This is a genomic window from Bacteroidales bacterium, from assembly GCA_023229505.1.
GTDB lineage: Bacteria > Bacteroidota > Bacteroidia > Bacteroidales > JAGOPY01 > JAGOPY01.
In genome coordinates this window covers 1-57671 of record JALNZD010000018.1, presented here as the reverse complement: position 1 = coordinate 57671, position 57671 = coordinate 1, and the positions used below count along the sequence as shown (strand labels likewise).

Genomic DNA, 57671 nt, shown 5'->3' with positions numbered 1-57671 from the left:
AAACCAACCGACAACGTTATGTTTTGGTTCCATAAATTTTAGTTTGTGATTTAACATTTAAGAAGGAGGAATGTTTAAGTTGAGGAGTTAGCAGTCCCGAAAAACAACAAATCTTCGATTTGGTAGTTTTTCGAGGATCCTCGAAAAGTCAATAAAATTTCAACGCAATTTTGGACATTTCGGGATCAGCAGTCAGCAGTCAGAACTTATTATGTGATTTTATGTGTTATTTAGTGTTGAACTTCTGTACCTAAATCTTTAATATACTTGATATAGAAGTTTCCAGGACTACTATACAAATAGTATTTTTCTGAATACATTGATTTTTTACCGCAATTTTCTGGATATCTGCTTCCAATGAACCCATTTGTAGAATAATTTGATATTTTTGAAACCCAAAAATTGTCTTCGACAGTGTTTAAAGTATCTATTTCGTTTTCACTGAACCTATATGCAATAATGTTTTTTATTTGCACGGGTGAATTGTCCTCTTCAAATTGCTTAGTTTTCATTTTACCACCGCTGGGGTACAAATAAAGGTCACAATCTCTATATATTTCGGAATATAACTTAAATCCATTAATAACCTTACTCGCATGGGGTGGTATGCAAATTATCCTCATTTCTTTATACGAATCAGAGAAACCTCCAAAAGAACTTGCGTTTGAATAAATACCATAATAACTTGAGAAATAACTGCTACCGATAGTTAAACCTGATGCAGCGGATTTTGTATTACATATTTAATTAAATTTGGATTAATGAATGAATTAACTAGGTCATGCCTGCCTATACACAAAATATTTTCGCCTTCTATTATTGTCACAAAATTAAATTTCTTCATGTGACAATAAAGTTACCCTTTTGTAAAATAATATTTCGATCCCTTTTCAACATTTTGGCTAAACACCCTCCCTGGGGGACATCCCGTCCCCGCATGAAAATATTTTAGCCAAAAAATCCACATCCAAAAATTTAGTCTTAACTTTATAATCTGAGTTTTATGAAAAAATTAGTATCCATATTGTTTATTGTTCTTCTGGGCTCTTCATCATTATTAAGTCAAACCACGACTGGTTATGTCACTGTAACCTGGGATATACCATCATGTGAAGCATGTTGCCTTGGTATGCAATACGGTCCCTGCATAACAGTTGTAAGAGATTTTGACAATTATGTGATTGTAGACGATTCGTGTGTTGTTGTAAGTAATACTGATCACTACGAATTTTCATTTACTATGCCTCAATGCTCATCTAATTGGGATTTCACAGTATATGCCGCTGTTTGGGCTGGTTGTGACGGAGGACCATTATGCTGTCATGGTAAAAATCCTGGGGAAACCAGAACTTGTTCTGATTTAGAAAATGGAACTGGTGGGGATGTCCATGTCGTTTGGGAATAGTTAATAACTTTACGCTATATCAGGCAAATTGCCTGATATAGCGTATTTAAACTCAATGAACTATGTTTAGTTATCCAAAATATACCCTTATTATTTTCTTACAATTAATAATAGTTCAAAGTTTATATTCCCAGCATCAGGCAGATAACTGGATTTTTGGACAATGGGCCGGTTTAAAATTTAACTCAGGCCAACCTGTGCCTTGGTTACCTGTAGGTACTGGAGCTGGCTTTAGTAATGGGACAATTATGAGTGATTCGCTTGGAAATTTATTGTTCTATTCCGATGGCGACAGAGTTTGGAACAAGAATGGAGAAATTATGGACAATGGCGAAAACATCCTTCCAGGTGGGAGTTGGGATCAATCTGCCATTAGTTTTCCCAGGCCTGGTTCTGCCGATCAGTATTATTTGTTTACCGTTTCCGATTGGATATCTCCTAAAGGATTTTATTATTCAATTATTGATATGTCATTGAACGGAGGACTTGGAGCAGTGACTAATGTTAAAAATATTGAATTGGAAGCGGCATTCTGGGCACATGACCATCAAAATGTCACGAAAAGCCGATCGGGTGATGCATATTGGGTTGTCACACGCCTTTATCATGATGACAGATATGCAAGTTTCCTGGTTGATGAACAAGGAGTTCATACTGATCCTGTCATTAGTTCAACCGGTATTTACCGGGAATTCTTATATGACGATGGCGGTAATATCAAAATATCACCAGATAAAAAGTATTTAGTTAATGGTCACAGAGCAGGAACCATTGGTATCGAAGAAAAATACTTAAAATCATTTGAAGTATGTACCTTTAATGATGAAACAGGGGAAATTGAATATCTGTACATGATCAACAGGAAAAATATCTGGGGGTCTTATGAACCAGCTTATTGTTGTGAATTTTCACCTGACTCTAAATATTTGTATCTCACCTTTGAAGAATCCGATTCGGGTTATTTATATCAATATGATATGCAATACATTCAAGATTCAACCGCTTTCGTAAATTCTGCAATTGAGATTTCAAACCAGAGTGGAGTAAATATTCAACTTTCAAACGATGGGAAAATTTATACTTCTCTCCCAACGCATAATTTCCCCAATTATCAATATTATATTGGTGTAATTAACAAACCGTGGGAAAGAGGTCTGAATTGCGATTTCGATCCAAATGGAATATATTTATTGGGACGAGTTTGTGAGTGGGGTTTGCCAAATATCCTTCTCGATTACCTCTACCGTTTCGAATGGGAAGCTGACAATTACTGCCAGGGTACACCGGTTCAATTCCTTCCTAATTTTGTCCCGACTCCCGACAGCATAGAATGGAATTTCGATGAATTTGGCCCGGGAAATATCTCCTATGAGCTTTCGCCAACCTATACATTCCAATTTCCGGGAACTCACGAGGTAAAAGTCGATATCTGGTATCCTACAGGTAGATATGAACATACTTCGAGAGAGATAGAAATTTATCCTGTTCCTCATCCGGATTTAGGGCCTGACCTGACGATATGTGAGGGCAATACCGTTACACTTAATGCGAATTGCGAGGCAGATCTCTATTCCTGGTCCACCGGCCAGTTCGGAAGCCCAACAATTACGGTTTCAGATTCAGGCACCTATTGGGTCAGGGCTTCTTTCAACGAAACTGGCTGCAGTGATAGCGATACGGTTCATGTCGGTTTTTATCCTCCAATCCAGATCAATGAATCAGCACTTGTAGTGACTCCAACTACCTGCAATGGAGCAACTGGTTCGATCACCGGGCTTGCCATTGAAGGGACGGAACCAATGCAATACCAATGGGAAGACCTTTCTGGCAACAATTTCGGAACAGACATTGATGTATTCAACCTTTCCGCGGGGCAATATGTCCTTACAGTCACAGATGCCAACGGCTGTGAAACGGCTTCTTCAGTTTATACCATCGAAGATGCCGGAAACTTACAGGTTACGCAGGTTCAAACCATTTCACCTCATTGTTTCAGGCCTGATGGACAACTGATTATTTCTGCATTTTCACCTTCCGGTTCAAGTTTGGAATATTCGGTTGATGATGGGGCAAGCTATGCATCTGACAGCATTTTTACTGATTTACCGGCAGGAACCTATATCGTTCGCATCCGTGATATTAACGGCTGTGATGGATTTTATATCGGTAATCCGGTAATCCTGTCAGATATTCCTGGCCCGCAGGTTCAGCCGCCAGTTGTAACAGACGAGACGGATTTTTTAGGAAACGGTTCGATTGAGATAGTTGTAACTGGTTCCACCACGCAAATATTTTATTCAATCAACAACGGAAGCAACTGGCAAACCAACAACGGGACATTTAATAATCTTCAAGCCGGAAGCTACATTTGTGTTGTCAAAGACGAAAACGACTGCGATACAACCTTCGTGATCGAAATTCAGAACATCATCCTTACCTACCTTCATGCTGTAACCGGCGAGGGAGGGCATTGTTTGGACAATACAGCGCTGGTGGCGGTGAATGTGGATAATTTCACCTCGGTAGCCGATTTTCACCTGAAGCTTGGCTACAACGCCGATAACCTGCAATGCGAAGGCTTTACTAATGTACATCCCCAACTCGTCGACAGCCTCACTGGCTGGGTTGACCAGGCAGCCGGGGAGATCAACCTGGCGTGGAATTCTCTTTCTCCGGTTACCTTTGCCCTGCCGGAAACCATCCTGGACTTAGTGTTTACAACCAAGAATCCCGGCCAGGGTGATTTGTCATGGTATATTGAGCCGTCTGTCAGCTATTTTACCAATGCAAGCGGCAATCCTATCCCGGCCGAGTTCAGCACCGGGGAAGTGATAGTTTACGAGCCGCCCGAAATCATTTTATCAGCCTCTAAAACAGTCTGCGAAGGACAGATGTTCAGCCTCATGAGCATTGCGTCCGGCAATCAACCCCCAATAAGTTACCGCTGGACTTATCCATCGGGTGACACCTCCGACATCGATCCGTTCATTTTCAATGTAACCTCTTCGGATGCCGGCTTTTACACCCTTCTGGCTACTGACATTGTCGGCTGCACTGACCAGAAAAGTATACAACTGATTGTAAGCGAAAACCCGGTTGCAACCTTTCATGGCACCGATACACTGGAAATGAATCCCGGCGAAGTCCTGGATGCCGGTTCCGGTCTTTCTTCCTACCTCTGGAACACTGGTGATACCACGGAAAGCATCGTCATCAATTCAGAAGGAAAGTTCAAGGTTGAGATGGAGTCTTCGGTAGGGTGTACTGGATCAGATTCCGTTTATATCAAACTTACTTCTGAAGAAATACCAGAAACCAATTTGTTCATCCCTAATGCCTTTACGCCAGATGGAAATGGAATCAATGATACTTTCAGTGTATCTCATTTTTCATTGAGCCTAGAACATTTCACAATGAGCATTTTTGATCGTTGGGGAGGACTTATCTTTGAATCAAATGACATCCTGGTTGGCTGGGATGGAAAAAAGAACGGAAATCCCTGCCCGGGAGGTGTCTATGTGTATAAGATTATTTTCACGGTGGATGGTATTCCTGGAAACCAAGAAAGAGTAGGGACGGTGGCGCTGGTGAAATAATTCAAGACAGGCTATTTGTTTTGAGTTGGCTATTATTACTGCTCTTAATATTCTTAATAAAATTATTGGGGCTAACGTTTGGCTAACCAAACCAGGTAAAGTTATATCATCCATGGGCATGATTGATGGTAATTTGTACATCCAATAATTGTGGATAACTAAATCTGAAACTTTCCATCGGTGAATGTTATTTAACCTGGCTATTTTCATGCCATTAAAATTACCGGTTAAAATCCAATAATACTAAGTATCTCAAAATGATCGTTGGTTTCGCCTGTCACGGGCTTCTTTCCGGTTCTGGCTCATCATGATAATCGGAGCCTGGATTGCAGCCAGGCAGGAGAGTATCAGATTAAGAAGGATAAATGGATAATTGGACCCTGGCGAAGTGCATCAAGGGGATATTCTTTGCCACTAACAGCACATTTATGTGTTTTTGCCATAAAATCTTAAATATTATAAGGCAGGTTTTCAGTTATTGGCTTTATAGACGGCTCACAGCCACCGGCCAGCCCTTTCCGGTAATTAACCACTGGTTTGTGATCCTGACAACTGCCAACTGTCAACTGCCAACTTCCTAGTGATCTCGGCGCGATTCGAACGCGCGACCCACAGCTTAGAAGGCTGTTGCTCTATCCACTGAGCTACGAGACCGTGGCTGGCGGCAAAGATAGGAATATTTTTTATCGAGTCGGCAGTTGACAGGAGTATCTGCGTTACGCCTTTTTACCACATTAGACACATTAGGACACATTAGAAAAACACTTAGGTCTATTGTGGCTTTCTATGTGTTCTAATGTGCCTACTGTGGTTAATTGATGACTAAGAATCAAAATTTTCAACAAAATCTTCTGCATTCTGTCTTCTGACTTCTGTTTTCTTCTTTCAAATACTTTCACGAACTTTGCATGAACCTATAAATAACCGATGCAAAAATTTTCATCATCCGTAGAATCATCCTTCTACGAAAAAGCCGGCCGCTACGAAATCACTACCTTTCTTCCATATATTCTGGTCGATAATTTTCCCAGGCTTGGAATGCTGACTTCCCTTCGATTCCTGGAATGGGTTTCTCAAAATCCTGAAGGCGTGATCAGTCTTCCTACCGGTAAGACCCCGGAGTATTTTATCAAATGGACCATGCATTTCCTTCGACATTGGCATGATCCTTCTGAAAGAAAACTCCGTGAAGAACATGGGCTTTTCCTGGCCAAAAAACCTGACCTGAAAGGCCTGCAGTTTGTCCAGATCGATGAATTCTACCCGATATCGCCTGAACAACACAATAGTTTTTACTATTATATTCAAAACTTTTATATAGACGGATTTGGTCTGGATGCAAAAAGGGCATTGCTGGTAAATTGTGATGAGATCCGTCTGGCAGGTGGGAAAAGTTACCGGGAAGTGTTTCCGGGCAATAAAGTTGACCTCTCTTTGCGTTACCGGGAATGTAAAAATGAACTCGACCGTCTGCAACAGGATTCTATTTTCCTGATTGATGAGTGGTGCACAGGCTACGAAAAAAAAATACAGGATAAAGGTGGTATTGGATTTTTTTTAGGAGGAATCGGTCCTGACGGGCATATTGCGTTCAATATCAAGGGTTCCGATCATTACAGCACAACAAGGCTCACTTCCACAAATTTTGAGACCCAGGCCGTAGCAGCGACAGACCTGGGAGGGATCGAAATCTCCAGGAACAGGATGGTGATCACAATCGGCCTGGATACCATAACCCATAATCCTGATGCTGTTGCTATTATCATTGCTGCAGGCGAAGCAAAGGCGGAAGTTGTCAGGCAGGCCCTGGAAAACCCTCCCGGAAATACTTATCCGGCCACAGCCTTTCAAAAGCTTCCCAACAGCCGCTTTTTCCTGACCATTGGCGCTGCTTCCAGGCTGAAAGACAGCCAGTTGAGATATTATAATAAAGGAGCGTGGACGGATGAGAAAACTGAACGTTCCATCATTGACCTGACTAAAAAACTTGATAAATACGGTCATCACCTGACAACTGATGATATCGGATCGGATATTTTTGCATCTATGATCCCCGGCGCTCCGGAAAGCATTGTGCCAATGGTTGAAGATGCCATAAAACACAAATTACAAAAAGGGCTCGAACCCGAGCTCGACCAGGTGTTTCTCCACACCGGGCCGCATCATGACGATATCATGCTGGGCATCCTTCCTCATATAGCCCACCAGGTCAGGTCACATACCAACAAACTCCATTTTGCCATAATGACTTCGGGTTTTACTGCGGTCACCAATAAATTTGTCAGATCGTCCCTTGATCATACCCGTCAGTTGATTAATGACGACCTTATCCGGATGATTCAATATCCTGACTTTTTTGAAAAAGGATATAGGTTCAAATGGGATAAAGATGTGTATCATTACCTTGACAATGTTGCGTCCGGTAATGCTTTTGAAAAACAACGAGGGCTCAGTCATCGTATCGTCAGAGCCTTTGTGGAGATTTACGGGGTTAAAGATATTCAGGACCTGCTGGTCAGGCTTGATTCGATGATCCATTATATTGATCATAGTTACGATGGGGAGAAAAATCCCCCGGACATTCAAAAGCTCAAAGGGATGATCCGCGAATTTGAGGAGGAACTGGTTTGGGCTCATTATGGGGTCCAGGTAAAAAATATCCATCATTTACGACTGGGCTTTTATACCGGTGATATCTTCACCCAGGCACCGGAAAAAGCGCGCGATGTGGAACCGGTATTGAAAATGATGCGTGATATCAAACCGACTGTCATCAGCCTCGCGCTGGACCCGGAAGGCAGTGGCCCTGACACTCATTACAAAGTGCTTCAGACCATTGCCGAAGCAATCAGGAAGTGGTCTTCAGAAACTGATCTTGAAAAACTCAGAATATGGGGCTACCGTAATGTATGGTATCGCTTTCACCCGGCTGAAGCAGATGTTTTTGTACCTTGCTCGCTTAATTCACTTTCCATGCTGGAGGGTTCATTCCATAACTGCTACCTCAGCCAGGTCGATGCTTCCTTTCCAAGCTATGAAATGGATGGGCCGTTCAGCAAGCTGTCCAGAAAGATATGGGTCGAACAGCTAAAATCTATACAGTTACTTTTAGGAAAGGATTATTTCTATGAAAACCCTCATCCCAGGATCCGGGCCGCCCATGGACTTGTTTTCTTCCGTGAAATGGATGTTGAGGAATTCCTGGGCGAGGCCAGGGAACTGGAGAAGTCAATGGAAGGGGAGGATCAGTAGGCTTGAATCCTGAACCGCCAATTCAATTAGTCACCATCTTAGCTACAACCTGCTGGTATTCAGGAATCATGATAAGATTAACAAGGATGCTGTCATTTTCAATGAGGTTGATATCGGAAAGCCCTCTGTCGATGGCAGCCTCCAATGATTTCAGGGCTTTGTCATACCTGCCTTGCTTGGTATAAAATTTAGCAAGAAAATAGTATGGGCTTATTGCATCAGGCTGAGCCATAGCCCAGATCTCCAGGAAATATCTTGAAGTAGGTTGATATTCTGTACCCTGGACGCTTTCATATTGCATATGGGCTGTCCTCCAGATAAAATCAATCATCCTGCGTCCAAGTAAAGTATCTGTAGGGTTATCACCTTTTGTAATCTTGCTATTGGCAATCTTAAGCTGTTCCTTCCACCATGAATTTGGCTTAACAGGTGTCATACTATCTTCATAATTTATACGATAGCAAACAAAAGCATCTGAATATTGCAGGTAATAATCCCGTTCTTCTTCCAAAATCTTAGCCAGGTTTTTCTTTTCTTTTAGAATGGCATCGGTTTTATTCAAATTTTCGAATATTTTTTCTATTTCACTGATATTCCTGACCCCATGAAGGTAAGAGATAAGTTTTTCACACTGCTTGGAAGCATCATATTCTCTTCCTTCCCCGATAAAATCCAGGATCAATTGATGGTTTGCTTCATAAAAATCTTCTCTCAAACCATAATCAGTCCATTTCAATTCATTCTCCATAGCCCTGAATTCCAACCAGGTAACGGCATCAGTAATGACCTGGGCGGATGGCCAGTCATGCTCTCCCGGAAATTCATAGATATAATGGCTAATATTATATTTATTAAGCCGGTTATCAAGGTTTTGCATCTCCTGGTAATTGAAGTCCCGGTTCCCGATAAGGCCGATATAGCTGAAATCCAGGTCAAAATGAGGTGGATAATTGTTTGAGAAACCTGCCCCACAGCCGATGACACCCTCAAATGTGCCATATAGCACCGCGAGTGAAGTTGCTACACGGGCACCACCTGAAAACCCGGTCGTATACCTGCGTTTAGGGTCGATTTTGAAACGTGCTTCTGTATCCTTGAACATGGTCTCGGCGGCCTTCAGGATTGGTTCCCAGGGGCCGTTTTCGGATACATTGCTTCCGGCAATGATATATCCGTATTTTTCAGATGCCTCACGGAACAGTTCCACTGGAAGCGACCCACGGGCAGCTGCATCAAAAGCATAGATCACAGGCCATTCTTCCACATCGGATTCATAAAAGTAGCTGGGGAGGTACAGGGCATAATGATGATTGCTGTCATTCATGCAATGAACCTCCGGTATAAGTTTTCCAGCCTTCAGGACCTGAGCCCGGGATCCTAAAGTGGAAAACAATATCAGAAAGAGGTATGGAATTGTTCTTTTAGCTGTGCCAGTGAGCATAGATTATTGATAACCCGGTTCCTTCGTTAGAACTTTACGCGTTTCAAAAATAACAAACAAAATGACAGCAACCAAGGAATAAAATGAAATGGCAATTATTAAGATCTTCCCTGTGCCAGGCGAACGCAGGTTTCAACTAATTTTCTGAGAACAGGGGGTACCCCCGGGGAATCTGGCTGTGCCATGGCTTCTACGATGGCAATCGCCATGAAAGGTTTTGAATTACGGTGGATGGCGCGCCCGATAATTCGGCGCGGCTGCATATTTTGCCCATAATTAATGGGAATACCGGAGTATTCCTGGTAAACGGCAGCGTAACCGTTAAAAAACAAATGATGCTCGATATCCTTATCCCTGAGCCCGGTAAAGCTGTTAGCATAATCCTCATTCGACTGGTTTGCAAAGTGTTTTGCCGTATCGATATATGCTTTGCCTGCCGCGTCGCCATCTGCCAGGAGGTGCCACTCTATCCCGAGTTGCCTGGCCGCTTTAATAAGCGGTGAGATACCACACTGGGCAAATTCAATGCACACCACGCCTTCCATCGCCAGTTCGAAGCCGCACAAGCGTGCTACATGGGGGAGGAGCCACACTTCCGATTCGCCTTCTACCAGGAGCCAGCAACGGGCGAAAGTAGCCGTACCCCGCCGCATCCGGATGTGATAGCTCAGCCGGCGCAAGTCTTCGTTACCCAGGCTGCCGGGCGAAATCTTCCATTGCCTTACATGACCGGCCTGCCTCGTAATGCGCCTGATATCCTGCAGGGAGTAGCCTGAAAGGAAATCTCCTGATTGCGTGGTGATGATCTTTTGCCATTTGAGGCGTTCGATCATCAACCTGACTGATTCAAGGGTCATGGGATGGAGATTGGCTTCCGGATCTTCAAAGATGAAAATAGGTTCTGAGGCAGGATCAGCAAGCAAAGTGCCTGATTGCAGCATGGCATTTGTGAACAGTAGCAATCCGATCATTTCAGCTGCTGACCCGTGGTGATAATGAATACCCCTTCCGATTAATCCCTCTGAAGAGCTACGCTTTCCCAGAATATCGCCAATGATACTTTGTGCGTAATAACCTTCCGGCAGGAAAAGGCTGGAGGCTTCTTCGAGGTAATTCATTGCAGTGCGGTAACCGGCCCGAAGTTCAGCATGGACATCCGGGGCAGTGCCTTGTAAAAGGTTTTCAAAGTGCTTGCTGATCCGGTTGATAAACTCCTCTTTTTTTTCAGGTTCGCTACCTGTCGTTGATGTATCATGCGCTTTTTGTTCAGGGATACTTGTCAGGATTCCGCTCCTGATGCGAAATACCGGGTTCATCCTCCGGATCCAGTCGAGAATAGTCTGATCATTCTTCATTCCTGAAGTGTCCGTGCCCGGAATACGGATACCCCATTCCGGAAAAGAAGCTTTTTCACCGGGCTGGGCTGTGACTTCAACAGTCAGCTCCTGGATGACGTTTTTGTCATCCCGGATAAGAACGCCCATTTCATTGCCCTGGAGAAGAGACCACTCATCCGGCCGGCGTTCCCTGAAAGTGAGGGCAATGCGCAGGGTGCCCGTAGGAGCATACGTGCCGCCTCTCATTTCCACATGAAACTCATGTGGATAGAACCGGAGCTTGCCTCCTTCCTTATTGACAGCCAGCACCTTATCAATGGCTTCAAGGAGGGCAGATTTTCCTGAATCATTCTCCCCGATCAATACGGTGGTTTCATTGAAATCGATCCGGGCCGACCTGATTCCAAGAAAATTATCTATTTCCAGGTGACTGAGATACATACTTCAAAATTAAAATTATTCGGGATAAACCTCCAATAATAAATATTGCTTAAAGCCAATATCTATAATTGGTTTACTCCCTTTAACCATGCCAAGATCGATAGAATTGACGTAGTCAATCACCCTGTACTGCCCGCCCGCATCCAGTCCCCTCAGTTCAATGCTCCCATTCCAATCCGGACTATAGAAAGCATAGAAAATCGTATCGCCTTTTTGGATCACGTGACCTTCCGGCTTATCATATCCAATATCATAAAGCCCGCCAAGATAATTTCCCGTCGGTAGCATTTTCTGATTATACAAGCCAAACCATTTCTTCCATATCTCTTCTTTTTCTGCTGTAAGCAGATAGCTGGCGCTCGCTTTCGGATTATCCTCAGGCCAGGTAAATTTTGTGCCCATCACGGCCCCAATCCCCATCTGCGTTGCAAAATCATTCGCGTTATCCATCAATTCAACGTGGTCACCGTAATAAGCGGTCTGGCCGATTATCGCCTTGTAAGTCTTGCCTTTTAGCCTGACCTGCCAGCTGCTTTTCGGATCGGAAGAAACTGCCTGGTTCAGGTATGGCATCAGGTGGAACGACATGCAACATCCGCATGGACAAATCTCAATGACAGCATTTGGCTTAATTTCACGGGCATGATGAAGTACCATGCTGAAGAATTCCGGAAGTTTTTCAATACACTGCTCCGGGTTTTCCAGTCCATGATCCGGTTGATAGTCGGCAGGGACGGCATTGACATGCTGCCCATCGATCTTGATGCCATCGAAATCCCAGGTTTTCAGGAACATGTCTAATACCTCACGGGTATGTTTCCTGGTCCCTTCATACGCCGGTGACATCAGCCAGGCATCCCACCAGGTAATGTAACGCGGTGACCAGTCTTCATTATAAAGCAATACATCAGGATCTTCCCGGAGGATGCGGCTTCCCGGATCGGCAGCAAGCGGCGACCACCAGATCATGGCTTTCAGGCCCTGGGCATGGATCTGATCCACCAGTCGCCTCATGTCAATGTCTCCATTCGGAAACTTTTTTGGGTCAAGGTTCCAGTCCCCTTCTGCAATCTGAAAACCATCATCAATACCTACCCATCTGATCCCCAATTCTTTAACTTTCGACAAAGTACCGATTATCTCATCAAGGGTAAAATTTCTTTCATACCCCCAGGCACACCACATCGACCCGTACGCGTCTTCTTCAGTTTCTGCAAACCGGATTCCTTTTGCCTTCATGAACCTGGTGAAAAGCTGGAGGGATGAAAAATAGTCTTTCTGATGAACCATGACGAAGGTCTCATCTGTTGTCAGAATATCATTTTCTGCCAGGGTTAATCCACCAGGATATTCATATTCCACGCCGATCTCAATGGATTCCGAGTATTTATCCATATCTGCGGGTAAGGAGAGTTCCCTGGGAACTAATTCAGTATGGCCAATTGCGATACCGGCGTCTTTTCGCCAGATATCCGTTACAGGTATGCCACCGCCATAATCCGAGCTGGTCATGCCGAGGTAATTCCGCTGGTAAAAACCTTTATCAATGGGTAAGACCCAGTCTTTTCTCTCATTAGTGGTCCCTCCCTGGAATGACCAGAAACGCGGCTGGTCGTTGGGTGATAATATCTCATAATGGTTATTAATCCATTGCCTTACCTGTATTTCCCTGTTTCCGGTATTCCGGTACCGGACGTTATAAACAGCCATACCTGGAAATCCATTATAAATCCTTATAATAACCTGTTTTTCCAGTGAATAGTCATCTTTTTCAAACGTTCCGGTTACAATGAACTTTTTCCCCTTTCCGATACTGTCTGAATTTTCCTCTTCTTTAAAGGAGGTCAATGCAAAATCTAACATCGTTAAATGCTTTGTCACAAGATATTCCGAAGGCTGAGGCTGATCCATGAAAGGTTCGGCTCCGGGAAAGGTGCTGTTGACAGCGCTTTTCATCTTATTGTCGATGGTTATTTCAAGATTCCCGGAAACAATCTTTATTTCTTTCGGTTTGCAACCCGGGAATAAAAGCGCGATTGCCGAAATGATAGTAAAAAATAAAATAGCTGTCTTTTTCATCTTTTCATTTTTCCTTTAATTATTTCTTAGCCGCTTGTTTCATGACTATAACGGCATTTGTTTTATATAATTTCTGCAGGATTTCGTCATCCAGGTCAAACCCGTTAAGGGCCCAATGATAGTTGAATTGCTCCGTCCTGTAAAAATGTTCATCCGGGGTTTGCAGGACCCTGAAGGTAGTTTCATACATCGCATCTTCAAAACCCATATCGGTTCCATAAAGCAGGCGATCCTGGTATTTGTCATAAAAAGCAGCCATATATCGGGGGATGGTCGCAGTTTCAGCATAACGGGCAGAGATATCTGCAAAAAGATTTGGGTATTGATCAAGCAATCTCCCAAGGATTTCAAGGTTATAGCAGCAGTTGGCAAAATGACATGCGATGAATGTCGTTTTGGGATTATCCCTGACAGCATTCTCCAGTGTCGTGATCATTTCACCATGATCGAGGATACCCTCTTTGGTAAGGTCTATTTTCCAGGTCCAGGCGTTCATTAATCCATCATTGGTTGAATCAGCCGGGAGGTACATCCAGTAAGGTTCGGCAATATGAATATTGATGGGTATTCCCAATTCACCGCATCTTTGCAGGAGGGGTTTCATCCTTGGATCGTCGATATGCATGCCATAAGCCGGGGTAGGCTTGGAATATACGAGTCCCAATCCCTTGTCACCCAATTCACCGATGCCTTTCGCCCCTAGTTTATGACACCGCTCCAGTTCTTTCAATGCATTGACCGGCCAGTCGGAGCTGTTATAACCGGTATAATCAAACCCGCACCATACTTCAAACCTGTCGCCATAAGCCGCATATTTGGCTAAAACTGAATCGAAAGCCGGGCCGGTTTGACAGGAAAGGATGATGGTCTTTTCAATACCGAATTTATCCATGTTATTGATCCAGGTCTGAATGTCCTGGTCGGTCTTTGCATAATCGTGGGAGTGCATATCGATAACCGGGAAGCGGGCCTGGTCAACTTTGGTAATGGGAATATTATAGATCGAAACAGGCCGGAAGTTCTTCAGGCGCAATGTGTCTGGGTTCTGGGCCGATCCTGCCAGGGTAATGAAGCATACAAGGAGAGTGGGAAAATATGTAAATTTCATAATTTCAAACATTGATTAATAAACAACTTTAATTTTTTGACCGATAAGGTTTGTCACCGCCTCGATGGCCACGGGGAATACTTTACGGAGGTCTATCTCATCAGTTTGCCTGAGTTCATTTTTCAAAGTTTTCATGAAGATATTTTTTGATTCCGTAGCAAGGTTCACTTTGGAGATGCCGGCATGGATGGCCTCCCGGAGCATTTCGTCCGGTATCCCGGAGCTGCCATGCAGAACCAGGGCAGCAGGTGTTGCCTGCCGGATCTGTTTGAGTAGTGCGATCTGAAGCTCAGGCGCTGATTTGTAGAAACCGTGAGCCGTGCCAATAGCCACCGCCAGTGCGTTTACGCCGGTCAGCTCAACGAATCGGCTGGCTTCCGAGGGTTGCGTATATTTGCTATCTCCCTGCGACTGGCCAAGCTTGGCAACATAGCCTAATTCTGCTTCTACGCTGGCATCAAATTGAGATGACATCTCAACGACCTGCCGGGTGATCCTGACATTTTCATTAAATGGCTTTTCACTGGCATCGATCATTACCGAATCAAAGCCCGCTTCAAGACATTTGCGTGCGATTTCCGGCGAACTGCCATGGTCAAGGTGCAACCAGCCGGTCACCCCGTAATCGGCCAGGGCTGTGCGGGCCAGCGAATTTGCTATTTTTAAACCCAGGTAACGGATGGTGCTCTCTGATACCTGCAGGATAATGGGTTGATTGACTTTTGCAGCTGCCCGCAAAATGCCGCTGAGGGTCTCAAAATTATAAAAGTTTACGGCCAGGATGGCTTTCCTTTCCTGGCTCAAAGATTGCAGTTTGTCCTGTAATTTCATCAGTCTATATCTCCATATTAAAGCGATCACGGGCAATCTGCCGGATAGCCTGCTTATCTGTAAAAGCAGTTGTCCCGCCCGGTTTTGTTGTGTTAATAGCCCCCATAAGCGTAGCATACCGGAGACAATCTTCCAAAGGGTCCCCATGGATAAAACAGTGAATGAAACCGGCATCGAAGCTATCCCCTGCACCGATGCAATCTGCCACATCCGGGTTCAGGAAAGCGGGCCGGTTCACCAAATGGCCTTTATGCCAAAGATAGGCACCGTTACTGCCATCTTTCACCACTAAGATATTTAAACGGGAAGCCATTTTTTCAATACCTTCTGTCAGGGCGGCCGAACGACTCAGATTCAGGAATTCCTGCATATTGGGCAGGAATACGTCAACCAGTGGCAGCAGCTCTTCCAATGGTAGCCCCCATTTTTCCTCCGGGTCCCATTGGGTGTCGAGGGAAGTTGTGAGGCCTGATCTTTTTGCTCTTTGCATCAGCCCAATTATTCCTTTCCGTAAACCTGGCTGGAGAAATATCGAGCTGACATGCAAATGGCCTGCGGAAGCGAGCATTTCATCAGAAATATCATCTGCCGACAAATCATTCATCGCACCGGGATAAGTGAGCATGGCCCGGTCTTCCTCCTGGTTTATCACCACCGTAGCTCCTGTGTTCAATTCAGAACACTTCAGCAGGAAACGCGTATTTACTCTTTTTTCTTCCAAAGACTTCAAAACAAGTTCACCGAAAATATCCCGTCCGATCATACCTGCAAAAGCGACCTTTGAACCCATCGAACTCAGGTTGCTGGCGAAAATAGCTGAGCTGCTGCCGAGGGTCAATACCATCTGGCCGGCAAGGACTTCTTTGCCTGTTTCAGGGAACATTTCGATATTATTGAAAATCAGGTCGATGTTTAGCTCTCCTGCGACAAGGACGTTAAATTCGCATGCTGATTCTTGTAGAAGGTTCATATTTTTTGGGATTAAGCACCTTAAAGGTACTTATTCAGGTCGAAAAGGTTAAACTTAAAGAAATACTTTTCCATTGCATGTTCGATATGGGAAAGGACAATTTCTTCACCGTCAATGCCGGATTTTTTCAGGTTCAGATATAATTTTTCCCTGGCAGATACTACTTCCGGGTTTTCCCAGATATACCGGCAACCCGTCTTGATAAGCCATTCCTGCCTTCCGGGATCAAGCGAGTTAAAATCTTCCTGGTTTTCACCTGCCTGGAGCCATTTTTTCCATCTCCCGGATGCGATAACTGCTTCCCGCAAAGTTTTTTTTATTTGTCCTGCATCTTTTATTTTATCCTGCCTGATCAGATTTTCTTCTAAAGCTTCCAGCTCCATCAGCCCGTCATATTCCCGTTCGGTGAATTCAGGACCTACGTTTGCCGCGCCCATTCCCGATTCCGGATAATCTTCCGGGTTTTCGACATTGTCTGTATAATGCCCTTTTATGTAACTGTTATAATCGGCTGCGATCTTAGCCAGGGTCCATGCCACCTCATGATCGAATAAGGTAGTATGAAGGTCTGTCCCGACTTTTCCGACGATAAAGCAGGGCCAGGTATCGTTAAACGCTTTCTCATATAAACCTTCTTTCAAGAGCCGGAGGAAACGTGTAAAAGTTTTCATGTTAGCCAGGCCGCCATGGACTTCCTCTGTTCCTACTTCATAGGAGATACGGGGCAAATGTCTCCTGCGGCGATAATTCTCTGCATGGGCGATCAGCTCGACAGTTCTTTGGGCGACCACCTCAATGCTGATTATTTCATTATCATGCAGGTTAATATCAATCGTCGGATCGACATGTATAAGATGGTAACCCGCATCGATTGCGGCTTCGAAAGATTCTTTAATGGCTGCCATTGCTGCATCGTACGGCCATCTTCCCTGACGCTGGCTATCTTTCAGCCAGGGCCCGCCGTGATCGATGGCTATGATCACCGGACCTGTGAGGTTGATGACCAGGGCTTCCTGCCGGATGAAGTTGACAAATTCCTGTTGTGTGAACCCGGTATATCCGCCATCCAGATCGACCTGGTTGAGGGTTGCGGAAAATTTGACGGGAGCGTTGCACCGCTTGGCTGAACGCAGTGCAGCTTTGATCACAGCGCGGGAATTCGGACAAGCAGCTAAAATCGTTCTTTTAATACCCGTTTCTTTTTCCAGGTCTTTTATCCTGAGCAGAATCTGCTCCATTAGCGGCACTTCACCATGTATTTCGCCAGCACTCATGTTTTCAATCTTTGGAGTTCTGAGTTCTGAGTTTTCAATTTTCAATTTTCAATTTTCAATTTTCAATTTTTAATTCTATATGCCATAGATCTTCACCCCTTCAACAACCCGTGAAATAGCGCCGCTTGTTGATGGGGCATCAGGGCTCAGACCGAGGTTCCAGGATTTAAAAAAACCAATTAGCTGCGCCGGTAATATACTTGCCATGCAGAAATACTCATCAGTAAGTTTAACTTCATCTTCGGAAAAATATAAGAAATGATCCAAAGGAAGCTCATTAAAACGTGTTTCACTGACCCCGGCTTCCATAAGGGCCTGCTGCCCTTTGGCCATGGACTGTATCAGGTCGATTTCATATTTTCTGACGTAACTATTGTTTGAAAGCAGGTAAATGATAAGTGCTTTATTGTTAGTGACGGCTTTTGGTCCGTGCCGGAAGCCAAGAAAGGATTCGTGTTTGCAAATGACTTTTCCATCAGTAAGTTCCTGAAGTTTGAGATGTGACTCTGTTGCCACACCATATAAAGGCCCGGAGCCAAGGAAAATGGCCCGGTCGAAATCGGCTTCAGCTATTTTACGAATTATTTCCAGTTTTGAAGTAATAAAAAGCCGGCTGATTTCTGATAAGGTATTGACAATTTGTTCGTTCTCCCGGATTAAATCAATTTCAGCTATTAATATGCCCGTCAGGAGCATTGATGAATAGCTTCCTGTCATGGCTAAACTTTTATCATTAGCCTCTTCGGGCATAAGGATGAGGTGATTTTTCAGCCGGGTTGCATGACGGGCAAGTTTCCCGCTGGGATCGCAGGTGATGAAAAGATGATGGCATTTACTGACATGCTGATCAGCGAGCATGACGGCAGCCACGCTTTCCGGACTGTTACCCGAACGCGCAAAGGAAACCATGAGGGTTGGCACGTCCCTGATCAGGAAATCTTCGGGGTTGGATACCAGGTCAGTGGTGGGAATTACTTCGGTAATCTTTCCAAATGCTTTCTGAAATTTACCTTTGAGGCTCAACCCGATAAATGCACTGGTACCTGCCCCGGTAAGAATAATACGCTGCACCTGAGGCAGTGTTTCTCCGAGAAATGAACTGATGTCCCCTGATTCATTGGCTATCTTCTGCCAGGTCTTTTTCCACAATACCGGTTGTCCCTCGATCTCCCTGGCGGTATTGATTGCCCCTCTTCCGATCAATACGCTTTCATCTATTCCAAGATGTTCCATTGAATTTCAGATCAATTTAATAAAACAAATATAATGAAAATAAAAGAAAATAAAATTAAAAAAAAACGAAAAAGAAAGAAATAATCTTATAAATAGTTGCGAAAAGATATTTTTATAAAAAATAATACGTTTTGTAACATAATATTTTTTAATTTAACAGTGGATTAACTTAAAATACTCTTACATGTCCAAGGACGATAATAACAATACGATCCAGCGCCGGAAGCGGATACTGGAAATGCTTTCGGAGAAAGGCGAGATTTATATCCCGGAACTAAGCAAATTATTTGATGTAAGCGAGGTTACGGTCAGGAATGACCTAAAATCATTAGAAGAGAAAAATCTTCTTTTACGTGCACGAGGCGGGGCGATCAGGTTCGAACATTTTGTGGGCATGGACCCGGGGCTTTCCGAAAAAACCAAGCTTCATTTTTTTGAAAAAGTCCGGATCGGTAAAAAAGCAGCTTCACTTATCCACGAATCGGATACTATTATTGTGGATTCCGGCACTACCACAGCTGAAGTTGTTAAAAACCTTCCCCCTCTGAAAGAGATCACCGTGATCACCAATGCATTGAATATCGCCAATAACCTGATCGGCAAACCGAATGTCAAACTTATCATCCCGGGCGGATACCTTCGTCAGAATTCACATTCCCTCATTGGGCCCCTTGCCGAAAAAAACCTCAAAAATTTTTATGTCGATAAGGTTTTTATAGGGGTCGACGGTTTTGACGTACGCCTGGGCATCTACACACCGAATGTGGAAGAGGCCTACCTGAACCAGATCATGATCGAAATCTCGCGGGAAGTGATCCTGGTTGCCGATTCATCCAAGTTCCTGCGGAAAAGCCTTGCCCTGATCTGTCCTGTCAGCCGGATCGATGTGGTAGTGACTGATGAAGGTATTTCAGCACAAGATAAAAGTATATTGGAGGATTCAGGGGTTAAAGTGCTTATCGCCTGACGGAGAAAAAGCTAATATGCAATGATCTTTTCGCTGATGTTGAGATTTTCACCGGTTATACGTATGAAATAAATCCCCGGCTTTAATAACCCATCCCTGATGTCGAAGTAATTATATCTTTCAGTTTTACCGCTATATAGATCAAGGATTTTTTCCCCCGTAATGCTCAATACCTCTGCATTTATCGGCGCAGGATAGCGCATCCAGACTTCAACTTTTGCTGAACCCCTGAAAGGATTAGGATAGACTTTTACCTGTGCGGCATTGAAAGATGATTCGCTGATTCCATAGATCTGTCCGGGATAACCGCCATAAATAACCGTGTACGCCGACCGGTTCAGTGAGGAGTAGGAATACATCCTGTATAAATATATTGTGTCCGGGTGAACGGTATTATCGTGATAGTAAGTTTCGCTGTATGGCAGATCAACCAGTGTTTTGAAATGCACGCTGTCGCCAACCGATCTTTCAATGATAAAACCCTGGCAGTTACCCGGCCTGCTCCATTCGATAACAATACGCGTATCGGGATTAGATTGGGAATTCTTCACATTAAAGTACAGCGGGACGCCAGGCTGGGGTAATTTGATAAACTCTGCCTGGGGCTCAGTCTGTGGCAGGTCAGAATCGTTAACATGCGCAGAAACATAGGCGCTTCCTGCATTGACCATTGCGACTTCTGCCATCCTCAGGCCACCTTCAAGAAAATTTCCTGAAGTAACGGATGATATCTTTTTCAAGAAATTCCATGTATCAGCCACTGCACTGAAAAGAGAATCATTAATGATCTTATAATCAAAACCTTCAGCATTGCCCAGGTAATTTGGCAAGCCCGTTTCAACGCTGCGGTCAGTATTCAGGTATAATTTATAACTGCTGATAATTTCCGGGCCTTCCAAACTGAAAAATATACTATCCCCATAATTGACCAGACGAAGGGCATTAAGTTGCTGATCATAACCGGTGGCAATCGGAGGGATGATATACCAGTCACTTGCATCGCCATCGGTAACGATGTCAATGAAATATGGCGTAGCTTCAGAAGTGGTGATGGAAAAAGGTTGTGTGGCGGGGGAGACCGAAATTCCATTGGTACGGTAAACACGATATTGATACGGTGTGTTTTCGGCAAGGTTGGCATCAGTAAAGGTGATGCCATTATTTTTAAGAATCGCCACTTGCTCATAGTCGGCATTATTCGCGCTTCTTTCAAGAACATGATAGACATTTTCATCAGAAGATCCCGGCCAGTAGGCAATAACCTTGTCGCCATAACCCGTGCATCTGATACCCTGAGCGGGGGGCAACAACCGGTTGAGCTGAATGAAGTAGGAATTTTCTGCCGGAAGATAGCTGGCGAGCACCGTATTTTGGGGATCGTTTACAAAAGCAGCGCTGTATTGATACCCCAGGGCAATGCCGTTAAGATCGGCTATGGCCAGCCCGGTTTCAATGGCTGACGCATTTTGCGCTGATACAATATCTGTGATCAGTTCCCAGCTCCATTCACCGGAACCGCCGGTATGTTTGTAAAGCAGCCCGTTTTCAACCAGGTAGTCGGCGCCGTTTGGTTTCCATTGCCAGGCAAAATAACCGGTACTTTCAAGATTATCGGCATCGATGAAAAACTGGTAGTCCTGTTGAAGGTCACTTCCCTGGATCAGGAAGTAGAGTGAATCTCCAGAGTTATAAGCTTTGAAGATCCCTGCAGGCTGATCTGGAATTTCGCAGGCAATTCCAATTTTTTCCCAGTCATTTGCCAGGCCGTCGACCTTGATATATGCGGCTTCAATGATTACGGCTTTCCTTGGGTAAAAAAAACCCGAACCGTTATAACCGGGCAGAGCCGCGTTATCTGCCACTATGAACTCCGAAAGAAGAGAATTCAGTCCCGTTGCATCTTCCCACGTGCCGATATTAGCTGTCCGTATAGAATATTTTGGTTGAAAACGTATGGATATTTCAGGATCAGGCATGTTGAGAAAGACCTGGTAATCGCCCTGCTCCAATCCCTGTGGAATGCCGGCCTTAATGCTTAGTGTCACCTCTTCAACCAGGGGCCAAAAGCGAATATCTTCATTGATATCATATACATATTCCTTGCCGTTTGCCTGGTTCCTGATCACCAGCTCAATCTTCCTGGGATTGACAGGATTTGACCATCCTTCGTTGATAAGTTTCAGGTTAACCTGGAATTCACCCCCCACTCGGGCGCTATCCTGGATATCAGCTTCAACCAGGCGATAGCGATAGCCAAGTTTGTTTTCAACCCCCGGGAAACAACCCTGAGTCCTCCATCCATTCAGCAGTTGAACATTGTAATCCATATTGAGGTAAGTCCAATGGAACCGTCGCATTTCATGCAACGAATTGGGGCAATCAGAATAAGGCGGGTAAGGATTGCAGGTTTCTCCGCCGATCATGGTATATCGTGTATCTGCTTCCAGGTAAGGCTTTTCGACGAGGGTATCATCATAAGTGCCGTAGTCGTCCGGGCTGGATACGAAACAATCGTTATGGTGGGCGATGCGTGCAATGGGGAGGTCGGAGTATGCTTGCTGTTCGCTAACCGGTTGGTCATTCTCAAGCAGCTTCTGCTTGTAACCCGGGGTCCTGACTTCAATCATCCGGTATGCAGGAACTGCATCCAGCAGGGCATTGACGATCTGTCTCCGGAGTGCCCAGTGTTCAGGGAAAATAACTCCCGGGGAAAAAGCATAATGGTCGGTGTAGTACCATTCTCCCCATGCCCCTATAAATCCGGCCTGGACAACGAGGATCACATCGCTGTTCTCCTGCAAAATGGGTTTGACCTGCTCAATGTGACGAAGCACAATGTCAATGGGGGCATCACCATAAGGTTTAGTCATGCTTTCGCAATAGGAAAAACGCATGACCAACTTCATTCCGGCCTGCCGCAAGATTTCAAAATCTTTTTTCATCCCGATCAGGTAATCGCCTGATATATCGGAAGCAGTGAAATTTTCCAGATCAAAATATCGGAACATCAATGTGATGCCTTCTTCCCTGTAACTAAAAAGATCAGCCAGATCAAGATTGTTGTATGATCCGATAGAGTATGCTTTTGAAAAATGCATAAACCCCCTTTCAGGATTACAAATGAGGGAATCATGACCCTGGTAATCCACATGGTTAAAAGCCTGGCTATAGCTCATCTGAACAAGGATTAAAGCCAGGAATAGTGTCAAGGATTTTTCTAAGTTCATCATTTTTCAGCAGTGTCTTGAATAATTAAGGAAAACCAGTTAAAGAGGCAAAGGCTACCGCGAAGGGCAGCCTTTTCACTCATACAAAAATTGCTCTATTATTAGAAAATTTACAGCATTTCCAGCACAAAAGCATTTTCACCATTACCGGGGAAGAAACCGGCTGGTTCCCATTCATAGTAATGATTGATGATTATCGTAACCTTGTTGCCCATCACCACATTACCATTAGTAGTTACGGCATCCAGCTTGTTTTTCCTGATCGCCCATTCAACCTGCACTTTATCTCCGACCTGTACATGATATCCATAGAGGATATAATCAGTCACTGACTTTTCGATCCAGGACCAGTCATTCTGAGATGCAGCATCCTTATCGAACATAAAGGCCGTAGACCATGAAGTGCTGGTGATACCTGCTTCAATATAGAACTCGGTTCCAATCCCGGGGTTGGTCCATGGGAGGAAACCTGTCAGGGTATCGTTATCCAGGTCGAAATGGATTCCGGTAGGCAGAGAATCAGTAATATTATCTTTCACTTCCATCCAGAAGAAGATAAATTCGCCATCATAATCCACTTTAACTTTTTCAATCAAACCGCCACTGTTATCCACTGACTGGAAAGCATAATCAATATCATTCCAGTCATCAAAACTGTTGTCATCCAGTTTAACAGGGCTGGCTTTTGTTACAGTAAGTGTATAGCTGAATTCATCCGTTCCGCCGTCACCGGTTGCTGTCAGGGTTACGGTAAAAGGGCCATAATCAGGATAGGTGTGGGAAGGACTTTCTTCTGTTGAAGTCTGGCCGTCACCGAAAGCCCATTCATAGGTGGCAGCATCGGTAGATTCGTTAGTAAACTGGATGGTTCTTCCGTCACCGGATGCCACGAAGGAAAAACTTGCATCGGGCAAAGGCTTCTTTTCCTCCTTTTTACAGGCAGTGAAGATAACGGCTGTGAGAGCCAGCACAGTAAAAATTCCAGCAATCAATCGCATTTTTTTCATAGTTTTAATGTTAAAGATTAATATAAATTTTAAGGATTCTGCGTGCAGAGTGTGTTTATTCTGATCTCATTTTCAGGGATATAGTAAATTATTCTTGGGTCGTTCCATGAAATGATATTCACTGGGGCAGGCTGATCATAGTTCACATCGCTTTCTTTCAGCCCGGTAAGATGGTAACCCCAATATGTCCGGTTCAAATCCATTTTATTGCGGTAAACATCGAAAGTCCGGTGCCCTTCGAAGGCCAGTTCAAGCCTTCTTTCGTCAAGGACGGTTTGCAAAGCTGTTTTCCCGGCTGGCACCGTGCCGTTAAAAAGATTATTTGCCATGTTGCGGTTCTGCCGGATGGCATCCAGGTCATTCAAGGCGCCTGCATCGTCTCCTTTCCTGGCGTATGCTTCGGCCCGGTTCAGGTACATTTCGGATATGCGGAACATGACAGGGGAGCTGAGTGTCGGCGAGCCATCCTGGAAAGAAAATTTGGTTATATAATACATCCGTATGCCGGTACCTGTCTTGGTCATGATGTTACCCTGGTCATCCAGTAAAGGTACTACATATTGACTTCTGTTATCTCCGGGGTTTTCAGCTAAAAGATCACGATAGAGATCAGAAGCATATTCTTCTCCCCATCCTGAATTGCCATCGGAATAATACATGGAACCGATGGAGCCAAACTTTTTCAGGTCATCCACTTCCGTAAAAATGATGCACCAGATGGTTTCATCTGAAGAAGGGGCGGCCCTGAAATAGTTGGGATAATCGTCAGTAATACTATAACGGCCGGAATTTATCACCAGGTCGGAATATTTGATGACGGAATCGGGTTCTTCCATGTAAAGGAATGCTCTTGACATCAGGGCGTAAGCAGCATAGACCGATGCATAACCTTTTCCCCGGATGGTATTTGGTTGCATGAGCCCGGAGGCTATACGCAAATCATCGAGAATGAATTCGTAAACCTCTTTGACGGTAGCCCTTGGTTTTTGAGCAGGTTCATTATCCGAATTGCGAATAACGATTCCAGGGCCATTAGGGTCGTGCGTATATGGTTTTGCAAATAAATTCAGCATGCTGAAGTGGGCAAAGGCCCTGATGAAGTAATTCTCTCCGACGAGCTGAAGATTTTTCGCAGAGGGGTCTGACAGTTCACCCCGCTCATATAAACTGATCACCAGGTTGGTGGCCGAAATCATTTTGTAGCTCACATACCAGAAATAAGAAGTGTTTTCCTGCGCCGGGGCGTGATTTAGGTTGAAACTCAAAAAGAGCGGGTCGGTAGTAACCTGGCCGCAGACAACATCATCACCTGAAAAGTCGGAAAGATAGAAATATTGACGCAGGTAGGAATAGTTCCCGTTCTGGACGCCGTTAAAGAACAGCACATCCTTGAACATGGAATAATTCCCGTTGGCAATATAGGTCAGCCCGTCAGGCATCTGGATGAGCTTTTCCGGCGTTATCATATCGGAAGGGTCATATTCTTTCGTGCAATCAGTTAGAAGGAAAGGAATAATGCCCAGGACCAGGAATATTTTGAAATTTCTTTTCATGTCATTCGATATTATAAATTAGAAATTCAGCTTGACGGTTATATTATACTGGCGGTTCAGGGGATATTTCAGGTCATTTACCCCGGCCATCGACCAGTCGGTAATACGCAGGGTAGCTTCGGGATCAATACCGGAATATTTGGTGAAAGTGTATAGATTATCTCCGCTCAGGGTGATGGATAACCCGCCGATTTTATCCTTGAACCATTTGCCCGGTAATTGATAGGTGATCCTGGCATAGCGGAATTTTACATAACTGCCGTCCTCAAGGAAGCGGGAGGAAGGATAATAAGAAAGGGAATTGGCGCCCATCCTGGGATGGCTGGCTTCGTCGCCCGGTTCTTCCCAACGCGTCCAGTCATCCATGGGAACCATCCAGTTCATAAGCGGTTCGGCTCCATCCGTATCGAATTGGGTCCGGTCCCTGTTATAAACTTTGTTGCCGCCAGTATAGGAGAAATTCAATGACAATGACCAGTTCTTATACCTTAAATCAGTAGTTAAACCGCCATAATATTTGGGCATAGCCGACCCGACATATTGCGCTTCAGCTTTGCTGTACTGGTTTGTCGCGACCCTGTCAATAATATTCCCGTTTTCATCCCTGATCACCTGTTCCCAGAGCGGTTCACCATTGCTGGGATTCACACCGAGCCAGACGGGGAGGTAAAATGCATACAATGGCTTGCCGTTCTCCAGCCTTTGCTCGATGCCGCCGACGATCCTCGGCTTTGCATTTTCAATATCGGAGACTTTATTTTGGTTGTAACTTACGTTGAAGTCGAAATTCCAACCGAAATCAGTTTTTTCGATAATCTTAGCAGAGAGGCCGAGTTCGGCGCCGGTGTTAGTCACAACTCCGGCGTTTTCCCACCTGTATTCGTACCCGATCGAGTACGCCTGTTGAGCCACGAAAAGTAAGTTTTTAGTTTTGTTCTGGTAAAGATCCATAATAATTTCAAACCTTTTCAGCATCTCAATCTCTACGCCGAAGTCAAGCTGGCGTGTCATCTCCCAGGTCAGCTCAGAATTCGGAAGCTGGAAGGGAATGGCGCCGATCTGGGCGTTGTAGGTGCTGGTAAGTGAATACAAAGCGTTGTATTTTCCGGGGTCGATAGCTTCATTGCCCGTATATCCCCAGCTCAGGCGCAATTTCAGGTTGCTGATCGCTTCGGAATTCTTCATGAATTCCTCCTTGCTCATTAACCATGAACCGCTCAGGGTGGGGAAGTAGGCTGTCTTATGATCCGGGGCAAACTTGGAGTTGTTATCGACACGGAATGATCCGGTCAGGAAGTACTTTTCCTTGTAGTTGTAGTTAGCCTGGCTGATGAAAGATGTCACAGCCGATTCTTCATAAGAGCCGAATACTTTATAATTCTTTGATGCCGTATTAAAAACATTAAACCCAGGCAGTAATCCTTCAGCGGAGGCTCCCCAACTGTCACCATAACCATAACTGACTTCAAACCCCAGCAGTCCGCTAAGGTTGTGGTCGCCAAATGAATGAGAAAGCTTGAAAAGATTTGTATTGAGTATTCCGTATCCAAAGTCGTTTTGACGGTAGAGGCTTCCGATTCCGTGCAACGGGCCGGCAACCTCCGGGTATACCGAATTGGTGGCCAGGCTGTTCCAGTAGCTTAGACCGGCAGAAGAGGAAAAACTCAGCCATTTCAGAATATTGATGTTCAATCCAAGCTGTAATCCCGCTGATGCGCCCCTGTAAGCATAATCAGAATTCTGTATGCTGTGGATAGGGTTGATTTTATCCCTTGAATACCAGCCGGCCGTGTTCTGGTCAATATATTTGGGGCTCCCGGCAGCGTCATACGCGTTGTCCCATGGCAGGGTCAGAAAAGCATAGTACATGTCCATGTAATCGTAACTGTGACCGGAAGTCACATTCAGGTCGATATTTCCTATGAAGTTGACCCTGTCGGAGAATTGATAGCTGTTATTTGACCGGAAATTCAGCCTTTGAAAATCCGTGTTCATAAATGTGCCTTTTTCATTGAAATAACTGGCACCCACGAAATAATTGTATTTGTCTTTACCACCGGAAGCTGAAAGGAAATAGTTACTGACCATGGCGGGAGTAAAAATTTCATTGATCCAATCGAAATCACGGTCTTTCAAAGACTTATCGTAGTTGTTATTGAACCGGACTTTATCAAAATAGCCGTTGGAATCAACGAATAAGCCTTTATGCGCTTCATAAGCTTCAGATCCGGTCATCATCTTTACTTTTCCGAAATCAGGCGTTCTCATACCTACAGTGGCGGAGAACTCATATTTTGTTTTACCGCCAGATCCTTTCTTGGTATTGATGATGATGACCCCGCCATTGGCCCTTGCGCCATATAGCCCGGTGGCCCCGGCATCTTTCAGGATCGTTACACTTTCAACCATCGATGGGTCGATACCCGGATCCCCGTAACCTGAAATGATCCCGTCTACGACATACAAAGGCTCCGAATTACCATTCAGGGTACTGGTCCCCCGGATCCTGATCTCGGCGCCGGAACCGGGAAAGCCGCTGCTGTTAATGATCTGTACGCCGGAAACCTTACCCTGCAGCATGGTGGTCAGGTTGGGGCTGATAACATCCCTGAGTTTTTCAGCAGGCATTACGGTCACAGCACTTGAAATTTCAGTCTTTTTCTTTTCACTGTAACCCATAACCACCACCTCTTCCAAGGCCCTGATGTCCTGTTTCATGACAATATTTATCACGGCACGGTTCCCAACTTTGGTTTCCTGGCTTAAATAGCCCATATAACTGAAAACCATTATATTATCAGGAGAATTTATCGTGATGCGGTAATTTCCACCAGCATCAGTAACACTACCCAAAGTTGTACCTTTAACCGTGATATTGACCCCGGGCAATCCCTGGTTGTCATCTTCTCCGGTCACTTTGCCGGTGACGGATATTTGAGCCCATGCCTGTCCAAGCCATAATGTAAAAATGATCATCAGGCCGGCTGTTTTAAGAAATTTTTTATGCATCTTCGTGTAAATTTATTGCATCATGAAAAATAAATAAACCTTTCGAAAGAATCTGATAAGCAAAAATAAGAAAAGAAATAGATAAAAACAAATATTAAACGATAAAAAAACTAAAAGAAAGGTTTCGTAAGTTAAAATTGATATTTTTGTTAAAATTAATATCAGGATGAAATCGAGAACCTGGCTATTTTTTGCTTTAACGACGACCATTTTCTGGGGAATATGGGGTGCATTCATTGAAATCCCTGAGAAAGCGGGATTTCCGGCAACACTTGGCTATTCGGTGTGGGCACTGACCATGATCCCCTGTGCACTGGTCGCATTGGCCATTATAAAATGGAAACCCGAGACTGACCGTAAATCGATTTTCCTTGGATCAGTAATCGGCTTATTGGGTGCAGGCGGACAGTTGATCCTGTTTGAGGCATTGCGCTCCGGGCCGGCCTATATCGTCTTTCCTTTTATCTCTCTTTTCCCGGTAGTTACGATTTTTCTGTCTATACTCTTCCTCAAAGAGCGGGCAGGATTGCGTCAATGGGCTGGTATCATCCTTGCACTCATAGCCATCTTTTTCTTATCCTATCAAAAACCTGACGGAGATAATATCAGCGGTTATGCATGGTTGTTAATGTCTGTGCTTGTGTTCCTGATGTGGGGTATCCAGGCCTGGGTAATGAAATTTGCCAATGAAACCATGAAGGCAGAGAGTATCTTTATGTATATGGCCATAACTGCTTTGATACTTGTGCCGGTCGCCATCCGGATGACCGATTTCAGCCAGGAGATTAACTGGGGTTTCAAAGGGCCTTACCTGGCTGCGATGGTACATGTCCTTAATTCTATCGGTGCGCTTACCATTGTTTATGCTCTGCGCCGCGGAAAAGCAATGATCGTGGTACCTATGACCGGCCTTTCACCCGTCATCACGGTCGGTATTTCATTACTGATTTACGGCGTAATTCCCGGTTTATCCCTGACATTCGGCATAGCCCTTGCTATCGTGGCGATTTTCCTTCTTTCATCCTGAAGATGAATGTCTGTACAATTGATTTTTTCCTATCTTTGGACCCGTTATAATTAATGGTTAAATTAATAAAATTAAATTATGAAACGCTTGATTATTAATGCTATTACAGTTTTGTTGCTTATGCTTTTCTCTTTTGGATCTTTTGCTCAATCCAGGGATGAAATGAAATCTTTAATCATGAAAATGAACAAGGAGATGATAGATCTTGTCAAAACAGGCAGTTATGAAACTATGGAAAAATATTATGATGGTGATGCTATTTCTTTGCCAAATTACCGGGCAAAGGAAACAGGGTACAAGCTAATCCTTTCAAATAATTTAGGGCGACAAAAAGGAGGCTATAAAATACTCGATGGGCAGAAAACTACTACGGAATTAATTATGGGAGAGGATATTATGGTTGATATTGGAACCTATTCTTTGACGATGACTTTCCCCGGACTTACTGAGCCAAAAGTAGATAATGGCAAGTATCTTAACGTCTGGAAGAAAAATAAAGATGGGATCTGGAAGATTGTGGCGGAAACCTGGAATGCCGATAAGAGCCCGGTAGCCCAACAAGCCAAAGGACAAGTACAGCAAGGTGGCACACCCTCAAATGTTAAAATTATGCCGTCGAAGGAGAGTGGAACCCCGGCAAATTCAGGGACGGATAAGAAACCTGTGATGGATACCAAAGACGGGAAGAAGTAAGGAGGTGATTTGGAAATTTGAAAATTTGAAAATGGGATTTTTAATGTTGAAGTTATCTGATTGCCAATATTTTCGTATTGTTAACTGATCAGGTTTCATTGTAAATTCATCTGGAAATATTAGATCATCTTCTTTTACATTTGAACGTGTGAATAGTTTAATTCACACGTTTTTCTTTTTAAATATTGTTTTAAGTTTTTCTTGCTTTTCCCTCAATATTGTTGTATTTTTAAATCCCCCAATTCATGAAATGAGAAATGAGTAATATTCAACTCTTTATGAAATGGCGTTTGAAATACCACAATTCCGTAGAGAGAGAGAGAGAGAGAGAGAGAGAGTAATTCCCTGATTCTCTTTCTTCCTGAAAAAATTTTCCCTCCATAGCTTTTAATTATACCACCTCTATTAGTAATTAATCCGATTATTAACCTTAATTTTATAAAGCCATGAAAGCAAAATTATTTATAACACTTCTTTTAATTTTTATTTCGAGTTCTTATTTTTTAACTGCCCAGGATGTTTTCCTTGAAAATATATATGTGCCAAATGAAAATTCTCAAGCTTCACCACATAGTATCATTTATAATGACATAAACAATTTATTTTATGTATATACCGGTCAAAAAATTATCCTCGTCAATAAAACTTCAGGCATAATCGTAGGAGCAATCACTGTCGGACAAACAGGATATTTTATCGGTTTTCATAGTACAATAGAAAAAACTCATAAACTTGCCTTTGATCATAGCCGTAACTATATTTATTGTGCAAATGAGGATGATAAATTACTGGTTATTGATTGTAATAACAATCAAATTATTCACGAATTTTCATCCTTAGATCCCCTGTTAGGTTCTTTCCTATATTACAATCCTGATTTAGATAGATTATATTGGGTACAAAATAGTGTGCACATAATTGGGGATACCCGTCTTGTAGGAATTAATCTATCATCTATGAGTACTTTTGGCCATTATGATATACCTTTTGAATATAAAATATTTGATGTCACTTTTTGTCACCAAAATGACTATCTGGCTTTATCTATTACACGTAGTGTAACACAAACACCAAGTGGACAGATATGTTTAATAGACCCATTAGATCTAAGCGAATTTGACTCATATAATATATCGGATAAAATTGCAACCAAATTGCAATATATAGGCGAAGCAAACAGACTTTATTGTATCAGCCAAAATAATTCTAATTCATGCCTCGATGCATTTTTAATTAATCCTTATACAAATCAACTTAATTATATATCAAATTACTCGATCAATGATTTTCCTGTATTCGGCTCTGAATCATCTTGCTATATTGGTAATAATATTCATTATGCTTATTTTGTTGGAAAGACGACTGCAGGTGACTTTAAATTGGTGATAGTTGATTATACGCGTCAGAATACCAACTCACCAATTGTTGCAGAATTGATTTTACCACATGTTGATCAGGTCCTATGTAGTCCTTCGAATGATCGTGTTTATTGTTCAGGTTATAATTTATACAAAATTTACGGCTCTGATATTGAGAATTCTGTCTCCGTAAATGGAGTATCCAATCATTTAATACATGCAGGGGATGATCAAATAGTTCTTTCCAACCTCGAAGCGAATTCCATTGATAGCTACTCTTTATCACTGGAGTTGATTCACCAGGTTCATTTAGGGGACGATATCCTAAAAGGAGTTCTAAACCCTACATGGCAAAAAAATTACTGGATTCAAGATTTTTCGCCAGAATCAGAGACTTTCCTTTCAATCCAAAACCTATTTGATAACTCATTCACTTCAATTGCAATAGGTCGAGCTATTTACGATCTTGCTTATCATGCAGGTTCTGAAAAACTTGTCGTTTCAAATCATGATTATATGGAGTCGCAAATAACTGTTGTTGATGGCCATACTGACCAATTTCAAGTAATTTCTACAGATCAAGTAAATTTATTTCAACCAGGTGAGAATAATTATACATATTTAGGTGGGTGGAATGTATTAGAGTTTATGAATATGTCGGACTATACTATTGGACAGATCCAAAACAATGGCTTGACTTCACCCTATGAAATAAGAGATTTCGCACTCTTAAAAGATGGGAATTGTATTGCACTGGCCTATGAAGATGGCATCTGGGGTTGTAAATTGTTAGAAATTGATCATAACTCCAACCAAATAATCGGATCTCATTCTTATCAGATATTACCTTCAAATTATAGTAATGCATTATTTTACAATAAAGTGAAGAATCAAATTTATTTATTGTCAGACAATAGTGTAACTATTATTAATCCATCAAATTTCTCAGTTGTTGAAACAATCTATCTATCTGAAACAATTAGAGAATGTCAATATTCGCCTAGAAATGATAGACTCATTATTGTGTTTTTGGAACCAATAATACAATTTTATAATGCGTCAACATATGAATTTCTTCATGAAATACAGTTCCCAGTGGAAGATCACATCATTGCTACTTATTATAACCAGGCGAATGATATGGTTTATTTACACATGTTTCATTATGATATGAATTACTATAAAAATCAAATTCGCTTGTATTCTTACAGATGTGATGACTTTGAGTTAAGTAGTGATATCTATCTTCAGGAAAATTTTGTTAAGGATCTTTTTCCTATATCACCAACTGAGAAAATGGTATTCGATGAAAGTAGTAATTACTTGTATATTCCTAATCAGGGACTTGGAAACATAAGCATTGTTCAATGTTCACCTGATCAACTTGCCCTCCAACCCGGACTCGGAGTCTGGAACTGGCTCTCCTTCCCGCGCCTCGACCGGGTAGGTAACGACCCTGTCCCTGCCCAGCCTGTCCTGGTAAATATCGATCCTTTCCCAACATACCTGCAAATGACCAACCTGCCACCCCAGAGACTAGTTGGTTTGGAAGAGCATATTATGTACACAACTTCATGGCCGCATTGGACAGGAGATTTAAACGCAATATACAGTACCAGAGGATACAAGCTCGAGACGAATAATTCGTATATTTCCTATCTTTCTATGGAAGGCACACAGCTTGATCCGGCATACCCCCTGACCATTTATGCGGGCTATCAGAATTGGGTGGGATATTACCCTACCTGGCCGCAGGATCCATTTGCTGCTCTGGCCGATGTGCTGGATGAACTCACCCTGATCAAGCACCACGACTGGGTCTGTGTCAAGGTATGGGGATATATACCTCCTAGAGGAAATCTTGAACCGTACTGGATGTGCTCCATCACAAAACCGTTGAAATACGCCGATATGTTGATCCTCGAATGTTCTGAAGATGTTACTTTCCAATGGGGAGGTACTTCTTCCGGCGCTATTCGTGATCTGCCAAAATCAGAAAACTTTACCTATGCAGAAAAACCGGATTACACCCCTATTTTCATTGAACTTGATACCGGTGACCATCCCCTGGAAATCGGAGCATTTATTGCCGACTCCTGTATCGGCGCCACCGTGGTTGAAGAACTCGATTCGATGGCAATGATAAGGGGCTACATGCCAAATGATTCCAGCGGTATGATCACTTTCGAAAAATACTATGGAAATGAAAAGAGCTCCTCAGATCGAATCGATGAATATTATGTTTTAAATAATAGGACTAATTTGCAGGAAAAAAGGGCTATCAATTCTCGTGAAAATAAAAAATATTACCAGGTCTCTTTTAAAAAGGAAGCCAATTCAAGTTCCTGGGCCAATCCATTAATCCTTGACTTTAATCCGAATCCCTGCCCGGATTTCTGCAACATCGATTACTTCATTCCCTGCGAATCTGATGTCACTTTTGAGTTATTCGATGTTTACGGCCGGAAACTCAATACGTTTCAAACGGAGAATGAACAGGCCGGCAATTATTCGATCCAGTGGGGAAAATTGTTTATTGATAGGTCTACGCCTGGGATTTATTTGATCCGCATGTCAGCCTGCGGTAATGCCATAACGAAAAAAGCCATTATCACCAAATGATAAATACTGTCTATACTATATTAACAGGATGCCGTCCTTTTATAAAAAGGATGGCATCCTTTTTCCTGTTGCTAATGTATATCTCCGTGGCTAAAGGCCAGGTCATTACTGTAAAACAGGATGGAACGGGTGATTTTGATGTCATCCAGGATGCTGTGAATGCCTCTTCTGATGGTGACACGATCCTGGTATATCCCGGGGCATATTTCGAAAATGTAGACCTTACTGACAAATGTATCGTACTAACAAGCACCTGGAGACTTTCACAGCAGGATTCCATTATCGACCAGACGATAATCGACGGAAACCAATCCGGAAGTTGTATCCGTTCCTTAGAAAACAATTGCTGGAGCAGTATCCTCGGGTTTACCTTACAGCATGGTACAGGGACAAATTATCTGGAAAATTTGTACCCTTGGCTTTACGGAAGTGGTGGAGGTGTATATATTGAGAATTCAGAGCTCAAAATTATCAATTGTCACCTTAAGTATAATTTTGCCTGGTGTGGCGGAGGTGTTTACAGTGTCTCTTCATCATTAATGCTATTTGGAAATACAATAGCACATAATTGGTCTTATGTTGCCGGAGGTATTGGTACTACCTTATCAATTGTCACATTCGATAGTGTAAATCTGAATAATGTCTATTTGAATTACAGCTCAATGGTTTCAGATATTGTGGTCGGATATGATGACACCATTGCTAAAATTTGGCTGGATACATGTACCGTAATGAATCCCGATCGTTATTATATAGGGAAATTCAGCGACTGGGGAGTTCACATGGAACGACCACCTATATCAGTTTTGCATGGAAAAATCGAGCAGGTGAATTCCGATCTTTATGTCAGTCCTTCGGGAGATGACGGGAATTCAGGGCTTACTCCGGATACTCCGCTTAAAACCATCTCCTTTGCTTTATTAAAGATCGCTTCAGATAGCATTAATCTGAAAACAGTTCATGTTGCTGATGGAGTATATTCCAATTCTTTAACCGGAGAACATACACCGCTGCAATTCAAGAATAATGTGAACCTTGTAGGCCAAAGCAGAGAAAACACTATCCTGGATTGTGAAAACAAATATGAATGCGCCCGATTTGCTTTCGGCCAGGATTATACCTATGTAAAGAATATATCTTTCCAAAATGGGAATGGAACATTTACTTATTTTACCGGAGGCATCACGATTGGTTATTCAAAAAAAATTGTCCTGGATAGTATTTCCCTGATCAATGCCACCAGTAATTATTTTATCCATGGAATTTATTCCGATTCTGACGACACCCTGATCATTAATAATTCTTTAATAAAAGAATGTAAAGGGATACAAACTATTGTTCCATTTAACCATTTCTACGAGCTTCCACGATATATTGAATTCAATTCAACTCAGTTTGATCAAAACGGCCCGGACATGACTTCCGACACAAGCCAGGGACATATCACAGTATATTTTGTCAGCTCAGAAACCATACCAGATTTGATATACGCAAAGATTGTCAATTGCCTTTTTAATGATAATTTCGACTTCCCTCCCTGGTCGCCATATCCCGGCGCTACTGCTATTGCGACTATTGGCGATATTTATTTGGACATTGTTAACTCCACCTTTGCAAACAACATCACCACCAATCCATGGGGTGGAGCTGTAGGCGCCACTGGTGGTTCTGATATCAACTTTTACAACTGCATACTTTATGGCAATGAACCTTACCAGATATATTTAAATTACGATTTAGCGGATCAGGCCGATACAGTCAGGGTCAATTATTCTCTTGTAGAGGATGGAAAAGACAGCATCATCAGTTATGGGCCTTTCAATTACGTGGAATGGGGCGAAGGTAACCTTGACGATGACCCGGTGTTTCTTGGCTCTGAGGAATTCCCTTATGCCATCGATGCCGGCTCCCCCTGCATCGACGCCGGTACACAGAATCTTCCACGTGGAATAAAGCTACCTGAATATGATATAGCAGGCAATCCCCGCATCTGGGGCGAAAGCGTGGACATGGGAGCGTATGAGTATGGACCGTGGGTTGGGACGCCGGAGGCGCCAAGTTCAAAGTTCAAAGTTCAAAGTTCAAAGTTGATGGAGGTTTCTCCTAACCCATTCTCGTATGGAACCTATGTGAGTTATGAATTGAAGGAGAATGGCAGGTTAAATATCAGCGTTTACAGCATGTCCGGGATGAAAGTCAGGACTCTGGTCAACAACACAGGCATGGTTGGCGATAAGGGAAGTTTTTATTGGGATGGAAGGGACGAGTACGGAAATTCCCTGTCCGCAGGCACGTATATTCTTAGAATGACCATTGATGGCTGGCTGGTGGAGACTGTGAAGGTAGTGAAAGAAAAGTAAGGTGGTCATTGGTTACTGGTTATTGGGAATATGTACTTCGAATATCGATACATCACATCGTTAAATCGTTACTTCGTTATATCGTTACTTCGTTAAATCGTTACATCTTTATATCTTTGCATCCACGAATAACTGTATGCAAGTTATATGAAACGCATTTCCGAAGCAATTCAACAGTCAATAGAAGTCAAGCAAAAGATACTCTCCAATGCCCAGATACTTAGCACGATTGGAGATATAGCAGAAACCTGCTCCCTGTCACTTTGTGACGGTCATAAAATCCTGTTTTGCGGGAATGGTGGCAGTGCCGCCGATGCTCAGCACCTGGCCGCGGAATTATCGGGAAGGTTTTATTTCGATCGAAAACCACTTGCCGCAGAGGCCCTTACGGTAAATACTTCCTTACTCACAGCCGTAGCGAATGATTACTCTTTTGATGAAGTCTATGCCCGCCTGGTAGAAGGTTCCGGTATTGAAGGTGATGTCCTGATAGGGCTTTCTACTTCCGGTAATTCTGAAAATGTCATCCGTGCTTTTCAGGCTGCACGCCTGAAAGGGATCATTACGGTCGGCCTGACCGGTGAATCCGGCGGGAAACTGGCAGAACTCTCTGATTTCATAGTCAGAGTGCCTTCTTCTGACACCCCGCGAATACAGGAATCACATATCCTTATCGGGCATATAATCTGCGAACTGATTGAAAAAAAACTGTTCCCCCGATGACCGGAGAGGCGATCATACTCGCAGGTGGAATGGGTACCCGGCTGAAAGATGTGATTGACGATGCCCCTAAATCAATGGCCCCCATCAATGGGAGGCCATTTTTAGAATATCAGCTTGACCTCCTTGACCGCTGGGGCCTGAAAAGAGTGATCCTTTCTGTCGGTTACCAGAAAGAACTCATCCGGCTGCACTTCGGTGAACAATATAAATCGCTGGCGCTCATTTATGCTGAAGAAGACGAACCCCTTGGCACCGGGGGGGCTATATTAAATGCTCTGCAGTATGCCCAGGGATACGCCGTCTTTATTTTTAACGGGGATACCTACTTCGATGTCAACCTTCAGCGATTGGACGATTTCCGTAAGATCAAAGAAGCTGATCTTTGCCTCGCCATGCGATTTGAAATAGATCCGGCCCGTTTTGGCCTGCTGGAGTTTGATAACAACAACCGCATCACCCGTTTCTATGAAAAGTCGGCAGGGCCCGACGAAGGCTATATTAACGGGGGTGTTTATGTGGTACGCAAGGATTACCTGCTTCGTTTCGGTTTGCCGGAAAAGTTTTCATTTGAAAAGAATTTCTTACAGAAATATTACCAGACTGAAGAATTTTATGGCATGCGGTGTTTTTCCTATTTCAGGGACATCGGCATCCCCAAGGATTATCAAAAAGCAAACGATGAATTTAAAAGACTTATCTTTTACTGATGATTGGACGCTTTTCCTCGATCGCGACGGCGTGATCAGCAGCCGTATTACGGATGGCTATGTTACCCGATGGGAAGATTTCCATTTCCTGGAAGGAGTTTTGGAAGCATTGGCCAGGCTCAGCAAAATCTTTGGCCATATTATTATTGTCAGTAACCAGCAGGGTGTCGGAAAAGGGATGATGAGTCCGGAAAGTCTGATCATGATTGATTTTAAAATGAAACAGAAAATCAAACAAGCCGGTGGCCGCATCGACGGTTCCTATTACAGTCCTTATATCGCATCAGAAAATCATCCTGACAGGAAACCCGGGACCGGAATGGGCCTTAAAGCCAGGGCCGATTTTCCCGCAATTGACTTTTCAAGGTCGGTGATGGTTGGTGATACAGTATCTGATATGATCTTCGGAAAAAACCTGGGAATGATTACGGTACTGATTGCTGCAGATGAAATAGATCCTCAGGTAGCAAATATGACTGATTTCTCTTTCCGGTCACTGTTGGATTTTAGCAGAAAGCTATAATCAGAAATTTGAAATTTGAAATTTGGAACACCTGAACAATCGAACAATCGAACAGCGATACACGATGCATGATTTCCGAATAACCAATAACCACTAACCAACCTTCCGTGAAACCTTCCCTGATACTGATCGTCTTTCTTCTCTATACAGTATTATTATTTTTTATAACATGGCTGACGGCCCGGAAAGCGACAAACCGGGCTTTTTTCATTGGTAATAAGCAATCACCCTGGATGGTTGTCGCTTACGGGATGATCGGGGCTTCCCTCTCAGGGGTTACATTTATGTCAGTCCCCGGATGGGTTGGGGATACTCAGTTTTCTTACATGATGGTAGTGATTGGCTACCTTTTCGGCTACTTCGTTATAGCAACCGTCCTGATGCCGCTTTTTTACCGCCTGAACCTCACTTCTATCTATTCATACCTTGAAGGAAGGTTCGGGTTCTGGTCCTACAAGACAGGCGCATTCTTTTTCCTCATTTCCCGTACGATCGGCGCATCTTTCCGGATGTTCCTGGTGGTTAATGTCTTACAGGTTTTTGTTTTCGATGCCTGGGGCATCCCTTTCACCGTTACCACAATGATCTTCATCATACTGATTCTCCTTTATACTTTTAAGGGCGGGATTAAAACGATCATCTGGACGGATACAGTTCAGACTACTTTCATGCTGACCGCTTTGGTGCTGACGATATACCTGATCACAAAAAACCTGGGGCTGGATTTCAGGCAGATGTTCAATTCGGTATGGGAAAGTGAATATTCAAAGATGGTTTTCGGGGATTGGCACGACAGGCGATTTTACCTGAAACAATTGTTCAGCGGGGCTTTTATTGCCATCGTTATGACCGGGCTTGACCAGGAAATGATGCAAAAGAACCTGAGCTGCCGTACCCTTAAGGATGCCCAAAAAAATATGTTTTCTTTCAGCCTTGTGCTCGTCTTTGTGAATTTCCTCTTTCTGTTCCTGGGGGCTTCCCTTTACTTGTTTACGACACTGAAAGGGATAAGCCTGCCCGGAAGGTCAGATGATCTGTTCCCCATGGTTGCCATCAACCATTTGGGGCCTCTGGCAGGCCTCATCTTCATCATCGGGCTTATTTCCGCTGCTTATCCAAGTGCCGACGGGGCCCTTACTTCACTGACAACTTCATTCAGTATCGATTTTCTTGGGATAAACAAGAATGAAAAACTTTCTGAAAAACAGAAAGAAATGACCAGGTATATGGTCCATGCAGGTTTTGCCCTTTTATTACTCTCAGTTATCGTGATTTTTCGGGCTATTAATGACAGGGCAGTAATCGACAAACTCTTCACGATCGCCGGTTATACTTACGGACCTCTGCTCGGGCTTTATGCTTTCGGTCTGTTTACCCGCTGGAAGGTAAAAGACAGGTGGGTGCCGCTGATCGCTTTTATATCACCTGTGCTTTGCTACTTTTTAAGCATATATGATCAAGTGTTATTAAATGGTTATAACTTTGGATTTGAGCTTTTAATCATTAACGGTATTTTTATATTTATTGGCTTAGTCTTAATTCGTAAAAAAAACTTTAACTAACTAATTCATATTTAATTCTATGAGTAATTTTAGATTTAAAGCACTGGAAATTTCTTTGTCCAGGTCATTCGATAAGAAACCTCTTTCCAACGGAAAAAAAATATCGGAATATTTTGGTGAGATGACCTTTGGCATAGGCGTCATGCGGGAATTCCTTTCTAAGGAAGCCTTCAAAGGCGTAATGAATGCTATGGAAAGCGGGGAGAAGATCGATCGCCGGGTTGCCGACCAGGTGGCAGCATCAATGAAAACATGGGCGATCAGTAAAGGGGCAACACACTATACCCACTGGTTTCACCCGTTGACCGGGGCTACCGCCGAAAAACACGATGCTTTCATCGTACCTGTTGACGATGGGAAAGCCGTCGAAAATTTCAACGGAGACCAGCTTGTCCAGGCGGAACCCGATGCTTCAAGCTTTCCGAGTGGTGGGATACGAAATACCTTTGAAGCCAGAGGATATACGGCATGGGACCCAACTTCACCGGCTTTTATTCTTGATGGCACACTGTGTATCCCAACGATTTTCGTTTCATATACCGGTGAAGCTCTTGATTATAAAACCCCGCTGCTAAAAGCGCTTCACTCACTCGATAATGCCGCTGTGGATGTTTGCCAGTATTTCGACAAGGATGTGACCAAAGTAATCGCAACATTGGGATGGGAGCAAGAGTACTTTCTGATCGATTCGGCCCTTTTTGCTGCCAGGCCCGACCTGGTGCTCACCGGCCGTACCTTGTTCGGTCATCCTTCAGCAAAAGACCAGCAGCTTTCCGATCATTATTTTGGGAGCATACACGAAAGGGTAGCCAATTACATGCGCGATGTCGAATATGAATCACACCGCCTCGGCATACCGCTGAAAACCCGTCATAACGAAGTAGCGCCCAACCAGTATGAGTGCGCTCCCATTTATGAAGAAGCCAATCTCGCTGTTGACCATAATCAGCTCTTGATGCACCTGATGAAAAAGGTGGCAAACCATCATAATTTTACCGTACTGTTACACGAGAAACCTTTCGCCAGTGTTAACGGTTCAGGTAAACATAATAACTGGTCGATGAGCACCAATACCGGAGTGAACCTCCTTTCTCCCGGTAAATCATCAAAGTCAAACCTCCAGTTCATCGTCTTTATCGTTAATATCTTACGCGCCGTTTACGAGCATGCTGACTTACTACGGGCCGGCATCGCCTCGGCCGAGAATGACCTGCGCCTTGGCGCCAACGAAGCCCCGCCGGCAATCATTTCGGCTTTTATCGGTTCACATCTGACTAAAATCCTGGATGAAATCGAGAAAAAGGTTAAAAAAGGCAAGGTTACACAGGCCTTGCAGGAAGAGCTGAACGTGAACATCTCCAAAATCCCTGAAATTCTCCGGGATAACACCGACCGTAACCGCACTTCACCCTTTGCCTTTACCGGGAATAAGTTCGAGTTCAGGGCCGTTGGTTCATCTGATACCTGTGCCAGGGCTATGATCATCCTGAATACTATCATGGCGGATCAGCTCAGGAAGTTCAAAAATGATGTCGATAATCTGATCGCTGATAAAGTAAGAAAAGATGAAGCTATATTCCAGGTGCTAAAGCGATATATCACTGAATCGAAGAATATCCGCTTCGAAGGAAACAGTTACAGCGAAGAATGGATCAAAGAGGCTGCACAGAGAGGGCTATCCAACATCCGTTCAACACCGAAGGCCGTTAAGACGTATATCTCCGCTAAAACCATAAGACTATTCGGAGAGCATAATGTCTTTACGGAACGGGAGCTTCATGCCAGGTATGAGATCAAACTTGAAAGCTTTGCACGGAAGTTACAAATCGAATCCCGTATGTTCGGCGACCTGGCAAAGAACCATCTGATTCCTACCGCGATCCGGTATCAGAATACCCTGATCGAAAATGCCATGGGGCTGAAAGAGGTGCTGGATGCAAAAACTTATGTGAAACTGTCAAAAAACCAGGTTGATACGATTAAAGAGATATCGGAACATATCAGCCAGGTTAAAATAAACGTTGAATTAATGCTGCAGGAGCGGAAAAAAGCCAACAGGATGGCAACAATGGAAGAGATGGCCACAGCCTATGATGAAAAAGTAAAGCCTTACTTTGATATTATACGGTATCATACTGATAAGCTGGAATTACTGGTGGATGATGAACTGTGGCCGCTACCTAAATACCGTGAGATCATGTTTCTGAAGTAGGACTTATATTCTCCACGATGAAAAATATATTGTTTAAGCGCATGAAATTTTTAGCCATTTTGATCATATTGATACTCCATGGCCCTTATGGCATTATTGCTCAGGTCAGGGTATCGAAAGTAACAGGTCCGGAAATGCTGTCAGGAAAACAAGGTGTTGTTTACACATTACCGCGAACCCAGATCCATGTTGATTTGTGGATCTCAAAAACACAGCAATTTCCTGGTCCGCTTGCTGAATTTGCGGGGGAGTATTTAGGCCTCGATGAAGTGATCACGAAAAGTTCGGTGAATTATGTTTTCGAAAACGCTACTATATTTACTTCTACGGAAACGGATCCCAATCAAGTTTACCTGATCGAAAAAGAAGAGAAGTCATCCGGAGAGATCTGGATTTCTTTCGGAAAATCAACCCCGTTGGTTACCCTGGAAAAATTTGATAAAGCAATAATTCCTCAAGGCTTTGCCAGCTGGAATGAAAATCTATTCATCGCACATGATCCCGTGAATCTTTATAAGAAATACACAGAATCTCCTACCCGGGAAGTCATTGATACCGTGATCAGAAAAGTAAGTATTGATACCCTCATTTTGGAAGAAAAGATATTCAAGCGCTCAATGGTTGAATTCACAGACCGTGAGAAAGCACAGGAGGCATCTGACCAAATCCGGCAGATTGAGCGGGACAAATACAACCTGATGGTTGGTTACCAGGAGACTGCCTATTCCCGGGAAGCGCTGGAGTTCATGTATAACAAGCTTGAAGAACAAAGGGTGGAATACCTGAAGTTATTCACCGGTGTCAGTGTTAAAGAGACATTAAAATTCAAATATCAGTTTTTTCCTGATGCCGGGAAAGAAGAGCAAGAATATAGGCTGGCTGCATTTTTAAAGAGCAGCGGGATGGCCACCCCGGATGGGCAGAATGATGTCAATATCAGCTTGTTGTCAGATGCTGTGAATATGATGCCTGGTGAGCTTGAAACCGGACAGTCCGCTACAGGGTTTGTTTACCGGGTTCCCCGAATAGTCACGGCAGTTTTATCTTTTCAGGGGAAGGAACTGGATTCAAAGAGATTGGAAATATTACAGCTCGGTGCTATCCAATCATTGCCGCCCGAATTTAAACGGGTAGAATTTGACATGGAAACAGGAGCCCTGAAAACTGTTGTTATTGAATAGCAATCTTATTTAACCAGAGGCTGTGCAAATTTTACCACATCTGCCTCCTCGATCTGCCCATCGCAGAGGATAGTCAACCGTTCCACCACATTTCGCAATTCACGGATATTTCCCGTCCATTTCATCTGCATGAGCTCCCGGAGGGCATCATCGGTAAAGAAAATCATGGGTTTGCCCTGCTCGGCGCAGATTTCTTCCATAAAATAATTGGCGAGCAGCGGAATATCATCCTTTCTTTCGTGGAGAAGCGGAACATGGATAATGATGACGCTCAGGCGGTGGTAGAGGTCTTCCCTGAACCTGCCGGCGGTGATCTCTTCCGTGAGGTTCTTATTGGTGGCGGCTATCACACGGACATCTACCGGGATATCCTTTTCGCCACCGACCCGCATGATCTTGTTCTCCTGCAAAGCCCTGAGCACCTTAGCCTGCGCAGAAAGGCTCATGTCACCGATCTCATCGAGGAATAAAGTGCCCCCGCTTGCCAGTTCAAAATCACCTTTGCGTTGCTTGATGGCTGATGTGAAAGATCCTTTTTCGTGCCCGAACAGGTTGCTTTCGATCAGTTCCGAAGGGATAGCCGCGCAGTTCACTTCGATAAAGGGTCCTTTGGAACGCTGACTTTTCTCGTGCAGTTGCCTTGCCACCAATTCCTTACCGGTGCCGTTATCCCCGGTGATGAGTACACGGGCATGGGTCGGTGCTACCCGGTCGATCATTTCGAAGATACCCTTCATTACTTCTGAATCCCCTATCATCTCATACTTTTTGCTGACTTTTTTCTTCAGGAACTTGGTTTCCGACAGCAGGCGTGATTTATCAAGGGCATTGCGGATGGTGACGAGCAGGCGGTTGAGGTCGAGGGGTTTGGCGATATAATCAAAGGCTCCTTTTTTGATTGCTTCAACGGCTGTTTCAATGGTACCGTGACCGGAGATCATGATTACCGGCGTGTCGTATTCGCTTAGAATATGGTCCAGTACCTCCATGCCATCCATCTGCGGCATTTTGATATCGAGCAGGATGACGTCAAACTCGGCCTGCTTAAGCATTTCCAATGCTGTGATACCGGAATCTGCATCACTGACCTCGTATTTCTCATACCCAAGGATATCCCTCAGGGTGTTGCGTATGCTTTTTTCATCATCTACGACGAGGATCTTTGACATAATCTGTATTTTTGATTATGTTGTAAAAGTACGGAAAAAAGGTAATCCCCCTATGTGTCTCTCTATTGTGACCTATCTTTCCTATCTTTGAAAGAAAAAACCTTAACCATGCCATGTGATCTCAGATATCCCATGTTGATTTTTATTTCCTTTATTTTGGTTTTAAATCCCATTTCAGGTCAGGACAAGCCAACATCAGTTAAGGTATTTGCTTCCGATCGCCATAATTTTCAGTTTCCCTGGGCCGGTGGCATGAATTCCTGCCAGTTTTATAAGCTGGATATTGACCTCGATGGGCTGAAAGACCTTATCGTCTTCGACCGGACAGGTGACCGGATCATGCCTTTCCTGACAGTCCAATCTGGCGAAATATTTGATTATGAATATGCTCCGGAATACGCGGAGTATTTTCCCCAACTCTCTCATTGGGCAATTTTTACAGATTATGACGGCGATGGAAAAGAGGATATCTTCACTTATTCTCCCGGTTATGCCGGGTTAAAGGTCTATCGGAATATCTCACTGACCCATCTTGATTTCAGGCTGGAAGTATATCCCTTCCTCACTTCTTTCCAGGGTGGGGGATACGTCAACATCCTCGTTACCTATGCTGATTACCCTGCCATCTGTGACCTTGATGGCGACGGTGACCTGGATATACTTACCTTCTGGGGACTGGGCTCTTTCGTGGAAAAGCACCGGAATATGTCGATGGAGAAATACGGTAAGCGCGATTCGCTGGATTTCATGAAGACAGACTTCTGCTGGGGCTATTTTGCCGAAAGCGATGAATCGAACCTGATTACGCTTGATACTTGCCTGAGGTGCGAAAGCGGGGAAGCATGGGAGCATGGAAGCCTGGAACTGGGAACTGCGAACTGGGAACTGCGAACTGGGAACTGGGAACTGGGAACTGCGAACCGGGAAGAACGCCATACCGGTTCAACCTTCCGTCTCCTGGAATTAAATGGTGATAATTTGATAGACCTGTTGCTGGGGGATGTGGATTATCCTAACCTGGTTGCCTTATATAATGGAGGGAATGCTGATACGGCACGGATGGTGTCGTTTGACTGGCAATATCCTACAGACGGAGTCCCCATTAATCTGTTTTCCATGCCAGCGGCTTTCTATGATGATTTTGACAATGATGGGATTAATGACCTGCTTGTAGCGCCCTTCGATCCCAATCCATTTCTAAGCAATAATTTTCAAAGTGCCTGGTTTTATCATAATGATGGCAGTAATGACCAGCCCCAGTTTAATTTGAAGTCCAGGTCTTTTTTGCAGGACCAAATGATCGATGTGGGTGCCGGGGCTTACCCGGTATTCTGGGATATTGACCAGGATGGCCTGACGGACCTGCTAATCGGGAATTATGGATACTATGACACTTCTTATTATGATCAGTTCATGACACTGCATACGGAGCATACAAGCCAGGTTGCCTGGCTAAGGAATACCGGGACAACGGAGCAACCTGCCTTTACCTTTATGGATCGTGATTTTGCAGGCGTTTCTTCCTTAGACCTGAAAGGACTGGCCCCTGCTTTCGGTGATCTCGATGGGGACAATGATGTTGATATGCTCCTGGGTTGTGAAGATGGAACGATCATTTATTATCTTAATACAGCAAGCCCCGGAGAGCCTATGAGTCTGGCCTTAAGTCAGTTAAATTTCCAGGACATCGATGTGGGCGCATTTAGCACGCCTCAACTTTTTGATCTCGACCGCGATAACCTGAGCGACCTTATCATCGGAGAAAAGGGGGGAAATATCAATTTTTACAAGAATACAGGAACAATGCAAAATCCCGGTTTTACGCTTGTGACTGACAGCCTGGGAAAGGTGAACGTGATTGATTATTCCATTTCGCTGGATGGCTTTAGTGTACCTTTTTTTTACAGGGATGCGCAGGATCAGACCCATCTGCTGGTGGGTTCTGAAAAAGGGGATGTTTTATATTTTACAGGGATTGATGGGAACCTTGAAGGGGAATTTACTTTATCCGACACCCTGGCTGGCCTGATTGGCTTGCAGGAATTCAAAGCAGACCGTGGGTACAGATCGGCTCCAGCCCTGTTTGACCTTGACCAGAATGGGTACCCTGAATTAATTGCCGGGAATTTTTCGGGTGGGCTGGAATACTTTGCCGGTTCTGGTTTTCCTCCTGTTTCAGGACTTGATGAAGACAGTCTTTCAATCCCTGAAGTCATTATTTACCCGGTGCCGGCAACAGATCAAATTAATATAAGTGTGGCCGACCCCGATACCTGGCGTATTATTGGTGTGAAAATTATATCTGCGGATGGCCGGGTCGTTCTTTCTTATAATTATGATAATGAGATTAAAATGATAGTAAATACAAACTTCTTTACCAAAGGTTTATTTATTTGTCAGATTAAATTGAAAGATATGCATACTGGGCGGATCCATCTGTTTTGCAAAATATTGATATAGATAAATAAAAAGCAGGGAGGTAAAAATTAGGTTTTCAGATAACCATGTTGTAATTTTAAGTCGTTAATAAACGGGCATAAACTAGTTTTTCGAGGTGCCCTAAACTAACACGCTACACTTCATCGCCTATCCACATGCTTATAGGATGTATATAGGATTGCAGGGATAGCGGGTATAAGGTAGGGGCAAGGGCAATGAAAAATCAAGGGACAAAATAACTTATCGGTGACTTAAAATATATTCAAAAGTTTTTAGTAAAATATTGATTCTAAATTTTAATATTATGTTCTGTTCAAAATTTACAAAAAATTGTCCCTATAATGTAAAAAAAACTGACAATTTTATTTTCGTAATGATGCCATTTGATGGATTTAAAAACACTTTTGACATAATTGATCAAACAATAAGAGCTATCGTCACGAAGAACTTTATTTGCGAAAGAGCAGATTCAAAATATGATACAGGAGATATATGGTGTAAACGGATTTGTCAAAACATTAAAAAAGCAAAATACTGCATTGTTGATACTACAAATAAGAATGCAAATGTTTTTTATGAACTTGGCTTTGCTCATGCAATTGGAAATTCAAATACCATTATTATCACTCAAAAGATTGATGACGCACCTTTTGATATAAGAAATTTATCTCATATCCTCTATTCGGAAAAAGACCTTCCTTCATTGAGAAGAGATTTGCAGAAAGCTATTGAAGATTTAGAGCAAAATCAATTCGATGAATATATTAACCCAGATGAAATGATACGTGATTTGGAACAAAAAATACAAGATAAAAATGACGAATTGTTAAATTGTCAAGGTAAGGTTTTAGCGTTAAAAGAGCTTCTACAAGAAAGACAGAATGAATTAAAAACTATTGAAAGAAAATTATATGAAGAACAAAGTAATATCGAAAGCTTTAAAAATAAATTGAACGAAAGTGATAATAAATTGCTTGATCTAGAACGAAGAAATAAACAGTTAGAAGAAATAAAAAACAATCCCGAGAAGGAAGCAAATAATTCTATCGAAAACTTGAATAGAACAATAAAAGAACTTATGAACCAATTAGAAATGGCAGAAAGGGAAGATTTAGGTGAGAAGTTAAACCAAATATCAGAAACCCTTAAAGAAAAGGAGGTAAAACTTGCAAATTATAAAAAAGGGTTGCAAGTGTATAGCACTACACATGATGATAAATATATTAAAGAATTATTACTTGAAGATAATAAAATTGAAGATTCTGCTAGAGAGTACTACTTAAAGGGGAATGATCTATATGAAGTTGAAAAATATTCTGATGCTGCTATAAGTTATGAAGTTGCAGTTACAATCCAACAAAATTTTTCAGAGGCATGGTTTAATTGGGGACTCTGTTTATATAATCTTGGCGATTTTGAAACTTCAATTCAAAAATATTTGGTCGCACTTTCGCTTGACAGAAAAAACTCTGTTATTTATAATAACTTAGGCGATGCATACTACCGCTTACAGGAATTCAACAGCGCAATAAACCAGTATAGTTCAGCACTTGTTTATAATCTAACATATTTAAAACCATTTTATAATAGGGGTCTTGCTTATGCCTGTTTAACTCAATATGATAAAGCAATTTGTGATTTTAATGAAGTTATTAAATTAGATAACGAATTTGCTGAAGCATTTCATTTGAGAGGATTAGCTAATGATTATAATGGAAGTTTTGAAGAAGCATTGAACGATTATAATAAAACAATTGAATTAAATCCTGAATTTTATGAAGCATATACTCATAGAGCATGGTTGAAATTCTTTTCTTTAAAGAATGAAATAGGTGCAGAAGAAGATATTGAAAAATCAATTTCTATTAATGATTCAATTCCAGAAACATTTTATTATAAAGGTAGAATAAAATATGCTAAAGGTTTATATGCCGAAGCAATTAATCTTTTCACTAAAGCTAAAGATTTGGGTTATGAGGATTTAAATGAGATTTATTATTGGAGAGGTTGGTCATATTATTCAAATTTGGATTTTAAAAAAGCAATTTTTGATTTTGACGAAGCTATTAAAATAAATCCTAACAATCCTGATTTATTTAATGATATAGCGAATACATATTTTGAATTACAAGAATATGATAACGCTATTAAAGATTATTCCAAAGCAATTAAATTATCCCCTGATAATTCTGATATTTACAATAATAGAGCAAATACGTATTATGAATTAAAAGAATATAAAAATGCTCTTAAAGATTATTCCAAAGCAATCAAATTATCTCCTGATAATTCAAATGTTTATCGTAATAGAGCGAATACCTACATCAAATTGCAAAAGAATCAAAAAGCATTAATAGATTGTAATAATGCTATTAAATTGGAACCTAATAATTCACTTTATTTCATTTGTCGTGCATTGGTTTATACATATTTACGTGAATATGATAAAGCCATAGAAGATTATTATTTGGCAATTAAATTAGATAGTGAAAATGTGTCTTCTAAACTTGCTTTAAGTGAATTAAATTTCATAATTAATAAATATGATGATTCTATTAAGCTAATTGAACAGCTTGAAAATATTACGTTAGATAAGGGCTTTGAAGTAATTAAATATTTTTTATTATGTATCGATGGTAGAATGTTGAATAAAAATGTTACAAATTATGAAAAGCAGCTAGATGAATTATTAAGTGAAGATATTAAGATTAATTGGTCATTTGATGAGATTAAAAATCTTTATGATGATAAAAGTGTGACAAAATTGCAAAAAGCTTATTTAATGGATTTAATAAAAAAAATTGAAAATAAAAAGAGCCCCAGCCCCTAACATCGCATATAGCCAATAGCGGGGGATATACGTATTCGAAGGTCTGTAACCCGCTTTTAGGTTGGAGTAAGTTGACAGGAAAGTGCCCCGCAACCCGCTATTGGCCATATGCGTAACCGTTATGGGCTATTCCCCCTATTTCCAAAAAATTGATTTCTTATGCTAACGATAGACTTTGCAGAGAGTTGAATTTATTATTTTTACTAAGTCCTTTGCAAGGCCGGTTTTAAAAATGGAGTATCAAAACCCGAGCGCCATTCTGGTTGAAATGTAAAAAGCCCTCGAAGTAGAAGTTCGAAGGCTTTGAGATGATTTCAGTGGTGGTCCCGATTTATTGGGAACCCCGTTCAGGATATTTTCAAGTCAAAGATACATTTCCTTAGGACATTTTTTAACCAAAAATCAATTAATATGAAAAAGAAAAATGCCACAATGGAAATTGTCAATGCCCATGCTGGCGGCATTGATGTTGGAAGCAGGTCACATTTTGTAGCGATAGGACAAAATGCAAAAGACATAAAGGAATTCGGTGTTTATGCCGCAGACCTCGAATCAATTGCCAGGCACCTTTTAGAGAATGGGATTAAAACGGTTGCAATGGAAAGCACCGGCTCTTATTGGCAAAACCTGTTCTCCACACTCCAGGATGCTGGGTTGGAAGTAATCCTTTGTAATGGCAAGTTCACCAAAAACATCAAAGGAAAGAAAACCGATGTACAAGATTGCCAGTGGATACAAAAACTTCACAGCCTGGGGTTATTAAGCGGAAGCTTTTTGCCCGATGCAGCTACAGAGCAACTCAGGACGTATTGCAGACATCGTGGAAACCTGATCAAGACATCAGCCGGTACAGCCAAAAAAATGCAAAAATACCTTAGGTTAATGAATTTCAGACTGGATCAGACTCTTTGCCATTGAAAATCCATTGGTAAGGATGTTCAACTGAAAAGTATTTATGAAGGCCCTTGGCCATATACTTTGACAAAGGCACTATACGGTCTTTCTTGTATTTGCTTTGCCTGATGTGTATCGTCTTACGTTCAAAGTCAACATCTGAGATCTTCAGGTTGATGGCCTCCTGCGAACGCAGCCCGGCCGAATATATTAGCGTCAGCACTATGCGATGCTTGAGTAATGCCGGTGCCTTAAATAATTCCCGTAATTCGCTCCGGTTTAAGATCACCGGCAGTTTAATTCTTCTTTGAGCGAAGGCAGTACAATGGCTCGTTTATTTTGTCCGACAAGCCGGATATAATTTTCTAACGTACTTTTGCTCTGTCCTCGCAACACGATTTGTTGTTGCAGAGTTTTGTAAACTTTCGCAAAGCCTTCAACTGTCTGGATAGCTTTCTCGACAATAGTCGGTTCAATTCTTTTCATGGTACTGAGTTTTTAAGGTTTATAACTTATTTCGGAGAGCGACCACTCCCTACTCAGTACTATTTTACTAAATTTGTTGGAAACTATCCCACGAATGTGGGATTTAGTTCAACAAAGCGTCAGCCGTCAATGCGGGCAGTATACGAGGGCAAGCATTCACCAAACCTACAAATATTAAAGGAAAGCAAAAATAAGAACAAGTAAATCCCGCACTGCGGCTGCCGGCAGAACGTTAGCGGTACTAATTCAAAAAACGCTTTAAAAAAGAGTGAGGACAATACCTATTGCAATAAAAATAATTAACCTTATTTTGAGTATGCAGGAGGTGCATTTGTTTTACAGTTCTAACAGATAGATCTATAAATAGTCAAGCATAAATTTCTAAATATGAGGCATACATTCTTCCTGGCAATTTTTATCATTTTGACCGCCTGTTCATCCTCCACCCCGCAACAGACTGCCCCGGAGAATAATACTTCAAATGATACATTTGTCTATCCCCAGGATGCATACCGGTTTCACTATAACGGCCGACATGTTGTAGTTAATGCAATTATGAACGACTCCGTTGAGATATCCCTCCTTTTCGACACAGGTGCACAAACCCCAATATTCGATAGCGCTTTTACGGATTTAAACAAAGACAAGCTCGGAATAACCTTTAAAAAGACCAACAGTAGAACCATAACACCCGGAGGAGTTATAAAAATCAACCGTGAAATTATCGGTAAAATCAATATAAAAGCTTTGGGGATAAACAAAGAATTTAAAGGACGGTTTGATGTTGGTAATTTATTAAAAACCAAGTTGCACACCAATGCCATTTTTCCGGCATATTGGTTTTTTGAAAACAATATCGTTTTAATGGATTTTGAACATCAATTCTTCAGGATACTTTCGCAAGACACACTTAACAATATTAAAAAGCATTATACTTCGTTCCCTTTAAAAGGAAATCCGGTAACTTACTTTACCGTTTCAACCGTAGTCGAAATATCTACAAATAGTAAAATTAAACTGAATGGAGAACTGGTTTTGGATATTGGCGCACCGGGATTTTTATATTTACAGGTAGGTAAGAGCCCTATGAGAGGTAAGGGTCCTGTTGTGCCGGTTGTTCTTCCAGAAGAATTGATGGTATTTAAAACCAGAACATTAACAATGAATCCAAAAGATACACTTCAGCGGGAAATAATTAATGCAAACCGGATTACTATGCTCGATTCTTTTAGTTTCCAAAATGAACAAGTATATCTGTTAGATTTTAGAATTGCCCCTGAACAAATTGGTTTCTTAGGGAACGAATTTTTTCAAAAATTCCAGGTTATTTTCGATTACAAGAACAAAGTGTTTTTTTTAAAGCCAAACCAGGAGTATTCTAAGCCTCATGGTCCCTTTAGTTTAGGTATGAAACTTTACAGGTCATCAGATGCTAAATCGTTGTATGTTAATTCTTTGTACGAATCTTCACCAGTTGCAAATTCCGGTATCCGGTTAGGCGATAAAATCCTAACAATTAATGGTAAACCTACAGAAGAAATTACATTCAATGAGTTACGGGCGTTGGAATATTCCAATCCAAGCACAAAAGTAATTTTACAAGTACAAAGAGGACAAGAATTTCTTTCTTACGAAGTATTAATTGACAGTTTAATTTCTAGTAAATAATCCATTCAAATGTAGAATTCCAACTTGAAAGCACTAACCGCTAACGAACCGGCAGCCGACAATGCGGGCGGTACCCGGAAGCGAGCATTCACCAAACCTGCAAACGATAAAGAAAAAGAAAAGAAACAACAAGTAAATCCCGCACTGCGGCTGCCGGCGGAGCGTTAACAATCAAAAAAAGCGGAAAATTCTAAATCACAAGGATCATGAAAACAGTAATTTCCATTCTTTCCATTATAATGCTTCTAGGAATGTCAGTAATGGGTCAGGAAACTAACAAGAAATCTCTAGAAAAGGCTAAAAGTCAAAGTTATCAGACCATGTACATCCAAGGCTTTGACTCTATCAGTAATATCTAAATAGCACTAACAGCAAGAGAAATAGATTTTTTTTATCAACATATCTTAAAAGATACTTCAGTCGCACAAATTCCAAATGATTTTAAGCATCCGAATAAGGAACTTGTCCCAATAGTTGATAAATTATCAGAAGAAGCAAAAAGGCTTCTTTTACAATCAGTTCAGTTCGGGCCCGGAACTAAAAATTGTTATAAAAATCCATCTCCCTGAGCAAAATATGAGATCAACATAGATTATACTAACTTTGTAAGGTCAATATTTTTTTAAACAAAAACGTGCTATAACATGCGAACAAAAATCATCCTGCTTGCCTATCTGCTTTCGGTCTTCCTGGCATCAAGCTGTAAAAAGGAGAGTACTGAAGAATCCCAGCCGTTAAAAATCGAGGTGATCGCAAACCATACCCCGTTTGCAACGGATAAATATCTCCGTATCTGCTATATGCTGAAGATGTGGGAATTCAGAAAGGACAAGCTTATGCTGAAAGAGATCATTGTCCTTGACAACGATACGAAAGAAGAACTGATGACCATTGGGGAAGAATCATTCGGATATTTTATATCAAATCCCCCGAACCCTATAGCATTCCTCGAACAGGATCAGATTTCGTCCTACTATCTGTCGGTTCAGCTTCCCATTCCATTGGGCCAGCCGGTGCCTTCGAATGTTTTACACCGATTTATACTGCAGGACACCGTTTCAAACGCCCAGGTTGTTGTCGAGGGCGGATTATTTTCCCCCAGGAAGTACGAATCTCCCCTGGCAATTTCATCCCCGGTAAAAGGGACAAACTGGATGTTTATCAACCTGTCAACCATGGGGTATCATTATAATGCAGTATTTTTTGTCGGCGGTCAGATTTTTTCAGGCGAGCAGTTTGCATTTGACAATATTCAGCTGGACTCTGCCCAGTACAGTTCCAGCGGCGATCCTCTGAACAACCAATCATACTTCAATTACCGCGACACCCTCTATGCGGTTTCCGATGGCTCTGTGGTTGCATTGGTTGACGGCAGGCCTGAAAACAGCGGGAATGCCAAAGATATTGTCATCGGATCACTCGATGAATACGGAGGCAATTACCTGATCCTAGACCTGGGCGGACAACAATATGCCCTGTACGCACATTGCGTGCCGTTCTCCTTCTTCGTTAAAAATGGAGATTTTGTAAAAGAGGGTCAACCGTTGGCTTTGCTTGGGAATTCGGGCAATTCCACGGAACCTCACCTGCATTTCCAGATTTGCGACAAACCCCATCCATTCTTTTCGATGGGCCTGCCCTTTGTCATAAAAAAGTACACCAGGATTGGTGAATTTGGCAACCTGAATCCTTCTCCTCCCACGGTCATTACAAATTCAATGATGGAGAATTTCACACTTCTCCGGTTCGACTGACTCTAAAAACCGGATTAACTGACCACCCTCTGCCGATTTCTAGTGACCACCCTATTCTCTTAACAATCAATAAGAAAAAAAGATCAGATTTTTCCGCAAAAGCCTGGTCAAAGCGACTATTTTTCCAAGTTAGCCATTAAATTTCAATCTAATCTTAAGAACCAAAAAGTTCCAATGTCAAATTTTCCATAGTAAAATATTCAAATGAGAACGCTAGCCATTCCTTCAAGCAAACCTTATCCTAAGTGAAAGGATTTTACTGGTTAAGAGCTTTTTTAGAATTTCTATTCAAACGATTAGCGGTCTGTAAAGTGAGCTTTTTTTTCAGTTGTTAACAAGCCGCTATGCAAGCAGATGGGCTAAAGTCGGATAATTGAAGAAATATATGTAATTTAGGTCAGTATTTACGAAACATAAAAACAACTTGATCCCACCCGTCGCATAGCGGCGGAGCGTTATAAGCCATTAATGACGACACCAAAACACATATCTACACTACTACTTTTGTTCGTAACTAGTTATTGTTTCTCAACGAGGATTTCGGACACGACAATAATAAAATCACATTTGACTGCTATTACGAAAACTGGACAATTTCGCACCTATAAGAATATTGACCAACTCAACAAGACAGCGGACTATATTAAAACTATCTTCAGTCAATACTCAGACAGCGTTTTCATACAAGAGTATTCTGTAAATGGTCAAGTTTATAAAAATGTAATTTGTTCATTCGGGACAGAAAATAAAAAGAGAATTATTGTTGGTGCACACTATGACGTTTGCGACAATCAAGAAGGTGCGGACGACAATGCAAGCGGGGTCGTTGGACTTCTGGAACTTTCCCGACTTTTAAAAGGACAAAAGTTAAATCAACGTGTTGACCTTGTTGCATATTCATTAGAAGAACCTCCATATTTCAGGACAGAGTATATGGGTAGTTACATTCACGCCAAATCACTTGCAGACAATAAGACACAAGTTTATGGAATGATTTCACTTGAAATGATAGGTTATTTTAAAGACGAGAAAAAATCACAATCATATCCTATTGGACTGCTTTCGCTTTTCTATGGTAATAAAGGCAACTATATTACACTTGTAAAAAAGTTTGGTGCTGGACAATTCACACGAAAGTTTTGTAGAAAATACAAATCAACAAAAGCTATCAGGACAAAAAAGTTTACTGGCCCTCCAGCTTTGGCAGGTATTGACTTTTCCGACCATTTGAATTATTGGAAATTTGGTTTTAGTGCTTTAATGCTTACCGACACATCATTTTTTAGAAACAAAAATTATCACGAACCAACTGACACAATGGAAACGCTTGACGTTAAAAGAATGGCAAAAGTAATTGACGGAGTATTTAACACCTTGACGACACTATGACGGCAGAAAGAAAAACGGCTTATAATAAATAGGACTTCGTGTGGCACGCAGTGCCCAACATGAAGTCCACGTTGAACTAAATCCGGGGATTACCCACCTTCTATGCACTTTACGACTATGGATTCTGATTATTTGCAACCGAATGGTTGGCTGATAGCTGTGTCCTCCTGTTATTCTTTCACTTCATAGTAGGTGTTTTTAACAGTAGCGATTCCTGATTCAGGTTTCTAAGGATTTTTTGCCAGGCGTAAGCAATACATTACTGATCCTGCTTTTGCGGACATGCTTCCAATACTTTGTCATGAGATTCTTACTGTATTTTTCGTGGGATAAAGTACATTGCCCGGCGAGCGTATTTTAGGCAGAATTTCAACAATTTGCATCCTGCCCTTTTTACAATACGGACATTGATAAACATCAAACTGCGTTAATCGTTTGATCCGCTCCTGCGAGGTCTCTTTAACCGGAACAGCTTTTTGTTTTTCAGGTTTGAACTTCTTTTTCATCTTACTACTCAGTATCCCATAATACCTTATGCGCACAAACCGCTTAGGAAGGATGTGAAGGCAAAAGCGATGCAAAAATTCTACACCGCTCAGTTGGGTCAGTTTTCGCTTACCCTGGTCGGCGTAATCTTTCATGTAAAAACTTACACCGTCCTTGTCAATATGCTGTATCCGCTGATTGCTGATGGCAACCCTGTGCGTATACTGTCCAAGGTATTTCACAATATGTTCAGGGCTGCCAAAGGGAGGCTCGCAATCAACTACCCAGGGTTTGTTCCATAGCCGATCCAACAGCGACTGGTCTTCGCCTAATTGGCTGATATCCGACAGATGTCGTTTCAGCTTACCCAAAAGCTTACCGCGAAACACGGTACTGAGCATCTTCACCGGATAAAGGTATTTACCCTGTTTGGTGATTCGTTTCAGATTTCCCTTGAGGGTGAGTCCGGCAGCCGGAACCAGGCAATGAATATGCGGATGAAGGCTCAGGTTCTGTTAAGGCTTCCTTCATCCGGTCCTCTACCCAAAACGCCTGCTTTGCTGCCTGGCACTTCGGGCAATGGCGGTTGCGGCAACTGTTGTAACTTATCCGTTCCCGGTCGCAACAATCGCATTTCTCTTTGTGCCCGCCAAGGGCCAAGGTCCGACACTGTTGCAACGCATCAAGGGTTCGTATGATAAAACTATTGGGCTGGTATTTTTCAATATACTGTTCTGCGAAACGACCTATGATTTGTGCTAATTCGTTTCCCGTATCCCGCATTATTCCACCGGATACAAGGTATCTAGCGGGCTATGTGGAGGTGTTGAGGGAGGGTTCGCCACGTGAAGGTAAATC

Annotated in this window: 40 protein-coding genes and 1 tRNA gene; 21 read left to right on the top strand and 20 right to left on the bottom strand. The window is 42.5% G+C overall.

Annotation, left to right across the window (positions count from 1 at the left end; translation table 11 throughout):
* Positions 1–230: 230 nt before the first annotated feature.
* A complete protein-coding gene (locus tag M0Q51_08240; GenBank protein MCK9399964.1) occupies positions 231–512 on the bottom strand; it encodes a hypothetical protein in 282 nt (93 codons plus the stop codon).
* 491 nt (positions 513–1003) lie between these two features.
* Between M0Q51_08240 and M0Q51_08235 the strand changes: the two genes are divergently transcribed.
* Entirely contained in the window at positions 1004–1405 is a 402-nt protein-coding gene (locus M0Q51_08235; GenBank protein ID MCK9399963.1) for a hypothetical protein, read from the top strand.
* Positions 1406–1653: 248 nt separating this feature from the next.
* Positions 1654–5001 (top strand): gliding motility-associated C-terminal domain-containing protein, encoded by a 3348-nt coding sequence (locus M0Q51_08230; protein ID MCK9399962.1) that lies wholly within the window; start codon positions 1654–1656, stop codon positions 4999–5001.
* Positions 5002–5253: 252 nt separating this feature from the next.
* On the opposite strand, the gene M0Q51_08225 is transcribed toward M0Q51_08230, so the two are convergent.
* Complete coding sequence (locus M0Q51_08225; GenBank protein ID MCK9399961.1) at positions 5254–5328, bottom strand: DUF1003 domain-containing protein; 75 nt, start codon at positions 5326–5328, stop codon at positions 5254–5256.
* 254 nt (positions 5329–5582) lie between these two features.
* Positions 5583–5655 (bottom strand) — tRNA-Arg (locus M0Q51_08220).
* Between the two features lie 273 nt (positions 5656–5928).
* Here M0Q51_08220 and M0Q51_08215 point away from each other — a divergent pair.
* Positions 5929–8253 (top strand): 6-phosphogluconolactonase, encoded by a 2325-nt coding sequence (locus tag M0Q51_08215; protein MCK9399960.1) that lies wholly within the window; start codon positions 5929–5931, stop codon positions 8251–8253.
* A gap of 22 nt (positions 8254–8275) precedes the next feature.
* Here M0Q51_08215 and M0Q51_08210 read toward each other — a convergent pair whose 3' ends face one another.
* From M0Q51_08210 to M0Q51_08175, 8 genes are all read right to left on the bottom strand, one after another.
* Positions 8276–9694 carry a hypothetical protein gene (locus M0Q51_08210; protein MCK9399959.1) on the bottom strand — a complete coding sequence of 473 codons (1419 nt, stop codon included), beginning with the start codon at positions 9692–9694 and terminating at the stop codon, positions 8276–8278.
* A gap of 98 nt (positions 9695–9792) precedes the next feature.
* Positions 9793–11472 (bottom strand): DUF2813 domain-containing protein, encoded by a 1680-nt coding sequence (locus M0Q51_08205; GenBank protein ID MCK9399958.1) that lies wholly within the window; start codon positions 11470–11472, stop codon positions 9793–9795.
* 15 nt (positions 11473–11487) lie between these two features.
* The gene (locus M0Q51_08200; GenBank protein MCK9399957.1) at positions 11488–13551 is read right to left on the bottom strand and encodes an alpha-galactosidase; all 2064 of its coding nucleotides are present in this window, start codon (positions 13549–13551) and stop codon (positions 11488–11490) included.
* Between the two features lie 19 nt (positions 13552–13570).
* The gene (locus M0Q51_08195; GenBank protein MCK9399956.1) at positions 13571–14659 is read right to left on the bottom strand and encodes an amidohydrolase; all 1089 of its coding nucleotides are present in this window, start codon (positions 14657–14659) and stop codon (positions 13571–13573) included.
* Positions 14660–14674: 15 nt separating this feature from the next.
* Positions 14675–15490: a class II fructose-bisphosphate aldolase gene (locus M0Q51_08190; protein ID MCK9399955.1), complete on the bottom strand. Its 816-nt coding sequence runs from the start codon at positions 15488–15490 to the stop codon at positions 14675–14677.
* A gap of 4 nt (positions 15491–15494) precedes the next feature.
* Entirely contained in the window at positions 15495–16460 is a 966-nt protein-coding gene (locus M0Q51_08185; GenBank protein ID MCK9399954.1) for a carbohydrate kinase family protein, read from the bottom strand.
* Positions 16461–16480: 20 nt separating this feature from the next.
* The gene (locus tag M0Q51_08180; GenBank protein MCK9399953.1) at positions 16481–17734 is read right to left on the bottom strand and encodes a class II D-tagatose-bisphosphate aldolase, non-catalytic subunit; all 1254 of its coding nucleotides are present in this window, start codon (positions 17732–17734) and stop codon (positions 16481–16483) included.
* A gap of 75 nt (positions 17735–17809) precedes the next feature.
* Positions 17810–18967, bottom strand: a complete 1158-nt coding sequence (locus tag M0Q51_08175) for an SIS domain-containing protein (protein ID MCK9399952.1) — start codon at positions 18965–18967, stop codon at positions 17810–17812.
* A 184-nt stretch (positions 18968–19151) separates the two neighbouring features.
* Between M0Q51_08175 and agaR the strand changes: the two genes are divergently transcribed.
* The gene (agaR, locus tag M0Q51_08170; protein ID MCK9399951.1) at positions 19152–19934 is read left to right on the top strand and encodes a transcriptional repressor AgaR; all 783 of its coding nucleotides are present in this window, start codon (positions 19152–19154) and stop codon (positions 19932–19934) included.
* A gap of 11 nt (positions 19935–19945) precedes the next feature.
* On the opposite strand, the gene M0Q51_08165 is transcribed toward agaR, so the two are convergent.
* From M0Q51_08165 to M0Q51_08150, 4 genes are all read right to left on the bottom strand, one after another.
* Positions 19946–23164 (bottom strand): DUF4832 domain-containing protein, encoded by a 3219-nt coding sequence (locus tag M0Q51_08165; protein MCK9399950.1) that lies wholly within the window; start codon positions 23162–23164, stop codon positions 19946–19948.
* Between the two features lie 107 nt (positions 23165–23271).
* Entirely contained in the window at positions 23272–24168 is an 897-nt protein-coding gene (locus tag M0Q51_08160) for a PKD domain-containing protein (GenBank protein ID MCK9399949.1), read from the bottom strand.
* A 29-nt stretch (positions 24169–24197) separates the two neighbouring features.
* A complete protein-coding gene (locus tag M0Q51_08155; protein ID MCK9399948.1) occupies positions 24198–25721 on the bottom strand; it encodes a RagB/SusD family nutrient uptake outer membrane protein in 1524 nt (507 codons plus the stop codon).
* 18 nt (positions 25722–25739) lie between these two features.
* Positions 25740–28730, bottom strand: coding sequence for a SusC/RagA family TonB-linked outer membrane protein (locus tag M0Q51_08150; GenBank protein ID MCK9399947.1), 2991 nt, complete (start codon positions 28728–28730; stop codon positions 25740–25742).
* A gap of 166 nt (positions 28731–28896) precedes the next feature.
* Here M0Q51_08150 and M0Q51_08145 point away from each other — a divergent pair, with 166 nt between their 5' ends.
* From M0Q51_08145 to M0Q51_08100, 10 genes are all read left to right on the top strand, one after another.
* Positions 28897–29757 carry a DMT family transporter gene (locus tag M0Q51_08145; protein MCK9399946.1) on the top strand — a complete coding sequence of 287 codons (861 nt, stop codon included), beginning with the start codon at positions 28897–28899 and terminating at the stop codon, positions 29755–29757.
* Positions 29758–29835: 78 nt separating this feature from the next.
* Entirely contained in the window at positions 29836–30450 is a 615-nt protein-coding gene (locus M0Q51_08140) for a hypothetical protein (GenBank protein ID MCK9399945.1), read from the top strand.
* 446 nt (positions 30451–30896) lie between these two features.
* Positions 30897–34430, top strand: coding sequence for a T9SS type A sorting domain-containing protein (locus M0Q51_08135; GenBank protein ID MCK9399944.1), 3534 nt, complete (start codon positions 30897–30899; stop codon positions 34428–34430).
* 50 nt (positions 34431–34480) lie between these two features.
* A complete protein-coding gene (locus tag M0Q51_08130) occupies positions 34481–36790 on the top strand; it encodes a DUF1565 domain-containing protein (protein MCK9399943.1) in 2310 nt (769 codons plus the stop codon).
* Between the two features lie 147 nt (positions 36791–36937).
* Positions 36938–37513, top strand: a complete 576-nt coding sequence (locus M0Q51_08125) for a D-sedoheptulose 7-phosphate isomerase (protein MCK9399942.1) — start codon at positions 36938–36940, stop codon at positions 37511–37513.
* Positions 37510–38220, top strand: a complete 711-nt coding sequence (locus M0Q51_08120) for a nucleotidyltransferase family protein (protein MCK9399941.1) — start codon at positions 37510–37512, stop codon at positions 38218–38220. Before M0Q51_08125 ends, M0Q51_08120 begins: the two co-directional genes overlap by 4 nt.
* Complete coding sequence (locus M0Q51_08115) at positions 38192–38743, top strand: HAD-IIIA family hydrolase (GenBank protein ID MCK9399940.1); 552 nt, start codon at positions 38192–38194, stop codon at positions 38741–38743. The genes M0Q51_08120 and M0Q51_08115 overlap by 29 nt, the downstream gene beginning before the upstream one ends.
* Positions 38744–38850: 107 nt before the next feature.
* Entirely contained in the window at positions 38851–40305 is a 1455-nt protein-coding gene (locus M0Q51_08110) for a sodium:solute symporter (protein ID MCK9399939.1), read from the top strand.
* A gap of 19 nt (positions 40306–40324) precedes the next feature.
* A complete protein-coding gene (locus tag M0Q51_08105) occupies positions 40325–42517 on the top strand; it encodes a glutamine synthetase III (protein ID MCK9399938.1) in 2193 nt (730 codons plus the stop codon).
* Between the two features lie 59 nt (positions 42518–42576).
* A complete protein-coding gene (locus M0Q51_08100) occupies positions 42577–43698 on the top strand; it encodes a DUF4831 family protein (GenBank protein ID MCK9399937.1) in 1122 nt (373 codons plus the stop codon).
* Positions 43699–43703: 5 nt separating this feature from the next.
* On the opposite strand, the gene M0Q51_08095 is transcribed toward M0Q51_08100, so the two are convergent.
* A complete protein-coding gene (locus tag M0Q51_08095) occupies positions 43704–44867 on the bottom strand; it encodes a sigma-54 dependent transcriptional regulator (protein MCK9399936.1) in 1164 nt (387 codons plus the stop codon).
* A 108-nt stretch (positions 44868–44975) separates the two neighbouring features.
* Here M0Q51_08095 and M0Q51_08090 point away from each other — a divergent pair, with 108 nt between their 5' ends.
* The 3 genes from M0Q51_08090 (at position 44976) to M0Q51_08080 (ending at position 51054) form a co-directional block, all read left to right on the top strand.
* Positions 44976–47327 (top strand): T9SS type A sorting domain-containing protein, encoded by a 2352-nt coding sequence (locus M0Q51_08090; protein ID MCK9399935.1) that lies wholly within the window; start codon positions 44976–44978, stop codon positions 47325–47327.
* A 283-nt stretch (positions 47328–47610) separates the two neighbouring features.
* Complete coding sequence (locus M0Q51_08085; protein ID MCK9399934.1) at positions 47611–50136, top strand: tetratricopeptide repeat protein; 2526 nt, start codon at positions 47611–47613, stop codon at positions 50134–50136.
* Between the two features lie 411 nt (positions 50137–50547).
* Positions 50548–51054, top strand: a complete 507-nt coding sequence (locus M0Q51_08080; protein MCK9399933.1) for a transposase — start codon at positions 50548–50550, stop codon at positions 51052–51054.
* Here M0Q51_08080 and M0Q51_08075 read toward each other — a convergent pair.
* Together M0Q51_08075 and M0Q51_08070 are read right to left on the bottom strand one after the other, a co-directional pair.
* Complete coding sequence (locus M0Q51_08075) at positions 51026–51253, bottom strand: tyrosine-type recombinase/integrase (protein MCK9399932.1); 228 nt, start codon at positions 51251–51253, stop codon at positions 51026–51028. The two genes, M0Q51_08080 and M0Q51_08075, sit on opposite strands and share 29 nt — an antisense overlap.
* A 62-nt stretch (positions 51254–51315) precedes the next feature.
* On the bottom strand, positions 51316–51516 hold the full coding sequence (locus M0Q51_08070) for a hypothetical protein (GenBank protein MCK9399931.1): 201 nt from the start codon (positions 51514–51516) through the stop codon (positions 51316–51318).
* A 555-nt stretch (positions 51517–52071) separates the two neighbouring features.
* On the opposite strand from M0Q51_08070, the gene M0Q51_08065 reads away from it, so the two are divergent.
* From M0Q51_08065 to M0Q51_08050, 4 genes are all read left to right on the top strand, one after another.
* Positions 52072–53184: a PDZ domain-containing protein gene (locus M0Q51_08065; GenBank protein ID MCK9399930.1), complete on the top strand. Its 1113-nt coding sequence runs from the start codon at positions 52072–52074 to the stop codon at positions 53182–53184.
* 24 nt (positions 53185–53208) lie between these two features.
* A complete protein-coding gene (locus M0Q51_08060; GenBank protein MCK9399929.1) occupies positions 53209–53352 on the top strand; it encodes a hypothetical protein in 144 nt (47 codons plus the stop codon).
* 476 nt (positions 53353–53828) lie between these two features.
* A complete protein-coding gene (locus M0Q51_08055; GenBank protein ID MCK9399928.1) occupies positions 53829–54938 on the top strand; it encodes a M23 family metallopeptidase in 1110 nt (369 codons plus the stop codon).
* A gap of 567 nt (positions 54939–55505) precedes the next feature.
* Positions 55506–56327 carry a M28 family peptidase gene (locus M0Q51_08050; GenBank protein MCK9399927.1) on the top strand — a complete coding sequence of 274 codons (822 nt, stop codon included), beginning with the start codon at positions 55506–55508 and terminating at the stop codon, positions 56325–56327.
* Between the two features lie 299 nt (positions 56328–56626).
* Here the strand turns inward: M0Q51_08050 and M0Q51_08045 are convergent, their stop codons facing one another.
* Both M0Q51_08045 and M0Q51_08040 read right to left on the bottom strand, forming a co-directional pair.
* Positions 56627–57295, bottom strand: a complete 669-nt coding sequence (locus M0Q51_08045) for a transposase (protein MCK9399926.1) — start codon at positions 57293–57295, stop codon at positions 56627–56629.
* The gene (locus tag M0Q51_08040; protein ID MCK9399925.1) at positions 57234–57596 is read right to left on the bottom strand and encodes a transposase zinc-binding domain-containing protein; all 363 of its coding nucleotides are present in this window, start codon (positions 57594–57596) and stop codon (positions 57234–57236) included. Before M0Q51_08040 ends, M0Q51_08045 begins: the two co-directional genes overlap by 62 nt.
* Positions 57597–57671: the final 75 nt, after the last annotated feature.

Bases quoted from the DNA above. Each gene is read 5' to 3' on its own strand.
- M0Q51_08240 (MCK9399964.1), bottom strand. From the start codon at position 512: ATGAAAACTAAGCAATTTGAAGAGGACAATTCACCCGTGCAAATAAAA.
- M0Q51_08235 (MCK9399963.1), top strand. From the start codon at position 1,004: ATGAAAAAATTAGTATCCATATTGTTTATTGTTCTTCTGGGCTCTTCA.
- M0Q51_08230 (MCK9399962.1), top strand. From the start codon at position 1,654: ATGAGTGATTCGCTTGGAAATTTATTGTTCTATTCCGATGGCGACAGA.
- M0Q51_08215 (MCK9399960.1), top strand. From the start codon at position 5,929: ATGCAAAAATTTTCATCATCCGTAGAATCATCCTTCTACGAAAAAGCC.
- M0Q51_08210 (MCK9399959.1), bottom strand. From the start codon at position 9,694: ATGCTCACTGGCACAGCTAAAAGAACAATTCCATACCTCTTTCTGATA.
- M0Q51_08205 (MCK9399958.1), bottom strand. From the start codon at position 11,472: ATGTATCTCAGTCACCTGGAAATAGATAATTTTCTTGGAATCAGGTCG.
- M0Q51_08200 (MCK9399957.1), bottom strand. From the start codon at position 13,551: ATGAAAAAGACAGCTATTTTATTTTTTACTATCATTTCGGCAATCGCG.
- M0Q51_08195 (MCK9399956.1), bottom strand. From the start codon at position 14,659: ATGAAATTTACATATTTTCCCACTCTCCTTGTATGCTTCATTACCCTG.
- M0Q51_08190 (MCK9399955.1), bottom strand. From the start codon at position 15,490: ATGAAATTACAGGACAAACTGCAATCTTTGAGCCAGGAAAGGAAAGCC.
- M0Q51_08185 (MCK9399954.1), bottom strand. From the start codon at position 16,460: ATGAACCTTCTACAAGAATCAGCATGCGAATTTAACGTCCTTGTCGCA.
- M0Q51_08180 (MCK9399953.1), bottom strand. From the start codon at position 17,734: ATGAGTGCTGGCGAAATACATGGTGAAGTGCCGCTAATGGAGCAGATT.
- M0Q51_08175 (MCK9399952.1), bottom strand. From the start codon at position 18,967: ATGGAACATCTTGGAATAGATGAAAGCGTATTGATCGGAAGAGGGGCA.
- agaR (MCK9399951.1), top strand. From the start codon at position 19,152: ATGTCCAAGGACGATAATAACAATACGATCCAGCGCCGGAAGCGGATA.
- M0Q51_08165 (MCK9399950.1), bottom strand. From the start codon at position 23,164: ATGATGAACTTAGAAAAATCCTTGACACTATTCCTGGCTTTAATCCTT.
- M0Q51_08160 (MCK9399949.1), bottom strand. From the start codon at position 24,168: ATGAAAAAAATGCGATTGATTGCTGGAATTTTTACTGTGCTGGCTCTC.
- M0Q51_08155 (MCK9399948.1), bottom strand. From the start codon at position 25,721: ATGAAAAGAAATTTCAAAATATTCCTGGTCCTGGGCATTATTCCTTTC.
- M0Q51_08150 (MCK9399947.1), bottom strand. From the start codon at position 28,730: ATGCATAAAAAATTTCTTAAAACAGCCGGCCTGATGATCATTTTTACA.
- M0Q51_08145 (MCK9399946.1), top strand. From the start codon at position 28,897: ATGAAATCGAGAACCTGGCTATTTTTTGCTTTAACGACGACCATTTTC.
- M0Q51_08140 (MCK9399945.1), top strand. From the start codon at position 29,836: ATGAAACGCTTGATTATTAATGCTATTACAGTTTTGTTGCTTATGCTT.
- M0Q51_08135 (MCK9399944.1), top strand. From the start codon at position 30,897: ATGAAAGCAAAATTATTTATAACACTTCTTTTAATTTTTATTTCGAGT.
- M0Q51_08130 (MCK9399943.1), top strand. From the start codon at position 34,481: ATGGCATCCTTTTTCCTGTTGCTAATGTATATCTCCGTGGCTAAAGGC.
- M0Q51_08125 (MCK9399942.1), top strand. From the start codon at position 36,938: ATGAAACGCATTTCCGAAGCAATTCAACAGTCAATAGAAGTCAAGCAA.
- M0Q51_08120 (MCK9399941.1), top strand. From the start codon at position 37,510: ATGACCGGAGAGGCGATCATACTCGCAGGTGGAATGGGTACCCGGCTG.
- M0Q51_08115 (MCK9399940.1), top strand. From the start codon at position 38,192: ATGAATTTAAAAGACTTATCTTTTACTGATGATTGGACGCTTTTCCTC.
- M0Q51_08105 (MCK9399938.1), top strand. From the start codon at position 40,325: ATGAGTAATTTTAGATTTAAAGCACTGGAAATTTCTTTGTCCAGGTCA.
- M0Q51_08095 (MCK9399936.1), bottom strand. From the start codon at position 44,867: ATGTCAAAGATCCTCGTCGTAGATGATGAAAAAAGCATACGCAACACC.
- M0Q51_08090 (MCK9399935.1), top strand. From the start codon at position 44,976: ATGCCATGTGATCTCAGATATCCCATGTTGATTTTTATTTCCTTTATT.
- M0Q51_08085 (MCK9399934.1), top strand. From the start codon at position 47,611: ATGTTCTGTTCAAAATTTACAAAAAATTGTCCCTATAATGTAAAAAAA.
- M0Q51_08080 (MCK9399933.1), top strand. From the start codon at position 50,548: ATGAAAAAGAAAAATGCCACAATGGAAATTGTCAATGCCCATGCTGGC.
- M0Q51_08070 (MCK9399931.1), bottom strand. From the start codon at position 51,516: ATGAAAAGAATTGAACCGACTATTGTCGAGAAAGCTATCCAGACAGTT.
- M0Q51_08065 (MCK9399930.1), top strand. From the start codon at position 52,072: ATGAACGACTCCGTTGAGATATCCCTCCTTTTCGACACAGGTGCACAA.
- M0Q51_08055 (MCK9399928.1), top strand. From the start codon at position 53,829: ATGCGAACAAAAATCATCCTGCTTGCCTATCTGCTTTCGGTCTTCCTG.
- M0Q51_08040 (MCK9399925.1), bottom strand. From the start codon at position 57,596: ATGCGGGATACGGGAAACGAATTAGCACAAATCATAGGTCGTTTCGCA.